General features: G+C 61.4%; 52 protein-coding genes and 1 pseudogene (1 of these 53 running past the window's edge). 31 read left to right on the forward strand and 22 right to left on the reverse strand.

Features of this window, described 5'->3' with window-relative positions; genetic code table 11:
* Positions 1–277: 277 nt before the first annotated feature.
* The 4 genes from rplU (at position 278) to GQ59_RS24240 (ending at position 2241) form a co-directional block, all read left to right on the forward strand.
* A complete protein-coding gene (rplU, locus tag GQ59_RS24225) occupies positions 278–589 on the forward strand; it encodes a 50S ribosomal protein L21 (protein ID WP_007757413.1) in 312 nt (103 codons plus the stop codon).
* Positions 590–621: 32 nt separating this feature from the next.
* The gene (rpmA, locus tag GQ59_RS24230; protein WP_037086209.1) at positions 622–891 is read left to right on the forward strand and encodes a 50S ribosomal protein L27; all 270 of its coding nucleotides are present in this window, start codon (positions 622–624) and stop codon (positions 889–891) included.
* 130 nt (positions 892–1021) lie between these two features.
* Positions 1022–1657 (forward strand): GNAT family N-acetyltransferase, encoded by a 636-nt coding sequence (locus tag GQ59_RS24235; protein WP_007757409.1) that lies wholly within the window; start codon positions 1022–1024, stop codon positions 1655–1657.
* Positions 1654–2241 (forward strand): GNAT family N-acetyltransferase, encoded by a 588-nt coding sequence (locus tag GQ59_RS24240; protein WP_037086210.1) that lies wholly within the window; start codon positions 1654–1656, stop codon positions 2239–2241. Before GQ59_RS24235 ends, GQ59_RS24240 begins: the two co-directional genes overlap by 4 nt.
* 44 nt (positions 2242–2285) lie before the next feature.
* Here the strand turns inward: GQ59_RS24240 and GQ59_RS24245 are convergent, their stop codons facing one another.
* Positions 2286–3149: an endonuclease/exonuclease/phosphatase family protein gene (locus GQ59_RS24245; RefSeq protein ID WP_037086212.1), complete on the reverse strand. Its 864-nt coding sequence runs from the start codon at positions 3147–3149 to the stop codon at positions 2286–2288.
* A 114-nt stretch (positions 3150–3263) separates the two neighbouring features.
* Here GQ59_RS24245 and obgE point away from each other — a divergent pair, with 114 nt between their 5' ends.
* From obgE to GQ59_RS24295, 10 genes are all read left to right on the forward strand, one after another.
* Positions 3264–4325: a GTPase ObgE gene (gene obgE / locus GQ59_RS24250; protein WP_037086214.1), complete on the forward strand. Its 1062-nt coding sequence runs from the start codon at positions 3264–3266 to the stop codon at positions 4323–4325.
* Positions 4322–5500 carry a glutamate 5-kinase gene (gene proB, locus GQ59_RS24255; RefSeq protein WP_037086216.1) on the forward strand — a complete coding sequence of 393 codons (1179 nt, stop codon included), beginning with the start codon at positions 4322–4324 and terminating at the stop codon, positions 5498–5500. Before obgE ends, proB begins: the two co-directional genes overlap by 4 nt.
* Entirely contained in the window at positions 5493–6776 is a 1284-nt protein-coding gene (locus tag GQ59_RS24260) for a glutamate-5-semialdehyde dehydrogenase (RefSeq protein ID WP_037086218.1), read from the forward strand. Before proB ends, GQ59_RS24260 begins: the two co-directional genes overlap by 8 nt.
* A gap of 42 nt (positions 6777–6818) precedes the next feature.
* Positions 6819–7415, forward strand: coding sequence for a nicotinate-nucleotide adenylyltransferase (locus GQ59_RS24265; protein WP_432762608.1), 597 nt, complete (start codon positions 6819–6821; stop codon positions 7413–7415).
* Positions 7416–7565: 150 nt separating this feature from the next.
* Positions 7566–7997 carry a ribosome silencing factor gene (rsfS, locus tag GQ59_RS24270; protein ID WP_037086221.1) on the forward strand — a complete coding sequence of 144 codons (432 nt, stop codon included), beginning with the start codon at positions 7566–7568 and terminating at the stop codon, positions 7995–7997.
* Positions 7998–8105: 108 nt separating this feature from the next.
* Positions 8106–8588 carry a 23S rRNA (pseudouridine(1915)-N(3))-methyltransferase RlmH gene (gene rlmH, locus GQ59_RS24275; RefSeq protein WP_037086222.1) on the forward strand — a complete coding sequence of 161 codons (483 nt, stop codon included), beginning with the start codon at positions 8106–8108 and terminating at the stop codon, positions 8586–8588.
* Positions 8589–8679: 91 nt separating this feature from the next.
* A complete protein-coding gene (locus GQ59_RS24280) occupies positions 8680–10095 on the forward strand; it encodes a murein hydrolase activator EnvC family protein (RefSeq protein WP_051904184.1) in 1416 nt (471 codons plus the stop codon).
* The gene (locus tag GQ59_RS24285) at positions 10085–11419 is read left to right on the forward strand and encodes a S41 family peptidase (RefSeq protein WP_037086224.1); all 1335 of its coding nucleotides are present in this window, start codon (positions 10085–10087) and stop codon (positions 11417–11419) included. The genes GQ59_RS24280 and GQ59_RS24285 overlap by 11 nt, the downstream gene beginning before the upstream one ends.
* 87 nt (positions 11420–11506) lie before the next feature.
* A complete protein-coding gene (locus tag GQ59_RS24290) occupies positions 11507–12706 on the forward strand; it encodes a divergent polysaccharide deacetylase family protein (RefSeq protein WP_037086226.1) in 1200 nt (399 codons plus the stop codon).
* Positions 12707–12722: 16 nt separating this feature from the next.
* Positions 12723–13268, forward strand: coding sequence for an RNA pyrophosphohydrolase (locus GQ59_RS24295; protein WP_037086227.1), 546 nt, complete (start codon positions 12723–12725; stop codon positions 13266–13268).
* A 114-nt stretch (positions 13269–13382) separates the two neighbouring features.
* On the opposite strand, the gene bfr is transcribed toward GQ59_RS24295, so the two are convergent.
* The 5 genes and pseudogenes from bfr to GQ59_RS33160 all read right to left on the reverse strand — a co-directional run bounded on the left by bfr (position 13383) and on the right by GQ59_RS33160 (position 20130).
* A complete protein-coding gene (gene bfr / locus GQ59_RS24300; protein WP_113283845.1) occupies positions 13383–13868 on the reverse strand; it encodes a bacterioferritin in 486 nt (161 codons plus the stop codon).
* Positions 13834–14237 (reverse strand): annotated as a pseudogene (locus GQ59_RS33155) ((2Fe-2S)-binding protein). Before GQ59_RS33155 ends, bfr begins: the two are co-directional and overlap by 35 nt.
* A gap of 58 nt (positions 14238–14295) precedes the next feature.
* On the reverse strand, positions 14296–17733 hold the full coding sequence (locus tag GQ59_RS24310; protein WP_037086232.1) for an error-prone DNA polymerase: 3438 nt from the start codon (positions 17731–17733) through the stop codon (positions 14296–14298).
* Positions 17730–19280: a Y-family DNA polymerase gene (locus tag GQ59_RS24315; RefSeq protein ID WP_280114063.1), complete on the reverse strand. Its 1551-nt coding sequence runs from the start codon at positions 19278–19280 to the stop codon at positions 17730–17732. Before GQ59_RS24315 ends, GQ59_RS24310 begins: the two co-directional genes overlap by 4 nt.
* Positions 19192–20130: an ImuA family protein gene (locus tag GQ59_RS33160; RefSeq protein WP_037086235.1), complete on the reverse strand. Its 939-nt coding sequence runs from the start codon at positions 20128–20130 to the stop codon at positions 19192–19194. The genes GQ59_RS24315 and GQ59_RS33160 overlap by 89 nt, the downstream gene beginning before the upstream one ends.
* 171 nt (positions 20131–20301) lie before the next feature.
* Here GQ59_RS33160 and GQ59_RS24325 point away from each other — a divergent pair, with 171 nt between their 5' ends.
* The gene (locus GQ59_RS24325) at positions 20302–20739 is read left to right on the forward strand and encodes a metallopeptidase family protein (protein ID WP_007764405.1); all 438 of its coding nucleotides are present in this window, start codon (positions 20302–20304) and stop codon (positions 20737–20739) included.
* Positions 20740–20742: 3 nt separating this feature from the next.
* Here GQ59_RS24325 and GQ59_RS24330 read toward each other — a convergent pair whose 3' ends face one another.
* The gene (locus tag GQ59_RS24330; protein WP_007764402.1) at positions 20743–20949 is read right to left on the reverse strand and encodes a DUF1737 domain-containing protein; all 207 of its coding nucleotides are present in this window, start codon (positions 20947–20949) and stop codon (positions 20743–20745) included.
* A complete protein-coding gene (locus GQ59_RS24335) occupies positions 20946–21848 on the reverse strand; it encodes an HpcH/HpaI aldolase/citrate lyase family protein (protein ID WP_037086359.1) in 903 nt (300 codons plus the stop codon). Before GQ59_RS24335 ends, GQ59_RS24330 begins: the two co-directional genes overlap by 4 nt.
* A gap of 108 nt (positions 21849–21956) precedes the next feature.
* Here GQ59_RS24335 and GQ59_RS24340 point away from each other — a divergent pair, with 108 nt between their 5' ends.
* From GQ59_RS24340 to lpxE, 5 genes are all read left to right on the forward strand, one after another.
* Entirely contained in the window at positions 21957–22184 is a 228-nt protein-coding gene (locus GQ59_RS24340) for a hypothetical protein (RefSeq protein WP_037086236.1), read from the forward strand.
* Between the two features lie 136 nt (positions 22185–22320).
* Complete coding sequence (gene leuD / locus GQ59_RS24345; protein ID WP_037086238.1) at positions 22321–22926, forward strand: 3-isopropylmalate dehydratase small subunit; 606 nt, start codon at positions 22321–22323, stop codon at positions 22924–22926.
* A gap of 16 nt (positions 22927–22942) precedes the next feature.
* Positions 22943–23332, forward strand: coding sequence for a RidA family protein (locus tag GQ59_RS24350; protein WP_037086240.1), 390 nt, complete (start codon positions 22943–22945; stop codon positions 23330–23332).
* Between the two features lie 108 nt (positions 23333–23440).
* The gene (gene leuB / locus GQ59_RS24355) at positions 23441–24550 is read left to right on the forward strand and encodes a 3-isopropylmalate dehydrogenase (protein WP_037086241.1); all 1110 of its coding nucleotides are present in this window, start codon (positions 23441–23443) and stop codon (positions 24548–24550) included.
* A gap of 132 nt (positions 24551–24682) precedes the next feature.
* Complete coding sequence (gene lpxE, locus GQ59_RS24360; protein WP_037086242.1) at positions 24683–25483, forward strand: lipid A 1-phosphatase LpxE; 801 nt, start codon at positions 24683–24685, stop codon at positions 25481–25483.
* A 164-nt stretch (positions 25484–25647) separates the two neighbouring features.
* Here lpxE and GQ59_RS24365 read toward each other — a convergent pair whose 3' ends face one another.
* Positions 25648–27345 (reverse strand): MFS transporter, encoded by a 1698-nt coding sequence (locus GQ59_RS24365; RefSeq protein WP_037086243.1) that lies wholly within the window; start codon positions 27343–27345, stop codon positions 25648–25650.
* Between the two features lie 116 nt (positions 27346–27461).
* Here GQ59_RS24365 and GQ59_RS32105 point away from each other — a divergent pair, with 116 nt between their 5' ends.
* The 3 genes from GQ59_RS32105 to GQ59_RS24375 all read left to right on the forward strand — a co-directional run bounded on the left by GQ59_RS32105 (position 27462) and on the right by GQ59_RS24375 (position 29899).
* Positions 27462–27740, forward strand: coding sequence for a hypothetical protein (locus GQ59_RS32105; RefSeq protein WP_156376363.1), 279 nt, complete (start codon positions 27462–27464; stop codon positions 27738–27740).
* Positions 27741–27848: 108 nt separating this feature from the next.
* Complete coding sequence (locus GQ59_RS24370) at positions 27849–28883, forward strand: aspartate-semialdehyde dehydrogenase (protein WP_037086245.1); 1035 nt, start codon at positions 27849–27851, stop codon at positions 28881–28883.
* Between the two features lie 203 nt (positions 28884–29086).
* Entirely contained in the window at positions 29087–29899 is an 813-nt protein-coding gene (locus tag GQ59_RS24375) for a lytic murein transglycosylase (protein WP_037086247.1), read from the forward strand.
* 36 nt (positions 29900–29935) lie between these two features.
* Here the strand turns inward: GQ59_RS24375 and GQ59_RS24380 are convergent, their stop codons facing one another.
* The gene (locus GQ59_RS24380) at positions 29936–30610 is read right to left on the reverse strand and encodes a carbonic anhydrase (protein ID WP_037086248.1); all 675 of its coding nucleotides are present in this window, start codon (positions 30608–30610) and stop codon (positions 29936–29938) included.
* A 70-nt stretch (positions 30611–30680) separates the two neighbouring features.
* Complete coding sequence (gene pdxY / locus GQ59_RS24385) at positions 30681–31553, reverse strand: pyridoxal kinase PdxY (protein ID WP_037086250.1); 873 nt, start codon at positions 31551–31553, stop codon at positions 30681–30683.
* Between the two features lie 173 nt (positions 31554–31726).
* Between pdxY and GQ59_RS24390 the strand changes: the two genes are divergently transcribed.
* Together GQ59_RS24390 and GQ59_RS24395 are read left to right on the forward strand one after the other, a co-directional pair.
* On the forward strand, positions 31727–36493 hold the full coding sequence (locus tag GQ59_RS24390; protein WP_037086252.1) for an NAD-glutamate dehydrogenase: 4767 nt from the start codon (positions 31727–31729) through the stop codon (positions 36491–36493).
* A gap of 34 nt (positions 36494–36527) precedes the next feature.
* On the forward strand, positions 36528–37910 hold the full coding sequence (locus GQ59_RS24395) for an MFS transporter (RefSeq protein WP_037086254.1): 1383 nt from the start codon (positions 36528–36530) through the stop codon (positions 37908–37910).
* 202 nt (positions 37911–38112) lie between these two features.
* Here the strand turns inward: GQ59_RS24395 and purH are convergent, their stop codons facing one another.
* The 4 genes from purH to htpX all read right to left on the reverse strand — a co-directional run bounded on the left by purH (position 38113) and on the right by htpX (position 43970).
* On the reverse strand, positions 38113–39729 hold the full coding sequence (purH, locus tag GQ59_RS24400) for a bifunctional phosphoribosylaminoimidazolecarboxamide formyltransferase/IMP cyclohydrolase (protein ID WP_037086256.1): 1617 nt from the start codon (positions 39727–39729) through the stop codon (positions 38113–38115).
* An 86-nt stretch (positions 39730–39815) separates the two neighbouring features.
* Entirely contained in the window at positions 39816–41498 is a 1683-nt protein-coding gene (locus tag GQ59_RS24405; RefSeq protein ID WP_037086361.1) for a heparinase II/III family protein, read from the reverse strand.
* Between the two features lie 100 nt (positions 41499–41598).
* Positions 41599–43017, reverse strand: coding sequence for an RsmB/NOP family class I SAM-dependent RNA methyltransferase (locus GQ59_RS24410; protein WP_152564451.1), 1419 nt, complete (start codon positions 43015–43017; stop codon positions 41599–41601).
* A complete protein-coding gene (gene htpX / locus GQ59_RS24415; RefSeq protein ID WP_037086259.1) occupies positions 43008–43970 on the reverse strand; it encodes a zinc metalloprotease HtpX in 963 nt (320 codons plus the stop codon). The genes GQ59_RS24410 and htpX overlap by 10 nt, the downstream gene beginning before the upstream one ends.
* A gap of 121 nt (positions 43971–44091) precedes the next feature.
* On the opposite strand from htpX, the gene GQ59_RS24420 reads away from it, so the two are divergent.
* Both GQ59_RS24420 and GQ59_RS24425 read left to right on the forward strand, forming a co-directional pair.
* Complete coding sequence (locus GQ59_RS24420) at positions 44092–44310, forward strand: DUF1674 domain-containing protein (protein WP_037086261.1); 219 nt, start codon at positions 44092–44094, stop codon at positions 44308–44310.
* Between the two features lie 49 nt (positions 44311–44359).
* Positions 44360–44806 (forward strand): thermonuclease family protein, encoded by a 447-nt coding sequence (locus GQ59_RS24425; RefSeq protein WP_037086263.1) that lies wholly within the window; start codon positions 44360–44362, stop codon positions 44804–44806.
* A 36-nt stretch (positions 44807–44842) separates the two neighbouring features.
* Here the strand turns inward: GQ59_RS24425 and acs are convergent, their stop codons facing one another.
* Positions 44843–46795, reverse strand: coding sequence for an acetate--CoA ligase (gene acs / locus GQ59_RS24430; protein ID WP_037086264.1), 1953 nt, complete (start codon positions 46793–46795; stop codon positions 44843–44845).
* Positions 46796–47034: 239 nt separating this feature from the next.
* Here acs and GQ59_RS24435 point away from each other — a divergent pair, with 239 nt between their 5' ends.
* Positions 47035–47751, forward strand: a complete 717-nt coding sequence (locus GQ59_RS24435; RefSeq protein WP_037086265.1) for a DUF1013 domain-containing protein — start codon at positions 47035–47037, stop codon at positions 47749–47751.
* A gap of 58 nt (positions 47752–47809) precedes the next feature.
* Here GQ59_RS24435 and GQ59_RS24440 read toward each other — a convergent pair whose 3' ends face one another.
* Together GQ59_RS24440 and GQ59_RS24445 are read right to left on the reverse strand one after the other, a co-directional pair.
* Entirely contained in the window at positions 47810–49741 is a 1932-nt protein-coding gene (locus GQ59_RS24440; protein ID WP_051904185.1) for a propionyl-CoA synthetase, read from the reverse strand.
* Between the two features lie 105 nt (positions 49742–49846).
* Entirely contained in the window at positions 49847–50506 is a 660-nt protein-coding gene (locus tag GQ59_RS24445) for a YggS family pyridoxal phosphate-dependent enzyme (protein ID WP_037086267.1), read from the reverse strand.
* Between the two features lie 177 nt (positions 50507–50683).
* Here GQ59_RS24445 and leuS point away from each other — a divergent pair, with 177 nt between their 5' ends.
* From leuS to holA, 3 genes are read left to right on the forward strand one after another with little or no spacing between them, the layout of a single operon-like run.
* The gene (gene leuS, locus GQ59_RS24450; RefSeq protein ID WP_037086268.1) at positions 50684–53314 is read left to right on the forward strand and encodes a leucine--tRNA ligase; all 2631 of its coding nucleotides are present in this window, start codon (positions 50684–50686) and stop codon (positions 53312–53314) included.
* Positions 53304–53873: a hypothetical protein gene (locus GQ59_RS24455; protein ID WP_051904186.1), complete on the forward strand. Its 570-nt coding sequence runs from the start codon at positions 53304–53306 to the stop codon at positions 53871–53873. Before leuS ends, GQ59_RS24455 begins: the two co-directional genes overlap by 11 nt.
* A complete protein-coding gene (gene holA, locus GQ59_RS24460; protein ID WP_037086270.1) occupies positions 53861–54892 on the forward strand; it encodes a DNA polymerase III subunit delta in 1032 nt (343 codons plus the stop codon). The genes GQ59_RS24455 and holA overlap by 13 nt, the downstream gene beginning before the upstream one ends.
* Positions 54893–54902: 10 nt before the next feature.
* Here the strand turns inward: holA and GQ59_RS24465 are convergent, their stop codons facing one another.
* The 4 genes in view from GQ59_RS24465 to mnmG are tightly spaced (at most 27 nt apart) and all read right to left on the reverse strand, a layout consistent with a single transcriptional unit that may run on beyond the window.
* Positions 54903–55784 (reverse strand): ParB/RepB/Spo0J family partition protein, encoded by an 882-nt coding sequence (locus GQ59_RS24465; protein ID WP_037086272.1) that lies wholly within the window; start codon positions 55782–55784, stop codon positions 54903–54905.
* A 27-nt stretch (positions 55785–55811) separates the two neighbouring features.
* Complete coding sequence (locus GQ59_RS24470) at positions 55812–56603, reverse strand: ParA family protein (protein ID WP_037086273.1); 792 nt, start codon at positions 56601–56603, stop codon at positions 55812–55814.
* Between the two features lie 15 nt (positions 56604–56618).
* Positions 56619–57236, reverse strand: a complete 618-nt coding sequence (gene rsmG, locus GQ59_RS24475) for a 16S rRNA (guanine(527)-N(7))-methyltransferase RsmG (protein ID WP_037086274.1) — start codon at positions 57234–57236, stop codon at positions 56619–56621.
* Positions 57237–57671 carry the final stretch of a tRNA uridine-5-carboxymethylaminomethyl(34) synthesis enzyme MnmG gene (mnmG, locus tag GQ59_RS24480; RefSeq protein ID WP_037086275.1) on the reverse strand. 1446 nt of this gene lie beyond the right edge of the window, so 435 of the gene's 1881 nt are visible here — the last part of the coding sequence; its start codon lies beyond the right edge, outside the window; it ends in the stop codon at positions 57237–57239.

The raw sequence follows: 57671 nt of genomic DNA on the forward strand, positions 1-57671 counted from the left end.
GCGGGCAAACATGGGGCTGGCAAGGGGCGAATATCAAGTCTTTATATCCTTTCGTCTTGACAGTTTTTTGTCGCTCGCGTATGTCCGCTCGCGATCAGGCGTGGAAAAGTATCCATGCCTCTTTGTTTGTGTGGAGGTTGTTGGAACAGCCGCACGAATTCCACCGGCAGACACGTTCTAAAGATCACCTCTTTCGAAACCCTGCTAGAGCCCGACTGATAAAAAGACGGCCGCCTTTTGCAAGGCAGAGCCGGAAACGAACATGAAAGGATAAAAAATGTTCGCAGTCATCAAGACCGGCGGTAAGCAGTACCGCGTGGCAGCCAACGACGTGCTCACCATCGAAAAGCTGGAAGCCGAAGCTGGTTCAGTTGTAGAATTCAACGAAATCCTGGTTGTCGGCGTTGGCGCCGATGCCAAGTTCGGCGCACCCTTCGTTGCGGGTGCGACGGTCAAGGCCGAAGTGGTCGAGCATAATCGCGGCAAGAAGGTTCTGTCCTTCAAGAAGCGTCGTCGTCAGAATTCCAAGCGGATTCGCGGCCATCGCCAGCATCACACGGTCGTTCGCATCACGGACATCTTGGCTTAACAACGGGTTTCGAAGGGTAAAGGAGAACTCCAATGGCACATAAAAAAGCTGGCGGTTCGTCGCGCAACGGTCGCGATTCGCAATCCAAGCGCCTTGGCGTGAAGAAGTTCGGCGGCGAAGCTGTCATTCCGGGCAACATTATCGTGCGCCAGCGCGGCACGCAGTGGCATCCGGGCCAGAACGTCGGCCTCGGTAAGGACCACACCATTTTTGCGCTGACCGCCGGCAATGTGAATTACCGAACCAAGGCCAATGGTCGCGTGTTCGTGTCCGTAATGCCGAAAGCCGAAGCAGCAGAATAAAGCCGGCAAGCGTTTTGAGCAGCCGGTGTCACATCGACCCGGCTGAACGCCCAAAGGTTCAGTCAGAAAAAAGGGAAGATGGGACACCACCATCTTCCCTTTTTCTTTACCCCCAACAGGAGGACTGAACATGCAAGGCGAATTACTGAGGGCGAGCCAATCCCGGCCGCCAGAGGAACGGTTAAGACCCGACCGGTCGAGAAGCGATTGCCCCGTCTTATTGTCGCAGAGATTAGTTCTGCGCACGCCCCACGAAGAAGACATCGACGCACTTGCCCATCTCGCCAACAATGCGAATATCGCGACCATGGTGTCGCGTATGCCGCATCCCTATACGGCTAAGGACGCAGCCGATTTCGTGCGACGCACGAAGGCCGGCGAGATTGGCAAATGCGTCTACGCCATCACGCGAGGAGACAACGGCGCCTTTCTCGGTTGCTGCGCGCTCGAACCGCAACAGGATGAGAGAACGCTCGAACTCGGCTATTGGCTGGGCGAACCCTACTGGAACAGGGGTTACGCCACGGAAGCCGCCCATGCCCTGATCGACATGGCCTTCCGCACCCGCAACAACATCGACCATATCGATGCCCGCTGCCGGGTAACCAATATCGCCTCCCGGCGGGTGATCCAGAAATGCGGCTTCCAGTTCCAGGGCACAGGCATGATCGATTGCCTGGCGCTTGGCGGCATGGTCGCGGTCGAATGGTTCCGGCTCGACCGCAAGACCTGGATGTCCTTGAGAAGCTGGGGAGAACTGCGATGAACGCCGCCGTTCTCCAGAAGACGAGCACGACCGCAACGATGCCAGGCCCCTGCCCGGTCATCACCACGGAAAGGCTGGTCCTTCGCCCGCACAGGATCACCGATGCGACGGCGATTGCCGAATCGCTCGGCGATTTCAAGGTCGCACGCATGCTGGCGCGGGTGCCGCAGCCCTATGACCGCCAGGACGCGCTGGACTGGCTCGTCCCGCATGCATCCGGCATCCTGCCGGACTGGACGCTGGCGATCACCACCGGTGACGACACCCATATCGGCGCCGTCTGCCTGGAACCGAGACGCGGTCAATGGCGTCTTGGCTACTGGCTCAACCGGCTCTACTGGGATCGGGGTTATATGACGGAAGCGGTGGCCGGGGCGTTGGAGCGCTTCTTCCGGCGGATGCCGGAGGCGCAGGTGTTTTCGGGTGCCTTTGCGGATAACCTCGCCTCGTTGAACGTGCAGAAGAAGCTCGGCTTTACCATCGTCGATGCGAACCAGCTCTTCAGCCTGTCCCGCAACCGCCTGGTGCCGCATATCGAGACCATGCTTCTGCCGGAGGATTTCCGGCGGCCGGCCCGACCATGACGCTCAGGTAACAAAGATCCGGCGGAGAAACTCCGCCGGATCACTCACTCGACCTCGACCCAGAGCGGAAAATGGTCGGAACCAGGCGCCTCATTGTCGATCCAGGCGTTTTTCAGCCGCGGCACCAGTCCGGCATTCACGAAGCAATGATCGAGATGCATCTTTATCGGCCCGTCGCCCGGCGGCTTCGCCCAGGTATAGGTCTCCGGCGTCAGCAATCCAAGGCGGTCCAGCACGTCGACGGGTTCGTTGGCGCGCAGGATGCGGCCGTAGTAACGATCTCGCTGGCCGGCCAGGGCGATATATTCCGTCGATTCCGGCTCCATGTTGAAATCGCCCATCAGCAGGAAATCCTCCGGCAGCGGCAGATCCGGGAAACCCTCTTCGGCGGCGCCGGTGAGCGAACCACCTTCGGAGGTGAAATTGATCACCCGCTCCTTGAGATAACGGATCTGGCCGAGCCGTTCATCGGGAGAAACATGATCGAGATGGACGGAATAGACACGAAGCGGCCCGCCGGGTGCAACGATGACCGCTTCCAGTGCTCCGCGCTGCAGGTTGAGCATCTCGACGGTGCGGCTGCGGGGCAGCAGAAGATGGCGGGTGGAAAGGATCGGCCAGCGCGACAGGATCATGTTGCCGAACTGAAAACGGCGCTCGATGCGGCGGCCGTTCTCGATCGAGACGTCGAGCAGCAGGTCGCAGGGCGCGCCGTAGACATGAAAATGGTCCGGAAACAGATCCGAGAAGCGGGCGACGAGATCCACATGGCCGTTCCTGGGGAAACCGCGGGTCACTTCCTGAAGCGCGATCACATCCGCTCCCCCAATACGCGCGGCGATGCGTTCGGGATCGAACACACCGTCCATGCCGATCCCATATTGAATGTTATAGCTGACGAACTTCATGATATTCTTTGACCTCCGCCCCAAGCGACGATATCGAAACCCCTATCGACATGCACTGAGCGCCCTACCTAAGGCGACAGGCATCCCGACTAACACAAGACTGACGGCAACAAGATGAAATTTCTCGACGAGGCAAAAGTCTATATCCGCTCCGGCGACGGCGGCGCGGGCGCGGTCTCGTTCCGGCGGGAAAAGTTCGTCGAGTTCGGCGGACCTGATGGCGGTGACGGCGGGCGCGGCGGCGACGTCTGGGTGGAGGCCGTCAACGGCCTCAACACCCTGATCGACTTCCGCTTCCAGCAGCATTTCAAGGGCCAGACCGGCACCCACGGCATGGGCCGCAACCGCACCGGCGCCAATGGCGGCGAAGTGACGTTGAAAGTACCCGTCGGCACCCAGATATTCGAGGAAGACAACGAGACCCTGATCATCGACCTCACCCGCGAAGGCCAGAGGTTCCGGCTCGCCAAGGGCGGAAATGGCGGCTTCGGCAACACCCATTTCAAGAGCGCGACCAACCAGGCGCCGAATTGGGCCAATCCCGGCCTTGAGGGCGAGGAAAAAACCATCTGGCTGCGGCTGAAGCTGATCGCCGATGCCGGCCTCGTCGGAATGCCGAATGCCGGCAAGTCGACATTCCTTGCCAGCGTCACCCGCGCCCGTCCGAAGATCGCCAACTATCCGTTCACGACGCTGCATCCCAATCTCGGCGTCGCCACGATCGACGGCCGCGAATTCGTGCTCGCCGATATTCCTGGCCTGATCGAAGGCGCCCATGAGGGTGTCGGCATCGGCGACCGGTTCCTCGGCCATGTCGAGCGCACCCGCGTGCTTCTGCATCTGGTTTCCTCCGTGGAGGAAAAGGTCGGCAAGGCCTACAAGACCGTCAAACACGAACTCGAGGCCTATGGCGGTGGCCTGATCGACAAGCCGGTCATCGTGGCGCTGTCGCAGATCGACGTGCTCGACGACAAGGAACTGAAGAAGAAGGCGAAGGAGCTGGAAAAGGCCTGCGGCCAGACGCCGTTCCTGATCTCCGCCGTCACCGGCAAGGGCATGACCGAAGTGCTGCGCGCGCTGCGCGACGTGATCGTCGAGGCGAGCGGCGTCAACGAAACGGCGCTGCCCGATCGCTCGACACCCATCCAGGATTTCGATGAGGACGAGGACGCATGACGGCTGTCCGTAAACCGATCGCCAGCCATCGCCGCATCGTCATCAAGATCGGCTCGGCGCTGCTCGTCGATCGCAGGACGGGCCTGAAGTCGCAATGGCTCGACGCGATCTGTGCCGATATCGCCGCGTTGAAGGCGAGGGGCATCGACGTCCTGGTCGTGTCTTCGGGCGCGATCGCCATGGGCCGCACCGTGCTCGACCTGCCCTCCGGCGCATTGAAGCTCGAGGAAAGCCAGGCGGCGGCGGCCGTCGGCCAGATCGCGCTTGCGCGCGCCTGGTCGGAAAGTCTTTCGCGCGATGGCATCGTGGCTGGCCAGATCCTGCTGACGCTGGGCGACACGGAGGAGCGCCGTCGTTACCTCAACGCCCGAGCCACCATCAACCAGCTTCTGAAGATCGGCGCCGTGCCGATCATCAACGAGAACGATACGGTCGCCACAACCGAAATCCGCTATGGCGACAACGATCGCCTCGCCGCCCGCGTCGCCACCATGACCAGCGCCGATCTCCTGGTTCTGCTGTCCGACATCGACGGCCTCTACACCGCCCCGCCGCATCTCGATCCGGGCGCGAAATTCCTGGACGTCGTCCCGGCGATCACGCCGGAGATCGAGGCCATGGCCGGCGGCGCTGCGTCCGAACTGTCGCGCGGCGGCATGCGCACCAAGATCGATGCCGGCAAGATCGCCACCGGCGCCGGCTGCGCCATGATCATCGCATCCGGCAAGACCGAGCATCCGCTGCGCGCCATCGAGCAAGGCACCCGCTCCTCCTGGTTCGCGCCCTCCGGAACCCCCGTGACTGCACGGAAAACCTGGATCGCGGGACAGCTTCAGCCGGCCGGCGAACTTTTCGTCGACGAAGGCGCCGAAACCGCGCTCGGCACCGGGAAGAGCCTTCTGCCTGCCGGCGTGCGCCGGATCGACGGCCATTTCCATCGCGGCGACACGGTCGCGATCATCGGCATCGACGGTCGCGAGATCGCCCGCGGCCTTGTGAGCTACGATGCGGAAGAGGCCCGACAGATCACCGGACGCAAGTCCGGCGAGATCGAGGCGATCCTCGGGTATGCCGGCCGCGCCGCCATGGTCCATCGCGACGACCTGGTGATGACGGGGCCTGCCAAGCGCAAAGCCAAAAAAGAAGATCGCAAGGAGGATGCCGCCCATGCTTGATATGGTAGCGAAGACGGGCGACGTCGCCGCCGTGATGGACCGGATCGGCCGCAACGCCAAGGCGGCGGCCCGCCAGCTTGCGACGGCCTCGACCGAAGCCAAGAACAAGGCTCTCCACGCCATGGCGGATGCGATCCTTGCTGCAAAGGACGGGATCCTCGCCGCCAATGCCGCCGACCTGAAAGGGGTCGAGGGCAAGGACCTTCTGCCGTCGTTCATCGACCGGCTGACGCTCACCGAAAAGTCCATCGCCGGCATGGCGCAGGCGCTGCGTGAGATCGCCGACTTCAAGGATCCGGTCGGCGAAGTCATCGCCGCCTGGGACCGCCCGAACGGGCTGAAGATCGAACGTGTCCGCACGCCGCTCGGCGTCATCGGCGTGATCTATGAAAGCCGCCCGAACGTCACCGCGGATGCCGGCGCGCTCTGCCTCAAGGCCGGCAATGCCGTGATCCTGCGCGGCGGCTCCGATTCGGCCCAGTCCTCGGCGGCGATCCACGCATGCCTCGTGGCTGGTCTGAAGGCTGCCGGACTTTCGGAACATGCGATCCAGATCGTGCCGACCACCGACCGCGCCGCCGTCGGCGCCATGCTGTCGGGCCTCGATAGCGCGATCGACGTGATCGTGCCGCGCGGCGGCAAGAGCCTGGTCGCCCGCGTCCAGAGCGAGGCGCGTGTGCCGGTCTTCGCCCATCTCGAAGGCCTTTGCCATATCTATGTGGATGCCTCCGCGGACCTGGAAATGGCCAAGAAGATCATCGTCAACGCCAAGATGCGCCGCACCGGCGTCTGCGGCGCGGCCGAGACGCTGTTGATCGACAGTGCCGGGATCGGCACGCATCTGATGCCGATCCTCGAGGCGCTGACGGAAGCCGGCTGCGAGATCCGGGGCTCTGCCACCGTTCTCAAGGTGTTCCCGGGCTTCAAGCCTGCGACGGAAGAGGACTGGCGCACCGAATATCTCGACGCAGTCATCTCGGTTGCGGTCGTCGACGGCATTTCCGGCGCCATCCGTCACATCAACACCTATTCCTCCAACCACACCGAGGCCGTGATCGCCGAGGATCCGCAGGTCGTTTCCCGTTTCTTCAACGAACTCGACTCAGCGATCCTGCTGCACAATGCCTCCACCCAGTTCGCCGATGGCGGCGAGTTCGGGATGGGCGGCGAAATCGGCATTTCGACCGGCAAGATGCATGCGCGCGGCCCCGTCGGCGTCGAGCAGCTGACCTCGTTCAAATACCGGGTGCACGGCACCGGCCAGATCCGGCCCTGATCGCGCGTGACGGAAGAGACGATCGACCGCCGATATCTGGTCATGCCGCATGCCGAACGGGGCATGGCCGTCGGCTTGTTCGGCGGTTCGTTCAATCCGCCGCATGAGGGTCACCTCCTCGTCGCGGAGATCGCGCTTCGCCGGCTCGGCCTCGACCAGCTCTGGTGGGTGGTCACTCCCGGCAATCCGCTGAAAAGCCGCTCCGAACTTGCTTCGCTCGACGACCGGCTGGCGATGAGCGAAAAGCTGATCGACGACCCGCGCATCAAGATCACAGCCTTCGAAAAGACGCTCGGCGGATCTTATACCGCCGATACGCTCTCCTTCGTGAAGGCCAGAAACCCGCTCGTGCATTTCGTCTGGGTGATGGGCGCCGACAGCCTGAAGACCTTCCACCACTGGCAGAAATGGCAGACGATCGCCTCGACTTTCCCAATCGCGGTCATCGACCGGCCAGGGGCGACCCTGTCGTTCCTGTCGTCGAAAATGGCCCGCACCTTCGATTACGCCCGTGTGGACGAGGATGATGCCGGTACGCTCTGGAAGCGGCGCGCGCCGGCCTGGACCTTCATCCACGGCCCGCGTTCGGCCCTGAGCTCCACGGCGATCCGCGCCGCAAACGACCCGCAAAAGGAATAGTACCGGCCGAGCTGCCGCGACAAAAGGGGTCTACATCCTTCTATCACCTTTTCGGACGCTCTCTTGAAAGATTAAGAATTCGATGCCACCTTAAATACAGCGGCCGAGCGTGAATCGGATTCGCTTCAAGTGCCTGTTGCTGTTACCCGGATGAAAGGACAAACCCTGACAACAGTACACGCCAAGGGCAGGACGGCCTCCGTTCTCCCGCAGAGCCTGGAACGTGGCGCCGATGCTGCCGCCCGTGCTCTCGAACTGGTCCTCGCAAGTCTCGAGGACTCCAAAGCTGAAGATATCGTCACCATCAACATTGCTGGAAAATCAGCGCTCGGGGACTACATGGTCGTTGTCTCCGGACGATCGAACCGGCATGTCATGGCCATCAGCGATCACCTGATTTCCGACCTGAAGGACGAGGGGCTTGGCAACGCCCGCGTCGAAGGGCAGGAGACGGGCGACTGGGTGCTCATTGACACCGGCGACATCATCGTCCACGTGTTCCGTCCTGAAATTCGCGCGTTCTACAACATCGAAAAGATGTGGGCGACGCCGGATATCGAGGAAGGCACGCTGCTGCACTGACGGGTTCGGGCACGTTCTGAACCGGTCGGACTGAGGTCGAAATCACGCGGCTGGGTGCCAACTCGCCGCAAGGTGGAATTTTCGGCCGCAAAATCAACGGATCAGGACATGCGAATAAGCCTTTTCGCCGTGGGACGGCTAAAGACCGGACCGGAGAAGGAACTTGCTTCCCGTTATCTCGACCGCTTCGCCAAGGCTGGCCCGGCGGTGAGCCTGGAATTGTCGAAACAGATCGAGATCCAGGAAAGCCGTGCAGCGAATGCCGATACCCGCAAGCGCGAAGAAGCCGGCGCACTTGAGAAGCTGCTTCCCAACGGCGCGGTTCTCATTCTTCTCGACGAACGCGGCAAGGCGCTCGACAGCGAGGCTTTCGCGGGCATGATCGGCCGATATCGCGACAGCGGCAAACGTGACCTGATGCTGGCGATCGGCGGCGCCGACGGGCTTGATCCGGACTTGCGCGGACGGGCCGATATGGTGCTCAACCTCGGCTCGATGACATGGCCGCATCAGCTGGTGCGCATCCTGATCGCCGAACAGCTCTACCGCGCCGTCACCATTCTTTCGGGCCATCCCTATCACAGAGCTTAAACGATCGTTTACCTTCAAACACGATGTTGTTTGTGGCCTCGCCGGGCAAATCAGCTTAGGCTTTCTCGATCCGGCGATTAGCGGAGCGGGAATGCGGACAATCAGGATCACATCGTACCGGCGCGCGCTGCTTCTGGCGGCGGGTCTCGGTTTCGTGCTGGTTCCGCCCCTCCAGATCCCCAATACCGCCCGCGCCCAGAATGCGGCCTCGCCGATGGCACCCCAGGCGGCACCGGCCACGGCAGTCGATCCCACCGCCGATCTGCAGCGCCGGCGCAACGAAACCCGCGGCGAGCTCGAAGTCCTGACCAAGACCATGAAGATCGCCGGCGACAGAGCCGCAGCGATCGAAAAGAACATCGCCGATATCAGGAAGAACACCGCCGATATCCGCCAGGCGCTGATCGATTCGGCCGGCCGTCGCAAGAGCCTGGAAACCAAGATTTTCGAGAGCGAAAAGAAGATCACCGAGCTGAAGCTCAAGGAGGACGGTATCCGCGCCTCCCTGCGTGGCCGCCGCGCCGTGCTGGCCGAAGTGCTCGCAGCCCTCCAGCGTATGGGCCGCAATCCGCCGCCTGCACTTCTGGTGACGCCCGACGATGCGCTCGCTTCGGTCCGAAGCGCGATCCTGCTCGGCGCAGTCGTCCCCGGCATGCGCCACGAGGCGGACAAGCTCGTCGCCGACCTTCAGTCGCTGGCCTCTCTTCAGGCTTCGGCGATGACCGAGAAGACCACTGTCTCCAGCACCATTGCCGCAAGCCTCGAGGAAGACCGGCGCATGGCCCTGCTGCTTGCGGAAAACGAAAAGTTGAACAAGCGCAACGCGGCCGATCTCGACGCCGAGCGCCGCCGCTCCGAGGAGCTCGCCGGTCGCGCCACCACGCTCGAGAACCTCATCCAGTCGTTCGAAGGCGAGATCGCCTCGGTGCGCGAAGCGATCGACCAGGCACGCGCCGAGGAAGAACGCCAGCGCATGATGTCGGACGCCGAGCGCGAAAGGGCAAAGCAGCTCGCCCAAAGCGGCGTGCCTGACAAAAACCGCATTGCGCCCGCATACGCGTTTTCCAGCCTCAAGCAGAAGCTGGAGCTTCCGGTCGCCGGAGATGTATTGCGGTGGTTCGGTGACGCCGACGGAACGGGGCACACGGCGAGAGGCATGACGGTTGCTTCGAACGCGGGTGCGGTGGTGACGGCGCCGGCTGATGGCCTGGTGGTTTTCGCCGGAGCCTTCCGGAGTTACGGACAGATGATCATCCTCAATGCCGGAGATGGATACCATCTGGTTCTGACCGGCATGGACGTTGTGAATGCACGGCAGGGCAAGTTCGTTTTCGCAGGCGAACCCATTGCCGTGATGGGTGAGAAAAGAGTGGCAAGCGCGACCGCATTGGCGCTGGAAACAGATCGTCCAACGCTTTACATTGAATTCCGAAAAGATGGCACACCGGTCGATTCCAAGCCGTGGTGGACCTCGAAAGAAACTGGAAGGGCACGAAATGATTCGTAGGGCTTCTCTTGTCATCGTCGGTGCACTCATGGGTGCGACCGCGATGAGCGTGATTTACTCGGCCGGTGTGCCGGCGCAGGCCGCAGGTCCTTCGACCTACCGGGAATTGTCGATCTTCGGCGACGTGTTCGAACGGGTCCGCGCCCAGTATGTGACCCCACCGGATGAGGAAAAGCTGGTCGAGAACGCCATCAACGGCATGCTGACCTCGCTCGACCCCCATTCGAGCTTCATGAATGCCAAGGATGCCGAAGACATGCGCACGCAGACGCGTGGCGAGTTCGGCGGCCTCGGCATCGAGGTGACGATGGAGAACGAACTCGTCAAGGTCATCGCGCCGATCGACGATACGCCCGCTTCCAAGGCCGGCATTCTGGCAGGCGACTTCATCTCCGAGATCGATGGCGCGCCGGTGCGCGGCCTGAAGCTCGAAGAAGCCGTCGAGAAGATGCGCGGCGGCGTCAACACCCCGATCAAGCTGACGATCATCCGTCAGGGCGCCGACAAGCCGCTCGACATCACCGTGGTACGCGACATTATCGCGGTCCGCGCCGTAAAATCCCGTGTCGAAGGCGGCGATGTCGGTTATGTCCGTGTCATCTCCTTCACCGAGAAGACCTATGACGACCTCGAAAAGGCGATCAAGAAGATCAAGGCGGATGTCCCGGCCGACAAGCTGAAGGGCTATGTGCTCGACCTGCGCCTCAACCCGGGCGGTCTGCTCGACCAGGCGATCAACGTGTCCGACGCCTTCCTGGAGCGTGGCGAAGTGGTTTCCACCCGCGGCCGAAATGCCGAAGAGACCCGCCGCTTCAACGCTGGCCCCGGTGACCTGACCGACGGCAAGCCGGTTATCGTGCTCGTCAACGGCGGCTCGGCTTCCGCTTCGGAAATCGTCGCCGGTGCGCTTCAGGATCTGCGCCGTGCCACGGTTCTCGGCACGCGGTCCTTCGGCAAGGGCTCGGTTCAGACGATCATCCCGCTCGGCGATGCCGGCGCGCTGCGTCTGACCACCGCGCTCTATTACACGCCGTCGGGCAAGTCGATCCAGGGCACCGGCATCCAGCCGGATATCAAGGTCGAACAGCCGCTGCCGCCGGAACTGCAGGGCAAGGTCAGGGCTGAAGGCGAGTCGAGCCTGCGCGGCCACATCCAGGGCGCGGCGGAAACCGACGAAGGTTCCGGTTCCGTCGCTTACGTGCCGCCGGAAGCCAAGGACGACCTCCAGCTCAACTATGCGCTCGATCTCTTCCGCGGCGTGAAGAAGGATCCGTCCTTCCCGCCGAGCCCGGATAAGGCCGCCGCCGCCACGATCAAGAAGTAAAGACATCATCGGACCGGCCAGCGTGACGCATCGAAAACGTCTCGCTGGCCGGTTCTTCGTATCTGCAGAAGAAACGCGGAACAGACCTTGGGCACCGATCTCCATGCACCGCTCGGACAGAACCGGCCGGCCGCTCGGCGACGGAACCGGAGGTTTTCTCTCGCAATCGTTTTTGCCGCTCTGGCGGTCGTCGGCATCCTGGGGCTTTCGCTCTACGCCATGCGCGGCGATGATGCCCTGAAGCAGGTGGCTTCCAGTGTTCCGACCGCTTCCAAGCCGGAACCGACCCAGCCCTCCGCCAAACCCGACCCGAACGCGTCGCCGCAGCCATCCGTCGGGATGCCTCGTTCCGATCCGAATTCCGGCGCCAATATCGAACGGACGCTGACCGATGACGGGTCGGTCGTGACCAAGTACACGCCACGCTCGCGCGACGGCAGCGGGCCGGTGATGATCGGCACCCAGCGGATCGGCCAGGACCCACGTGTGGCTGCCCAACCCAACGATGCGCTGCTGGAGGATTCGCCCCATGGCCGGCTGCCTGTTGTCGGGCCAGGCGGACAGCGGCCGATGGATCAGTATGCGCGGCCTTGGTCCGGCGCGCGCGGAACCCGCATCGCGATCGTCGTCGGCGGTCTCGGGCTCAGCCAGACGGGCACCCAGCGGGCGATCCGCGACCTGCCGCCAACAGTGACGCTCGCCTTTGCCGTCAGCGGCAACAGCCTGCAGCGCTGGATGCAGGAAGCCCGCCGCGCCGGCCACGAAATCCTGATCCAGGTGCCGTTCGAACCGTTTGATTATCCGGCGAACGATCCAGGCCCCGGCACTTTGCTGACCAAGATGTCGGCCAAGGATAACCTCGGCCGGCTTCACCGGGCCATGGGCGAGATCACCAACTATACCGGCGTCATGAACTATCTCGGCGGCCGTTATCTCTCGGATGCCGGCGCGTTGGAACCGATCCTGCGCGATATTTCCAAGCGGGGTCTGCTTTTCCTCGACGACGGGACATCCGCTCAGTCCAAGACGGCGATCGTTGCCAAGGCGATCGAGCTGCCGCATGCCTTTGGCGATCTGACGCTTGATGGGCAGTTGCAGAAGGACGCCATCCTCAAGAAGCTGGATGAACTGGAGCGTATTGCCGGCCGCAAGGGCACGGCAATCGGCATCGCCTCGGCTTTCGACGAGAGCATCGATGCGATAAGGCAATGGAGCGAGGAAGTCTCGCAGCGCGGTGTCGAGATTGTCGGCGTCTCGTCGCTTGCGGGCGAAAGCGTCGGACCGTAATCGATCGGAGTTATCCATGAGCAAGAAAGACAAACGTTCGGTCGTCGCCGAAGAGCTTCCCTATCGCCCCTGCGTCGGCATCATGGTTCTGAACCATGCAGGCCTAGTCTGGGCCGGGCGGCGCATCAGCGAAGGCAACAGTGAATTTGACGGTTCGCCGCAGCTCTGGCAGATGCCGCAGGGCGGCATCGACAAGGGCGAGGACCCGCTGCCCGCGGCTTATCGCGAACTCTACGAGGAAACCGGGATGCGCTCCGTCACCTTGCTGGCCGAGGCGCAGGATTGGATCAATTACGATCTGCCCGCACATCTGATCGGCATCGGGCTGAAAGGAAAATATCGCGGCCAAACCCAGCGCTGGTTTGCCTTCCGCTTCGATGGCGACGAAAGCGAGATTGCCATCACCCCGCCGCCCGGCGGACATGCGCCGGAATTCGATGCCTGGGAATGGAAGCCGATGGCGGACCTTCCCGGCCTGATCGTCCCTTTCAAGCGCGCTGTCTACGATCAGGTCATCGCGGAGTTCACCCATCTGGCCAAGGTGGCGACCGAGAGGCTCTGACCGCGGCAGTGGGCACCCGAATCGGCCGGCCGCCATGTGAAACGGCTTCGTGGCTGCAATGAAAAACCCGGCGGAGCCGATGCTTCGCCGGGTTTTTATGTCAGGTACAGCCGATTATTCGGCGGAGTCGGCAGACTCTGCGTTGAGGAGGCCGTAACGTTCCTCGCCGATTTTTGCCAGCAGATCGAGTTGGGTTTCGAGGAAGTCGATATGGCCTTCCTCGTCCATCAGAAGCTCCTCGAAGAGCTTCATCGAGACATAGTCGCCAGCCGCGTGACAGATGTCGCGGGAAGCCTTGTAGGCCGTGCGGGCATCATATTCGCCGGCAAGATCGGCCTCCAGGACTTCCTTGACGTTCTGGCCGATGCGCAGCGGGGCAACCGTCTGCAGGTTGGGATGGCCTTCGAGAAAGATGATGCGATCGATGAGACGATCGGCATGCTGCATTTCTTCGATCGATTCAGCACGCTCTTTTTTCGCGAGCTTCTTGAAGCCCCAATCATCCAGCAGGCGATAATGCAGCCAATACTGATTGACTGCGCCCAGCTCGAGAAAAAGTGCCTCGTTAAGCCGCTCGATGACCTTTGAGTCGCCTTTCAATGTCCGCTCTCCTGTTTTCCTCATGGAATTGTCTCAGGCGGGACATATATACGACCACCTCGTCTTCCGTCGAGTGGTGCGCGGCGTGATATTCCTCGGTCGTGCGAATGATCAGGTCGACAACGCCCGGGAAGCAGCCGCAGCAGCGACCGCGTTTCGCCATGGCATGATAGACCTTTGACGGTACGATGAGCTGCCAACAGTCTTCGTCAAGGAGTTGCGTGATGACGTCCTTGATTTCCCTGTCGGTGATGTAATTGCAACTGCAAACCAGCATTCTCGGTCGACCTGCCAAACATGACCTGTAACATCTTCTTTTTGCGAAAGCGGACAGTAGATGTCAAGAAAGAATCGACATATATGCATCATTTCTTAAGGGCGCTTGCCATACCCGTGGCCTCTTCTTTCGGCCCATTCCCACCGGCAATTAGTGGAAGTTACGGCCCTTGGGCATGACGCTTCCCGGACCAGTTGCATGGGAATGATGAAGCCCGGCCTCTTTTGGGAACTTGCTGTCTTTCTCCTCCATCCCATTGGAGCGCCTCTTCTGACGGTGGTCGCCGCTCGATTGCAACACCTCGTCCGAGCGGGCCGATACACCGAACCGCCTCGCCTCCTTCTGGAGCAAACCCAGCATCGGTGTAATGTCTTCGATATGCTCGACCACGGTATGGATGACGCCACTCTGGCTTTGCAGTCTCCCCCGGATCTTCACCAGCCGCGCGCCCATCACGACCGGCCTGTAGCGTTCGAAAATCTTCGGCCAGACGATCGCATTGGCAACGCCGGTCTCGTCTTCCAGCGTCATGAAAATCACGCCCTTGGCCGAGCCCGGCCGCTGCCGGACGAGAACCAGTCCGCCGATCGTCACCCTTCGCCCGTTCGGAACCGTCAGGAGATCGACGCTACGGGTAATCCCCATCGCCTTGAATTCCTCCCGCAGGAAAGAGACCGGATGCGCCTTCAGCGAAAGCGAGAGATAGCGGTAATCCTCGACCACCTGTTCCCCGGGCAGCATTTCCGGCAGAGCCACTCTCGCCTCGGGCCTCAGATCCATGCGATCGGCCATTTCGAACAGAGGTAGTTTCTCGGCAGCCCCCCTGGCATCGAGCCCCCTGACCGCCCAGAGCGCCTCACGGCGATTGAGCCCTACGGAGTTGAAGGCATCGGCATCGGCCAGCCGCTCGATATCCGACTTGTCGAGGCCGGACCGCTGCCAGAGATTGTGGATTGAGGTATAGCCCTCTCCTCGGTTGGCAATGAACTTCTCGACCATGTCTTTTTCGGCAAGGCCTTTGACCTGTCGAAACCCAAGCCGCACGGCCCGCTCGGTCTTGATGACGTCCCGCATGGATTCGTGGCGCTTATCGATCGCATTCCTGTCGAAGGCAGCCGCTTCCAAAGTGCAGTCCCAATCCGAACGATTGATATCGACGGGAAGAATTTTGACGCCATGTTCCCGCGCATCGCGAACGAGTTGCGCTGGCGCATAAAAGCCCATTGGCTGGGAATTCAACATCGCCGTGCAGAAGACGTCCGGGTAATAGGCCTTGATCCAGGAAGAGGCGTAGACAAGCAAAGCGAATGAAGCCGCATGGCTTTCCGGAAAGCCGTATTCGGCAAAACCTTCGATCTGGCTGAAGCAGCTTTCTGCGAATTCTCTTGGGTACTTATTCTTCTCCATGCCAGCAATGAAATCACGCCTGAATTCATCCACTCTTCCGGAACGCTTGAACGTCGCCATCGACCGACGCAATTTGTCCGCTTTCGCCGCCGAAAAGCCAGCTCCAGTGATTGCGATCTGCATTGCCTGCTCCTGGAAAAGCGGGACGCCCAGTGTCCGTTCAAGAACCTTTTCCAATTCAGGGCCAGGGTATTCGATAGGCTGATTGTTCCGTAAGGCTTCCCGCCGCTTCAGATATGGATGGACCATATTCCCCTGGATCGGTCCTGGTCGAACGATCGCCACCTCGACGACAAGATCATAAAACTCTCGAGGCCTTAGACGCGGCAGCATGCTCATCTGAGCCCGGCTTTCGATCTGGAATACGCCGATCGTGTCGGCACGGCAGATCATGTCGTAAACATCATCCTGCTTATCCTGAAGAAGACCAGCCAACGTCTCTTCTCGATCGTAATGCTGCTTCATCAGCTCGAATGCTTTCTTGAGGCAGGTCAGCATGCCGAGCGCCAGCACGTCGATCTTCAAAAGCTTCAGCGTGTCGAGGTCGTCCTTGTCCCATTCGACCATGTAGCGACCGGGCATCGCCGTCTTCATGATCGGCACGACTTCATCGAGCCGGTCGCGGGTTATCAGGAACCCACCGACATGCTGGGTGAGATGCCTCGGAAAACCCATGAGTTCCTTCGCATGGGCAATCACCTTAAGCGTCGTCTTGTCCGTCACATCGAGCCCCGCGACCCTTGCCTCGCGCTTAGAAAGCCCCTCTTCCGACCAGCCCCAAACCGTGCTCGAAAGGGCAGACTGCACGTCTTCGGAAAGGCCGAAAGCCTTGGCCACCTCGCGCCCGGCCATGCGGGTCCGGTAGCTGGTGACCGCCGCCGTCAAGCCGGCATGGCGATAGCCATAATGCTGGTAGATATACTGGATAACCTCCTCACGTCGCGCATGCTCGAAATCCACGTCGATATCCGGCGGCTCGTTCCGCTCCGTCGAAATGAACCGTTCGAAGAGAAGCGTCGTGAATGTGGGATCGACCTCGGTGATGCCGAGGCAGAAACAGACGGTGGAATTGGCTGCCGAGCCACGCCCTTGGCAGAGGATTTTCAACACATAGCGGGCATGCCAGACGATGTGGCGTACCGTCAGGAAATACGGCTCGTATCCCATCTCCTTGATCAGATCGAGTTCGTACCTGATCTGGCTGGAGACCTTTTCCTCGATACCATTGGGATATCGGCTCTTTGCGCCTTCCCAGGTCAGGCGCTCCAGGGTTTCGGACACCGTTTCGCCCGGTACGCTCTCGTCGGGATAGTTATGACCGAGTTCATCGAGCGAGAATTCCAGCTTGCCGAAGAACTTTTTCGTATTGGCGATGGCATCCGGATAGGCGCGAAAAAGCCGCGCCATTTCGGCAGCCTGTTTGATGTACCTCTCTCCATTCGGCGCAAGCCGAAACCCGGCTTCCTGGATCGTCACATGCTCACGGATCGCCGTCACCACATCTGACAGGGACCTGCGATAAGGGAGATGGAAAAGGGGCAGATTGGTCGCGATCAGGGGTACTTGATTGCGCGTGGCAATCTGGGCAAGCGAATTGAACACCAAGGCGTCGCGGCCGTCATAAGTTGGTGACAGAGCCAGATAGATGTTCTTCCCGAACCGCTCTCTGTATTTACGGAGACAGTCTCCCAAGTGCTGCTGATAGGCCATGTCTTCCACACGGGAAAACTCCGGAACGACCGCGAGCATCATCTCGTCGCACCATTCCAGAAGATCCCATTCTTCCAGAATGCAGGCCCCTTTGTCCGCCCTGAGTTTCCCCCGGCTCAGCAGGCGGCAAAGATTGGCCCAGCCTTTTCGATTTTGCGGATAGGCCAGAACATCCGGCGTGCTGTCGGAAAAGACGAGCCGGGCTCCAGGGTAAAAGGCGCAAGGCAGAACAGCCTCTTCCTCGCCTTTCTTTCTGCCCTGTTTCTGCTGAAGTTCGTATGTTTCCTTCATGTTTCTGACTTGGCTATGCGCCCTTACCACGCCGGCAACGGAATTCCTGTCGGCGATACCGAGACCGGACAGGCCGGACACGCTGGCCGCAATGATCATCTCCTCAGGCTTGGCCGCCCCTTCCAGGAAGGAAAAGTTGGTCTTGGCGCCGATCTCGAAAAAGGCGGGAGCGTTCGTCATGCGAAAATTCCGTGCACGCGCCAGGTCGGTGCCGTTTCTCCGGCAACATAATGCCCGGCGCGGAAAATCCAGAAGCGGCGGCCCGCTTCACTTTCCAACCGGAAATAATCCCGTTCCTCGGCCTCCTCCGCGTCATGCCACCATTCCGGCGAAATCCGCTCCGGCCCTTCGGCGCGGATGACTTCATGGACGATGCGGCGCCAGCGGAAACGCCGGGGAGGTCCGTCCGGCACCGTTGCCGCAAAGGTTTCCACGAGTTCCGGATGGCGGAAGAGCCGCAAGGGCCGATCGCTTTTCGGCATGAAGGCGAAAATCTCCTCGGTCTTTTCCCGGACGATCCGCGAGGCAATCGCCGGCACGAACACTTCCGCGCGCTCGGGGACGTGGCTCTGCTTCGGTTCGGCGATCTGCAGACAGTCAGCCCCGAGCCGGGCCGAGACCCGGTCGATAAAATCGGCAAGCGAGATTTCGCTGTCGCCATTGCCGGTGAAATCGCCCTGCGAGATTCTGAAAACGTCGTGCTGCAACACATTGAGACGCAAGAGTTCGAAACCGAAACCGGCATCGAGATCGTCATGCACGGCGTTCAGGCGCTCGGAAAACAGCGAGGAGATTCGTTTCGGATCCTGCAGCGGCTGGGAGGCCCCGGCCGCGATCCGAAACACCCGGCCATCGACCCGGAAAAGAACCAGTTCGAAAACCCGCCCGCCGACACCGCGCGCCTCCAGTTCCGATTTCAACGAAATGGCAATCTGGCTGGTGAGCTGCAGAATATGCTCTTCCGCCTGGATCGGTTCGGGCAGCTTCCGCTCGGCGGAAAGGGCAGCCACCGGACGGCGAGGCGAGATGGCTTCCTCATTGTGCCCGAGCGCCTGATCCAGCCGAAGCAGCAGATGCATGCCGAAACGACGAGCCAGCGGGGCACGCGGCATGGGCAGAAGGTCGCCGATCCTTTTCAGTCCGAGCTTGTACAGCGCTGCGATGGTGGCCTCATCGATACGCAGAGCGTTGACCGGCAGGGGCGCCAGCACCTCCGCCGTCACCTGATCGGCAATCACACCGCCGCGGCCGAAGCGACAAGCGGCCCAGGACAGGCCGGGTGACGAAGAGATCGCCCCTTTGACGTCGAAACCCATCTGCAGAAGCCGTCCAAGAATATCCTTCAACAAGGCGTCTTCGCCGCCGAAGAGGTGGGCGCAGCCGGTGATGTCGAGGAACAGGCCTTCTCGGCCGTCCAGCGCCACCAGCGGGGTATAACGATCGCACCAATCGGCGATCGCCTCGAGAAGGTTCTGGTCCGCGGCACCATCTTCGTCCACCACGTCGATCTTCGGAAACATGGCGCGCGCTTCAGCCAACCCCTGCCCGCGCTTTAGCCCGAGGCGTTCGGACACCTCGTCGAGCGCTGTGAGCCGCATGGCGTTTTCCCGCCGGCCGGCACAGAGGATCGGAGGATGTTCAGGACGCCCTTTCGAACGCCATGACAGCCCCCAGAGCCGGCGCGCGATCCTGTCGGTCGGCAGATGCGGGAAGACGAGCGCCAGGATGCGCTGGCGGGTTGCGGAAAGAGAAAGCCTCTCCTGCGTCTCGGCTAAGGGAAAATTGACGGTCATGGGGGTTCCACTCCAGAAGCAAGGACAGCGGAGCCGGGTTGCGGCTCTTCTCCAGGGTGAGTTTAAAAACGGGATGACCGATGCTGCCGCCAAGCATGGATCCATCCGGAAGATGCCGGTGAGCCGCCGGCGCCGGTTCGACAAGAAAGCGGAACGAGGCGCTGCTCGCCTCCTCCTCCCCCGCATGCCGCAATAGAAAGAGCGGCCGCCCTGCCGCCTTTGCCCTGAGCCCCAGCCGGCGGCTTTCGGTGAGCCCGAAATGCTTAGGATTTCCCCGGATTTCGAGAATGACGGCGACAAGAGCCTGGCTCGCCACTGCGGTCTCCGCAAGCCACAGGGCATCGTCCAGCTTGCGCGGCGAGGCGTAAAGAACATCCCGCGAGCTCAATCCGAACTGTTTGAGGCCGACCGAATAGGGAATACCGGCTTCCTGCGTGGAGACGACATCGCCGATCCAGAGAATGGGCGCCTCGTTCGGTTGTCTCGCTTTGAGGTAAGATGCCAGCGAGAGGGCAAAGCCGCTTGTAGCCCCGGCATCTCCCATCAGGAGGGAGCGGATTTCCGTGATGCCGTCGAGCGGCAGACCGCCTTCCAATGCGGTGTCCATCTGCGTTATGCCGAATGGCAGGCGGGGCTGATTGTCCTTGGCTTTCCGGCCTTCCGGATCGGCGGCCGAGTCCGCCTGTTCCGCCGCGGCAAGCGCCGGCAGAGATTTTCCTTCGAGTCTGGCGATCTGTTCGCGCAGGGCAAAAAGCGTCTCCTGCGCCGTGGCGTGCTCGGCCATGGCGTCAGCTCCATCCGTAATGTTCTCTTTATGTTCTTATGGATTCCAGAGCTGCCCGAAAGAGTCAACAGCCAAACCCTGGGAATCTTTTCCTCGGATCGTAGACCGATGATTCTTCACTCGAAAAATATCGTAGGAGGTACTATATGGGCCTGATCAGAAGGAGAGCCTATGGCCCGCATCGACCAGACCGACGATTGGCAGGATCGCCACGCACCGACGATCAGCACGTTCGAGTCGCTGGCAATCGAGGCCTACGGTCATTTGCCGGAGGAATTCCGGGCTCTTACCGTCAACCTGACGATCGAAATCGAGGATTTCCCGGACGACGACGTTTTCGAGGACATGGCGCTCGAGACGCCCTTCGACCTGCTCGGGCTTTTCGAAGGCCGCGGCATTTCCGAGCGGTTCAACATGGAAACGGGCGAGCTGCCGAACCGCATCCGGCTTTATCGCCGGCCGATCCTCGATTACTGGGCGGAAAACGAAGAAACCCTGGGCGACATCATCACCCATGTGCTGATCCACGAGATCGGCCATCATTTCGGCCTCAGCGACGACGACATGGAGCGTATCGAGGCCAGCGCCGAGGAAGCCGCCCAGCGCTGAGCCTTATTGCTCGCCGAGTTTCATCTCGGGATCGTATTCCTTGCCGTGAACGGTTTTGGTCACCGCCTGGCCGCATTGCATCTCGCCGGTCGTGGCGTTGAAGGCATAGGTCGGCGAGCCGGACAGTTCCCACCCCTTGTTCAGCGCCGCCGTCACCTTGTGGCAGAAGGAGGAATCGTCGGGGCCGCTGAGGAAGCGATACAGTTTCATGGCGTTCTCTTTTTTTCGGCGATGATCCGGGCCGTGGCGGCAAGCTTTTCGGCCTCCGCCAGGTGCAGCCTTTCGACCATCCTGCCGTTCAGGTTGATGATGTTGAGATGTTGCGCTCCCGGCTCCGCAAAGGCGGCGATGACCGCTTCCGCCTCTTCCACGGCCCGGGGATCCGGCCCGAAATGACGATTGGCGGGTTCGATCTGGGCCGGATGGATCAGCATCTTGCCGGAAAAACCCATGGCGCGGCCCTGGGCGCATTCCGCTTCGAAAGCTTCCGCATCGCTGAAGTCGTTGAAGACGCTGTCGATCACATCGATGCCCTGGGCGCGCCCGGCAAGCACGATCTGCATCAGCCAGGGCACCAGGTAGGCCCGCCCCGGCTGGGGCAGCACGCCCGTTTCCTTGCGCAGGTCGTTGAGGCCGACCACGAAACATAGGAGCCGCTCGTCGGCAACCGCAATCGCCGGCGCATTCAGGACGCCCTTCGGCGTTTCGATCATCGCCCAGATGGCAAGGTCGTCCGGAACCCCGGCCTCGGAAAGGATATCCGCAACCGCCTGGATCTGCGACATGTGCTCGACCTTGGGGATCAGCACCACGTCGGGGCAAACCTCGGTGACGAGATCCATATCCGCCTGGCCGAACTCCGTTTCGAGCGGGTTGATGCGAATGACCGTTTCCCTGCCTTGGAGCCGGTTTTCCGTAAACAGTCGGCGCAGGTTGTCGCGGGCCTCGCCCTTCTTTTCCGGCGCAACGGAATCTTCCAGGTCGAAGATCACCGCGTCGCAATCCAGCCCATGCACCTTTTCCAACGCCCTCGTATTGCCGGCCGGCACACTCAGGATCGAGCGACGAAGATGAACGGAGGAATAATTGATATCGGTCAAGGCGGTCATCGGCGCTTTGTGCCAATCTTTTTGATCTGCGGCAATACCGCGCTCTGCAAAAGCCCTTGCAAGAAAGGGCGCAAGGCCCCACATTCCTCGATGAGAAAGGTATATACCATGCAAAATATTCGCGTATTCTTCGTCATCGTTTCGGCCATTGCCGTGCTCGCCATGGCAGCGCTTCTGACGGCTTCGCTGACCGTCGCATTCGCGGGCATCCTCGCGGTTCTGTCCATCGGACGCGCGCTTTCGGCTCGGCTGAAGCCGGTTCCGGTGCGGGCCAAGACGAACAAGCGCGAAATGCGTGTCTGGAACGACGGGCGCGGTACGATCATCGACCTTTGATCGCGCCGAAGCGGTAAACAGACGAATGCGCCGGTTTCCGGCGCCTCGGCGTACCGGTTCACGCCAAACAGGCCTTCAAATCCGCGTCGATTTGCTTTATGGCAGCTTCCGCAGATAAGTCCACTGGAGGCAGATCATGGAAAAATTCACCAAGCTCACCGGCGTTGCAGCGCCGCTTCCGGTCATCAATATCGACACGGACATGATCATTCCGAAGGATTACCTCAAGACCATCAAGCGTACCGGTCTTGGCAAGGGTCTCTTCTCGGAAGCCCGCTACAAGGACGACGGTTCTGAAAATCCCGATTTCGTGCTGAACAAGCCGGCCTATCGCAACGCCAAGATCCTGGTTGCCGGCGATAATTTCGGCTGCGGTTCCTCGCGCGAACACGCTCCCTGGGCGCTTCTCGATTTCGGCATCCGCTGCGTCATCTCGACGAGCTTCGCCGACATTTTCTACAATAACTGTTTCAAGAACGGCATCCTGCCGATCGTCGTTTCCCAAGAAGACCTGGACAAGCTGATGGACGATGCCGAACGCGGCTCGAACGCCATCCTCTCGATCGACCTGGAAGCCCAGGAAATCACCGGCCCGGATGGCGGCTCGATCCATTTCGACATCGATCCCGGCCGTCGCCATATCATGCTCGAAGGCCTCGACGACATCGCCTCGACGCTGAAGAGCGATGCCGCGATCAGCACTTTCGAGAACAAGAACCGAGCCGCTCGCCCCTGGCTCTGATTTCCGGAGCATCCTGATGGTCAAGCGGATTTCCTCCGGATCGCCCTTCGAAGCGCGGATCGGCTATTCACGCGCCGTGGTGGACCGCGACATGGTCTATGTCTCCGGCACCACCGGCTACGACTATGCCCGGATGGAAATGCCCGCCGACGCGGCCGCCCAGACCCGCAATACGCTCGGCACGATCGAAAAGGCGCTGAAAGAGGCCGGCAGCGGCCTCCAGGACGTCGTCCGGGTGCGCTACTACCTCACAGACATGGCTGATTACGATGCCATCGTTCAGGTTCTCGGCGAGACCTTCTCCGAGATCCGGCCCGCGGCAACCATGGTCGTGTGCGGCCTCACCACGCCGGAAATGAAGATCGAGATCGAAGTGACGGCCCGCATCGGCGCCGACAGTCCCTAAAACCTTTCCAGCCTCGTCCTTTGGCAGGCTCGGACGAGGTTTTGCCAGGCGCGGAGATCCCGCGCGGGAGGACGCGAGCCTGTAAAACCCGCAAGGACACCAAACGATATGGCAAAGAACCTCTTCCTCCTTCCCGGCGACGGCATCGGCCCCGAGGCCATGGGCGAAGTCCGCAAGATCATCGCTCACATGAACAACGCCATGAAGGCCGATTTCGTCCTCGACGAAGGACTGGTCGGCGGCTGCGCCTACGATGCGCATGGCGCCGCCATTTCCGAAGAGGACATGGCCAAGGCAATGGCAGCGGACGCGGTACTTTTCGGTGCCGTTGGCGGCCCGAAATGGGATCACGTTCCGTACGAAGTGCGCCCGGAAGCCGGCCTGCTGCGCCTGCGCAAGGACATGGAGCTGTTCGCCAACCTGCGTCCGGCCATCTGCTATCCGGCGCTTAGCTCCGCTTCTTCTCTAAAGCCGGAACTGGTCGAAGGCCTCGACATCCTGATCGTCCGCGAATTGACCGGCGGCGTCTATTTCGGCGAGCCGAAGGAAATCGTCGACCTCGGCAACGGGCAGAAGCGCGGCATCGACACCCAGGTCTACGATACCTACGAGATCGAGCGCATCGCCGGTGTCGCCTTCGAGCTTGCCCGCACCCGCAAGAATGCCGTCTGCTCGATGGAAAAGCGCAACGTCATGAAGTCGGGCGTGCTCTGGAACCAGGTGGTCACCGAGACGCACAAGGCGAAATATTCCGACGTCAAGCTGGAGCATATGCTGGCCGATGCCGGTGGCATGCAGCTGGTCCGGGCTCCCAAACAGTTCGACGTCATCGTCACTGACAACCTGTTCGGCGACATGCTCTCCGACGTCGCAGCCATGCTGACGGGCTCGCTCGGCATGCTGCCTTCCGCATCGCTCGGCGCACCCGACGCCAAGACCGGCAAGCGCAAGGCGCTTTACGAGCCTGTGCACGGTTCGGCGCCGGATATCGCCGGCACAGGCGTTGCCAACCCGATCGCCATGATCGCCTCGTTTGCCATGTGCCTGCGTTACTCGTTCAACATGGTGACGGAAGCCGACAACCTCGAAAAGGCGATCGCCAACGTGCTCGACCAGGGCATCCGCACCGGCGACATCATGGCGGAAGGCGCCCGCAAGGTCGGCACCGCCGAGATGGGTGATGCGATCCTCAGGGAATTCGTAAGCCTCTCCGCCTGACACACCGATCGGTGCCTTTCCGTCGCCGCGGAAAGGCACCTCGACATTTGGCGTTCGGCATCCTGCTACCCATATCGCAAAATCTATGGGAAGAAGCGGCGCGGGATCGGTCCCGCGCTACGGAAGAGGCCGATGAAACGGACAATCGAAAAACTGAGACATCGGCGGTATCGCCATCCATCCGGGCCTCGGGCGCCTCGGTGGCTGTCCTACGGGCTGGTCACGATCAACCTGATCCTGATCGCCTTTTTCCTGCTCGATGCACCGGTTGGTTCCTACGCCGCCCATACGCCCAACGTGCTGCTGCCGGTCGGCAAGGCGATCACCGATTTCGGCACGTCCGGCTGGATTCTTTTTGCCGCCGCGATCCTCTTTTTCGAAGCGCTTGCCGTTATCCGGCTCGCGACCGGCCTGAAAGCCCGTTTCCAGGCAATGCTGGTCAGCCATGTTGCGGGCTACATCTTTGTGGCCGTTGCCGGCTCGGGCCTTCTCGCCAACCTGGTGAAGCGCATCATCGGCCGCGCCCGGCCGGGGCTTTACGAGCAATGGGGATTTTACGGCTTCAATCCGTTTTCCGGTTCCCGGTTCGAAAGCTTCCCTTCCGGTCACGCAACCACAGTCGGGGCGTTCCTGATGGCACTGGCGCTGCTCGCTCCGCGCTACCGCCTGTTCTTTCTGATCATGAGCCTCTGGCTCGGTTTTTCGCGCGTCATCGTCGGAGCCCATTATCCGAGCGACGTGATTGCCGGTCTCTCCTTCGGCGCCTGGTTCTCGGTGATCATGGCGATCGTCTTTTCCCGCTACGGGCTGCTCTTCCGTCAGGAGCCTGACGGTTGGCCGGTTCCGCGCCGTCCGGTTCCCCTTCTGCTACGCCCCGATCGGGCGAATGTGCCCTTTCCGCCGCGTGGCGTTCCTCCGAAGCGGAGCGACTGAATACTCAAGGCGTGCCGCGCAAAACGGCAAGGATTCCGGAGCATCATCAAGCCGAAGCATAGGTGCCGGATCAGAGATACCGGCTCGAATTCCATAAGAACCTTCAAAAGCATAAGGGCTCGGCACATTTGTACCGGGCCCCTTTTTTATCTGCTGGTCCTGCCTCAGTGAGCGAGATCGACGTCCCGTTTCTCGCGGACGAACAGCAGGCCGATGACGACCGTCAAAAGTGCGAAGATGACGGGATACCAGAGTCCTGCGAAAATATCGCCGGTGGAGGCGACGATTGCGAAGGAGGTGGCCGGCAGGAGGCCGCCGAACCAGCCGTTACCGATGTGGTAGGGCAGGGACATGGCCGTATAGCGAATGCGGGTCGGGAAGAACTCGACCAGGGCAGCGGCGATCGGGCCGTATACGATGGTGACGTAGATCACCATGATCGTCAGGATCGCGATGACCGTCAGCGACTGACCGTTAGCCAAGGCGGAGAAAAAGCCGCTGACCTTGACCTTGCCCGGGTCGTTTGCCGCCGGATAGCCAGCCGCAACCATAGCCGGGCCGAGCGCTGCATTGAAGGCTGGGGCATCGGTGAAGGATATCGGCGCTCCGCCATTGACGACGAGCTGGGCCGGAGAGCCCGCAGGCGCGTCCACCAGCGTGTAGCGGAAAGCCTGAGTTGACATGGTGCGGCGCATCACGTCGCAAGGCGTCGTGAACGTGCGGATACCGACCGGGTCGAACAGGGAACCGCAGGTGGCGGGATCGGCCCTGACTTCAGCCTTCACGGCTTCGATCGCCTTGGAATAGGTCGGGTTGGCCGCCGTTGTCAGGGCGCTGAACAGAGGGAAGTAAGTTGCTGCCGCGAGAAGGCAGCCCGCCAGGATCACCGGCTTCCTTCCGATCCGGTCGGAAAGAGAGCCAAACACCAGGAAGAAGGGCGTTGCGATGATCAACGCCCAGGCGATCAGCACGTTGGCTGTCAGAAGGTCGATCTTCAGCACAGTCTGCAGGAAGAACAGGGCGTAGAACTGTCCCGTATACCAGACGACCGCCTGGCCGACCACGAGACCGAACAACGCGATCAGCACGATCTTGCCATTCCCCCAGTTACCGAAAGCTTCCGACAGTGGCGCCTTGGACTGAGTGCCTTCCTCCTTCATTTTCTTGAAGAGCGGTGATTCATTCATCTGCAGACGAATGTAGATCGAGATGATGAGCAGGATGATCGACAGGAGGAAGGGAATACGCCATCCGCCCTTGAGACCGAAGAAGATCGTCTGCGTGGTCTGGAATGCTTCCTCACCGAGATTGATGCGCAAGGTCACGATGACGAAAAGCGACAGCAGCAGACCCATCGTGGCCGTGGTCTGAATCCAGGCCGTGTAGAAACCTCGCCTGTTGCGGGGCGAATGTTCGGCGACATAGACCACCGCGCCGCCATATTCACCGCCGAGCGCCAAACCCTGAGCCATGCGCAGTGCGACGAGAATGATGGGTGCGGCGACACCGATCTGATCGTAGCTCGGCAGAAGGCCGACCGCGAAGGTCGACAGGCCCATGATCAGGATGGTGAGAAGGAAGGTGTATTTGCGGCCGACGAGATCGCCGAGCCGACCGAAAACCAGCGCGCCGAAGGGGCGGACAAGGAAGCCGGCGGCAAAGGTCAGCAGGGCGAAGATCGCCTGCGTTGCCGGCGGGAACTGAGAGAAGAACTGCTTGCCGATGATCGCAGCCAGCGTTCCGTACAGATAGAAATCATACCATTCGAAGACGGTGCCGAGCGAGGAGGCGATAATCACCTTCCGCTCCTCGGCCGTCATCGGCTTGGTTCTGGTGTCAATCGCAGTTGCGACATTTGCCATTGTCGTCCTCCCTTAAGATGAAAACTCGCGTGCCGACTCCGAGCCCGTTCCCTCCAGGGCATGGATGTGGCGACGCATTGTCGCAGATTGACAGAATTCAAGGGCTAAGGAGAGCGATGCTTTGGGATTATGACTTTCGTCTAATATCGCGCCTGCCGTGCACGGCGGATGCTGCGGCGCGGCATAATAGCAATGCGGCGCATCACCTGCGTCAGCCGTCGCTTGACTCGTTCCAAAAATCTTTTAAACAACTTCGCGAACGGGAAGACACCCACATGCGCGCCTGCGAATTCCATATCGCTGCCTCAGCACTGCCGGCCATCCAGGCTGCGCAGCGGGCGTGTTTTGCCGCTTTCTCCAAAACCAAGGCCAAAACGACGACGAAAACCGTCTGACGTCTCTGGCCGCCGCTCTCTCCCCGGATGGCCGGGGACAAGGAATTCCGCGAATTGATCGCGGCTTCCCCCTCACCAAATCGAGGAGAGACAGAAAGAGAGCAAAAAATGGGTTTCAAGATCGCAGTCGCCGGTGCAACCGGCAATGTCGGCAGGGAAATGCTGTCGATCCTTTCCGAGCGCGGCTTCCCGGTCGACGAAGTCGTGGCGCTGGCATCCGCCCGTAGCCAGGGAACCGAAGTTTCGTTCGGCGACCGGACGCTGAAGGTTTCCAACCTGGAAAATTACGATTTTTCCGACACCGATATCTGCCTGATGTCGGCAGGAGGCGAGGTTTCCAAGAAGTGGTCGCCAAAGATCGGCGCCCAGGGCTGCGTCGTCATCGATAACTCGTCCGCCTGGCGTTACGATCAGGACGTTCCGCTGATCGTTCCGGAAGTGAACCCCGATGCGATCTCCGGCTTTACCAAGCGCAACATCATCGCCAATCCGAATTGCTCGACCGCCCAGCTCGTCGTTGCCCTGAAGCCGTTGCACGACTTCGCCAAGATCAAGCGCGTCGTCGTCTCGACCTACCAATCGGTCTCCGGCGCCGGCAAGGAAGGCATGGACGAACTCTTCACCCAGACCCGCGCCGTCTTCGTCGCTGATCCGGTCGAATCCAAGAAGTTCACCAAGCGCATCGCCTTCAACGTCATCCCGCATATCGATAGCTTCATGGAAGACGGGTATACGAAGGAAGAGTGGAAGGTTCTCGCCGAGACCAAGAAGATGCTCGACCCGAAGATCAAGGTGACCTGCACCGCCGTGCGCGTTCCGGTCTTCATCGGCCATTCGGAATCGGTCAATATCGAGTTCGAAAACGAGATCAGCGCGGACCAGGCCCGCGATATCCTGCGCGAAGCTCCGGGCTGCCTCGTCATCGACAAGCATGAAAACGGCGGCTACATCACGCCTTACGAATGCGCTGGCGAGGATGCGACCTACATTTCCCGTATCCGCGAGGATGCGACAGTGGAAAACGGCCTCAATATCTGGGTCGTTTCGGACAATCTGCGCAAGGGTGCCGCGCTCAACGCCATCCAGATCGCCGAATTGCTCGTCAATCGCGGCCTGATCAAGCCGCGCAAGGCTGCTGCCTGATAAATAATAAATTTATTAAGCATGTTCCGATAGAAACCCCGTCAGAAATGGCGGGGTTTTTCTTTCGAATCACCCATATCACGAACTATTCATGAACGGGTGAGTTGCGATTGTCTGCAGCCACCGCCATAAGGCCGAAACAATGCACATTATCCGGACGCTTCAGACTTAAGCGATCCGGCTCTCGGGACGGGTTTGACCGCATGAAGAAGATTTTGCTGGCAGGATTGATCACAACCGGTTTCATGACCGCTAGTCCGGCGTTTGCCGCGCTCCAATGCGGCAACGATTCATCCGGCTTCGCCCGCTGGGTCGAAGAGTTCAAGCGGGTTGCACCCTCGAGCGGCGTCAGCCCCTCCGTCGTCGAAAAGGCTTTTTCGGCCGTCTCCTACAACCGCGCGACCATCAGCGCCGATCGCGGCCAGAAAAGCTTCAAGCTCTCCTTCGAAGACTTCATGAAGAAACGCGGCGGGGCCGCCATCATCTCCCGCGGCAAGGGCATGAAATCCGGCAACGCTTCGCTGTTTGCGCAGATCGAGCGCCGCTACGGCGTGCCGGCCGGCCCGATCATCGCCATCTGGGGCATGGAAACCGGATTCGGCAGCTTCATGGGCGATCAGCACACGCTTTCCGCTGTCGCGACGCTCGCTTACGATTGCCGCCGCTCCGCCTATTTCACCGAGCAGCTTTATGCTGCACTTCAGCTCGTCAGCCGAGGCGATCTGAGCATCACCGCCCGTGGTGCTGCCCATGGGGAGATCGGCCAGACCCAGTTCCTGCCGCTCAACGTCGTCCGCTACGGCGCCGATGGCGACGGTGACGGCCATATCGACATGGTCCGCTCGCGCGCCGATGCGCTGGCCTCGACCGCGAATTTCCTGAAGGGACACGGCTGGAGGCCGGGCGCCGGTTATCAGCCGGGCCAGCCGAACTTCGTTGCCATCCAGGGCTGGAATGCCGCAACCGTCTATCAGCAGGCGATCGCCTATATGGGCGCGCAGATCGACGGCCAATAGGCCGGCAGCCGACAAGCCTACTTCAACTGAAGAAATTCAGGCCGACTCCTGCTCGGCCTGAGCCGGCGGTTCGGTAAGGTCCGGACGGACGAAATCGCCCTTGCTGTCCATGATCCAGAGCTCGCCGGTCGAAATGTCGAACCAGGCACCGTGAATGCCGAGTTTTCCCTCTTCGTCGAGTTTGCGAACAAAGGGAAACGTCTGCAGATTGGCGATCGAATTGCGGATCGAGACCCGCTCCAGCGCCGTCTGGCGCTCGGCCTGGGTCATGAATTCGTTGTTCTGGATCTGCTCGGCGGCGGGCTTCACAAGTCCCATCCACTTGCCGATGAAATCGCCCGGGGACAGCGGTTCCATGGACGGGTCGAGGGCGGCCTTGATGCCGCCGCAACGGCCATGGCCCATCACCACGATATTGTCGATCTCCAGCACCTGGACTGCATATTCGAGCGCTGCCGAGGTGGCGTGAAACTGGCTGTCGGGCTCGTAGGGCGGCACCATGTTGGCCACGTTGCGCACGACAAAAAGCTCGCCCGGCCCGCAATCGAAAATGGTCTCCGGCGCAGACCGGGAGTCACAACAGGCAATCAGCAGCGTATGGGGCTTCTGCCCCCTGTCCGCCAGCACCCGGTAACGCTCGCGTTCGTCACTATAGCGACCGCTCATGAAATTGCGGTAGCCCGCCAGTAGTCTGTCAGGAAAATCCGTCATGGAGCAACGATTATAGCGCCATCGAGCGAAGATCAACGGCCATTGTGCATCTGCGAACTTCCGATGCCGATTACCGCTTGATCCGCTGCAAGGGATGAACGAGCCGGCGCATCTGAACCATCGCCATCGGAGTGGAAAGGCTCGATGCGTCCGTCTCCAGCGTCAGCTCGTCGCCGCCGCGCTTGGCCGTGCGCGCAAGGACTTCGAAAACGCTTGCGGTTGCCAGCTGCAGCGCCTTTTCCTCCTCCATGCCGGCCAGGATTCGCCCGAGGAAGAGCGCTCCCAGGAGGTCGCCGAGTCCGTTCGGGGGATTGTCGATCAGCCGGTGTTCGGCAAGCAGCGCATGTTTGCCTGTCAGGTAGAGATTGCCGGTGCCGCCCGCCATCATCGGCACGGCCGATGTCACCAGGATGCGGGGAGGCCCGAGCGCGATTGCGGCATCCATGATATCGTTGTTGGTTTCCAGCGGCGCGCCGGAAAGCCAGGCGAGCTCGTAGCGGTTCGGGGTGGCGATCGTCGCAAGCGGAATGAGTTCGTCACGGATCGCTTCCGCCGTCGGCTGCGGAATATAGAGCCCGCCGAGATCGCCCATGACAGGATCGCAAACATAGAGAAGGCCCGGGTTCTTCTCCTTCAGCGCCCTTATCAGCCGCGCCACCGAACGCGGCTGGGCGGCATTGCCGAAATAACCGGTCAGCACCGCCTTCACTTCTCCCAGCCATGGCGCGCGAATAAGATCGTCTATAGCCTTGTCGAAATCTGATTCGGGAAAGGTCAGCCGTGTAGAAGGCCCATGACCGGGATGCCAGGGGAGGACAACGGTCGGCATTGCCCAGACGGGAAATCCCAGCGTCTCGAGCGCGAAGACGGCGGCACGATTGCCGACCGAGCCGCGCACGACATGGCTGGAGATGACGAGGACGGCACTGCTGGTATCCTGCATGAGACTGACTTCCGGCTACGATGGCCCTGTTGATCGTTTCTTCGTCGCCGCATGTCAACAAGGCTTCACGGAACAATGAAACGTGTGGTGCCGACGGACATGGATCAGCCACGTTGCCGCATGATGACATAAATCTGATTTATTCGGTCCGAACACGGAAAAAGGGGAGAGACATGGCCGTCAGGCAGAATCCGAAACGGGAAAAACAGATCGAAAGCGCGCGCAAGATCGTTTCTGCGAGCAAGGGGCCGCATCTCGACCCCCTCATCCTGTTCGGCCGGGCCAGCACTGACGACCTCGAAAGCTACACGCCGGACATGCTGGCGCTCTCCGCAAACCATGCTGCCGAGCGGCTGATGGCGTGGACGCGGGTTCGGGCCGACATCACCGTCAAATCGATTGCCGGCGTCGAGCCGGACGGAATTCCGGTCTCGGTGCTGACCGTCGTCGACCGCAACATGCCCTTCCTGTTCGATTCGGTCATGGGCGAGGTGACCGCGACCCACCGCGACCTCACCATGGCGGTCCATCCGATCCTGATCGTCGAGCCTGGCAAGGAACCGGTCCTGCGCTCCAACGAACAGCCCGGCAACCCCGCTCATCACGTGAGCCTCATCCAGATCCATCTGTCGCCGCTCAACGACGAACAGGCCGCCTCGCTGACCGAGCGCATCCGCTACATCCTCGACCAGGTGCATCTGTCGATCACCGACTGGGGTTCCATGCTGGAAGTCCTCGACGGCGCCGCCAAGCAGCTCAACAATTCGGCAAGCCGCCGCAAGGCCGATCGCGACGAGGCGCTCGCCTTCCTGGAATGGCTGCGCGACGACAATTTCACCTTCCTCGGCATGCGCGAATACGTCTATTCGGGCAAGGGCACGGAGGCCAAGGTCGAACGCGGCAAGGGCCGCGGTCTCGGCATTCTCTCCGATCCGGATGTGCTGGTCCTGCGCCAGGGCAAGGACGCGGTAACGACCACGCCGGAAATCCTCGAATTCCTCGACGGACCGGATTTCCTGATCGTCACCAAGGCCAATGTGAAGTCCGTCGTCCACCGCCGCGCCTATATGGACTATGTCGGCGTCAAGCGCTTCGACGAAAAGGGTGAAGTGGTCGGGGAGCTGCGCGTCGTCGGCCTTTTCACGGCAACCGCCTATACCCACTCCGTGCGCGACATCCCTCTCCTGCGCGCCAAGACCGGCCGGGTGGAGGAGCACTTCGGCTTCGACCCCGACAGCCATTCCGGCCGCATGCTGGAAAACACGCTCGAATCCTATCCGCGCGACGACCTCTTCCAGATCGATGTCGATCTGTTGGCCCGCTTCTGCGAGCAGATCATGGAACTGAACGAGCGCCCGCGCGTCCGGGTCCTGCCGCGCATCGACCACTTCGACCGTTTCGTCTCGGTGATCGTCTACGTGCCTCGCGAGGACTATAATTCCCACGTCCGCGAAAAGGTGGGCGACTATCTGACCAAGGTCTATGACGGCCACGTCTCCGCCTATTACCCGGCTTTCCCTGAGGGCGGCGTCGCCCGCGTCCACATGATTATCGGCAGGCGCGGCGGCAAGACGCCGCGGATCGCGCAAGCCAAGCTCGAGGAAGCGATCCGGCTGATCGCCACGCCCTGGGAGGAACGCTTCGCAGCGCTCGCCGAGGAGGGGCCGCGGCTCTCCGTCACCCGGGCCTTCCAGGAAGCCTTCTCGCCCGAAGAAACCTTTGCCGACCTGCCGGACATCGCCGCCTGCGCCGCCGGCGAGACGATCCGCATCGCCTTCTATCGCCGTCCCGGCGATCCCGCGAATACGGTGTCGTTGAAGATCTTCCACAAGGACCGGCATCTGTCGCTTTCCCGCCGCGTGCCGCTTCTCGAAAACCTCGGTTTCCATGCCGTCAGCGAGCAGACGTTCGAAATCCAGGTCGGACCGGAAAACGACCGCAAAATGGTCGTCCTCCACGACATGGAACTGCAGCTCGGCGACGGGCGCGAAGTCGATCTTTCCCGCGAAGGCCTGCTGCTGGAAGAAGCCTTCCTCTCCGCCTTCGAAGGCCTGATCGACAATGACGGCTTCAACCGGCTCGTTCTGCTGGCCGGCCTCTCCGCCCGCGAAGTCACGGTGCTGCGCGCCTATTCCCGTTACCTGCGCCAGACCGGCATCGTCTATTCGCAGACCTATATCGCCGATACGCTGGTGAAATATCCGGCTATCTCCGCGGCCATCTTCCGCCTCTTCCGCGACGGCTTCGATCCGAAGATTGCCGAAAAGGCCCGGGTCAAGAAACTCACCGACCACCACGCCGGGATCGAGGAAGCGCTCGGCAACGTGCCCAATCTCGACGAGGACCGCACGCTTCGCCGTTTCGTCAATGCGGTCGATGCGACGCTCCGAACCAACTACTTCCAGCGCGACGCCAATGGCGCCCCGCACCGGATGTTCGCCTTCAAGCTCGATCCGAAGCTGCTGGACGGACTGCCGGAGCCCCGCCCCTTCCGCGAGATCTTCGTCTACGGCACCGAGGTCGAGGGCGTGCACCTGCGCTTCGGCAAGGTCGCCCGCGGCGGCCTGCGCTGGTCGGATCGCGGCGAGGACTACCGCACCGAAATCCTCGGCCTCGTGAAGGCACAGCAGGTCAAGAATGCCGTCATCGTGCCGGTTGGCGCCAAGGGCGGCTTCTTCCCGAAAATGCTGCCCCCGGCAAGCTCGCGCGACGCGTTCTTCAATGCCGGCAAGGAGGCCTACAAGACCTTCATCCGCACGCTTCTGTCGATCACCGACAATATCGTCGGTGCCGACATCGTCGGGCCGCCGGACACGATCCGCATCGATGGCGACGACCCCTATTTCGTGGTTGCCGCCGACAAGGGCACCGCGACCTTCTCCGACACCGCCAACGGCCTGGCGCAGGAAGCCGGCTTCTGGCTGGACGACGCCTTCGCTTCCGGCGGTTCGGCCGGTTACGACCACAAGAAGATGGGCATCACCGCCCGCGGCGCCTGGGAGGCCGTGAAGCGGCATTTCCGCGAAAAGGATGTCGATATCCAGACGACGCCGTTCACGGTAGCCGGCGTCGGCGACATGTCCGGCGACGTTTTCGGCAACGGCATGCTGCTGTCGCGCAAGATACGGCTCATCGCCGCCTTCGACCATCGCGATATCGTCATCGATCCTGATCCGGATATCGAAAAGTCCTTCGCCGAGCGCGAACGCATGTTCGCCCTGCCCCGATCGAGCTGGCAGGATTACGACAAGTCGACCCTTTCCGAAGGCGCGATGATCATTTCGCGCTCGGAAAAGTCGGTCAAGCTCACCAAGCAGGCAGCGGCCGCGATCGGCATCGACAAGACGACCGCAACGCCCTTCGAGATCATGACCGCGATCCTGAAGAGCCCCGTCGACCTTCTCTGGTTCGGCGGCATCGGCACCTATATCAAGGCCGCCTCCGAAACCGATGCGGAAGTCGGCGACCGCGCCAATGATCCGATCCGCATCACCGCGGCGGACGTGCGCGCCAGCGTCATCGGCGAAGGCGCCAATCTTGGCATGACCCAGAAGGGCCGCATCGCCTATTCGCTGAATGGCGGACGCTGCAATTCCGACGCGATCGACAATTCGGCCGGCGTCAATTCCTCAGACGTCGAGGTCAATATCAAGATCGCCCTCAATCCCGCCATGCAGGACGGTCGCCTGACCCGCGAAAAGCGCAACCAGCTTCTCGCCTCGATGACCGAGGAAGTCGGCCATCTCGTGCTGCGCAACAACTACCTGCAGCCGTTGTCGATCTCGCTTACCGAACGCAAGGGCGCCGGCAACCGCGAGGAACTGTCGCGCCTGATGTCGGTGCTGGAATCGCAAGGGCAGCTCAACCGCAAGGTCGAAACCCTTCCCGACGATGTGGAGCTTGCGGAGCGTTATGCCTCAGGCCGGCCGCTGACCCGGCCGGAAATCGGCGTGTTGCTCTCCTATTCGAAGATCGTCCTCTTCGACGCCCTCATCGACAGCAGCCTGCCGGACGATCCGTATTTCTCGGCCGTCCTGAAAGCCTATTTCCCGGCCAAGATGCAGAAGGCTTACGCAGCAGACATCCAGTCCCACCGCCTACACCGCGAAATCGTCGCCACCGCGCTCGCCAACGAAGCGATCAACCGCGGCGGGCCGGGTTTCGTGCAGCAGATGAGCGACATGACCGGCGCCACGGCGGCGAATGTCGTGAAGGCCGCCTTCCTCGCTCGCGACGGCTTCGAACTTCCCAAGCTCTGGGCCGAGATCGACGCACTGGACGGAAAGATCCCCGGCCAGCTGCAGAACGATCTCTACGCCCGCACCACCGAGACCTTTGCGGAAGCGACCCGCCTCATCCTGCAGACGCAGGTCGGCACCGGCGACATGGACGGCGCGATGAGCCGCCTCAAGGCCGCGATCAAGGGGCTTCGTTCCTCGCTCGCGGGCCGAGATTTCGTGGAAACCGCGGCACGCGCCGTGGAACTCGAAGCGCAGGGCATACCGGCGTCGCTTGCCCGCGAGATCGTGCTGCTCTCGACGCTGGTCCTGGTGCCGGAGATCATGCTGATCGCCGACCGCACCGGCGAGACCATGGCGCGCGCCACCGAGAGCTATTTCGCCGTCACCGAGACCTTCCGGGTCAACCGCCTGATCGGCGCGGGAGATCGGATCACCACCTCGGAACATTACGAGAGCCTGGCGCTCTCCCGCAGCCTGCAGCAGCTCGCCTCGGCGCGCCGCGATATCGTCATTGCCGCGCTCACCGCCCATCCGAAGGAGAAGAAGCCCTTGGAAGCCTGGGTCGGCGGCGACCGGATGCGGGTGAATCGGATCGGCGCCGAACTGGTGACCCTGAGCGAAAGCGGCGAGCTGACGCTTCCGAAGATCACCGTGGCGGCAGGTCTCCTGAGCGATCTTGCGCATGGTCGGGCGATGTAGGAGAACGGAACGAACTGGCTGATCCGGGGGAAAAATGGCCGTTACTGATGTGGACGATGCGCCGGTGAAAACGAGCCGGCGCGGCATCTGGGGCTGGATGTTCTTCGATTGGGCAGCCCAGCCGTTCTTCACCGTCGTCACCACCTTCATCTTCGGCCCCTATTTCGTCGCCCGGCTGACCGAGGATCCTGTCTCGGCGCAGGCGGCGTGGAGCAATATGGCGACCGTCTCGTCGCTGGTCATCGCCGTCTTCTCCCCCATCCTCGGCTCGATCGCCGACCAGGCAGGCCCGCGAAAACCCTGGATTGCCTTTTTCGCGGTGATCAAGATCGCCTGCGTCTCGGCCCTCTGGTTTGCGGCACCCGGCTCACCGATCATCTGGCCGATGATCTTCATGATCTTCGCGTCGATCGCCGCGGAATTTTCGACCGTCTTCAACGATTCGATGATGCCGCGGCTGGTTTCCAAGCAGGATGTCGGCCGTATTTCCAACGTCGCCTGGGGGCTCGGTTATCTCGGCGGCATGATCGTGCTGATCGCCGTCGTGACACTGCTTGCAGCCAATCCCGAAAGCGGCAAGACCCTGATCGGCATTCCCCCGCTTTTCGGCCTCGACCCGCATCTCGGCGAGGACGCGCGCATCACCGGTCCGATCTCCGCCCTCTGGTATTTCCTGTTCATCCTGCCGATGTTCTTCTTCACGCCGGACGCCAGGAAGGGCCTGCCGCTCGCCGCGGCGGTCCGCTCCGGCATAAGGGAACTTGGCGGCACGCTGCGGGACCTGAGGCAGCGCACGGGCATCGCGAAATTCCTGGTCGCCCGCATGCTCTACCAGGACGGCGTCAACGGCCTGCTGATCCTCGGCGGCACGTTTGCGGCCGGGATGTTCGGCTGGGCGACGATCGAGATCGGCATCTACGGCATCATCCTGAACGTCGTGGCGATCTTCGGCTGCATCGTCGCCGGCTGGCTCGACCGCCTGCTTGGCTCGAAGATCGTCGTGATCATCAGCCTCATCCTGCTGCTGGTGGCGACGCTTGGCATCATCTCGACCGGCCCGGGCTTCGTCTTCTTCGGCGTTCTGCCGCTTTCGGGAGAAGACGGCGGCGGCCTGTTCGGAACCGCCGCGGAAAAAGCCTATATCCTGTTCGGACTGCTGATCGGCATTGCCTTCGGCCCGGTCCAGGCCTCCTCACGATCCTACCTTGCCCGCAGCGTCAGTCTTTCGGAGACCGGCCGATATTTCGGCATCTACGCACTGTCCGGCCGGGCGACCAGCTTCCTCGCCACGCTGTTCTTCTCACTCATGACCTATGCCAGCGGCTCCGCCCGGCTCGGCATGGCGACGCTGCTCATCTTCCTCGTGGCGGGGCTGTTGCTGCTGCTTGCGACGCCTTATCCGGCGAACAGGAAGTAGAGACGGATAGCTATTCGGGCGGGACGTGGATCCTCGGGTCGAGCCCGAGGATGACGGAGTGCGTGGGATTGCCTGGTGAAAGCAAGAAAGCTAGCGGTTCATCAAACGTCTCTTTAGGCAGCCGGGAAAAACCCTCTGCGCCGTCATCCTCGGGCTCGACCCGAGGATCCACCCCACCCTCAGAGCATGACGTCCAGCAACATCAGTGCCGGAAATGCCGCATCCCGGTGAAGACCATAGCCACACCATGCTCGTCCGCGGCCGCAATCACCTCGTCGTCGCGCATCGAGCCGCCCGGCTGGATGACCGCGGTGGCACCGGCGGCGATCGCGGAAAGCAGACCGTCAGCGAAGGGGAAGAAGGCTTCCGAGGCAACGGCGGAACCCTTGGTCATCGGCTCCGCCCAACCCATGGCCCTGGCCGCCTCTTCCGCCTTGATGCCGGCAATGCGGGCGGAATCGATACGGCTCATCTGGCCGGCGCCGATGCCGGCCGTCTGGCCGTTCTTGGCGTAGACGACCGCGTTCGACTTCACGTGCTTGGCAACCTTGAAGGCGAACTTCATGTCTTCGAGCTCGGTCGGCGTCGGCGCACGCTTGGTCACGACGCGCAGGTCGATATCCTCGACCATGCCGTTGTCGCGGGTCTGGACCAACAGGCCGCCCGAAACGGTCTTCGCCGTCAGGCCGCGCGAGCGCGGGTCCGGCAGGCCGCCGGTCACCAGCAGGCGCAGGTTCTTCTTGGCGGCGATGATCGCCTGGGCCTCGTCGGAAACCTCCGGCGCGATGATGACTTCCGTGAACAGCTTGACGATCTCCTCGGCCGTCTCGGCGTCGAGAAGCTGGTTGACCGCAATGATGCCGCCGAAGGCCGAGGTGGAATCACAGGCAAGCGCCCTGAGATAGGCTTCCTTCAGGCTCGGGCCGGTCGCCACGCCGCAAGGGTTGGCATGCTTGATGATCGCGCAGGCCGGCGCCTTTTCCGGCGAGAACTCGGCGATCAGCTCGAAAGCACCATCGGTATCGTTGATATTGTTGTAGGAAAGCTGCTTGCCCTGTAGCAGTTTTGCGGTCGCCACGCCCGGGCGGTTTTCGCCGGTCACGTAAAAGCCGGCGCTCTGGTGCGGGTTCTCGCCGTAGCGCATCTCTTCCTTCAGCACGCCACCGATCGTCCGGTAGCGCGGGATCTCGATGTCGAGCGCTTCCGCAAACCAGTTGGAGATCGCCGTGTCATAGGCCGCCGTGCGGGCATAGGCCTTGGCCGCGAGCTTCTGGCGGAAGGCATAAACCGTCTGGCCATCATTCGAACGCAGCGCCTCGATCAGCGCCGGATAATCGGAAGGGTCGGTGACGGTGGTCACATAGGCATGGTTCTTGGCCGACGCGCGGATCATCGCCGGTCCGCCGATATCGATGTTCTCGACCGTTGTCGGGTAGTCGCCGCCGGCGGCGCGCACTTCCTCGAACGGGTAGAGATTGATGACGGCGAGATCGATGCCCTCGATGCCGTGTTCCTTCATTGCCGCTGCATGTTCCGCATCGTCGCGGATCGCCAGCAGGCCGCCATGCACCGTCGGATGCAGCGTCTTCACCCGCCCGTCCATGATTTCCGGAAAACCGGTGACTTCCGATACGTCGGTGACGGCAAGACCGGCAGCAGCGATCGCCTTGTGTGTACCGCCCGTCGACAGCAGCTTCACGCCCTGCTCGGTGAGGGCCTTGGCAAGCTCGATGATGCCGGTCTTGTCGGAGACCGAGAGCAGCGCGGTGCGGATCCTGATGCGGTCGGGAGCGGGGATTTTCTTGGAAACGACGGCCATCGGTCTCTCCTGGAAAGGCGCCGCGGAACCCGGCGCAAAGGTAAGATCGCCGCCCGTTAGCACAGCTTGGCGGAAGAAGAAACGGCCTATTCGCCGCGTCTCAGCATCCAGCGTATTTCCGAAGTCTCCGGCGGAGAAAACTCGATGACCAGCTGCTGGCTCGGTCGCACGCCGGAAACGTCGGCAAAGAAGATGTCCTCGTCGATCATCACCTGCAGCCCCGGCGCCGCAAAGATCCATGTCTCGCCGTCCGGCGCGCGCATGGCCACGCTTTCCTCGTCCCGCCGCGACAGCGTGATGACCGGGTGGATGTGGAAACGCGCCACCGCCAGGAAAGGCCCGTTGTCGGGGGCCTCGCCCTCCGGCAGGTAAAGCCGGTCTCGGCCCTTGATCTTGTTGCCCTTCACATTGAGGCCGATCTCGCGCTCGTGAAAGAACCCGAACTGGTGGACGTAGCCATCGTGGCTGGCACGCAGCCAGTCATTGCCGTGCATGTCGTCCCAGCGCTCGACCTCCACGTCCGAGACGCCGCCGAGCAGCATGGAGCCTGCAAAGCGGGACCGGATGATGCGGCTGGACGAGGTCTCGTTGAGCGTCACCGTCGAATGGGCGGGCGTCGAGCGCGACATGTGCCGATAGTTGCGGCCGGCATATTTGGGCGAACCGCAATTGACGATGAACCGATGCCGGCCCGCCGACATCTCGAAGGAAAGACAGCCCGCATGCGCCCCGCGCGAAAGCCCGGGGGAGAGCGGCCTACCGGTATCGACGATCAGCGTCGTACCGTCCGCCGAGAGGCGATGATAGTTCATATGCGGCAGTGCCTTGAACGGCTTGCCGGCCGTCTCGTCATACCGCAGTACGGACATCAGTTCGCTCGCGGGCGTCGAGCTCGCACCGTTGAACAGCGCCAGATCGCCGTCCTGATGGCGAAAGAAACGCAGCGCCGGATACATGCGGTCGATCGTCGGGATGAGCTTCTGCGGCAGATCGTGGCCGAGATTGATATAGGTCTGACGCAGCGGCAGGAGATCGATCAGCAGGTCGAGCACCGCACGCGGATTGCGCGACACATGCCCGCCATCGGCAAGGATCTGGCGTTCCAGCTCCCGATCCAGCCGCCCGCCCTCGCGGCGGATGTAGGCGGCCCGCGTCGGCATCGAGATCGAGGCCATGGCGAGCGCGATCCTGAGCCTCAGCCGCGTATCTCCCTCCGGCGTGCAGCCGGCTATCTTCCTCAGATACCGGACCTGATAGGCGAGGCTCTTCATGAAGCGGCGGTAGAAGCCGGCTTCTGCGCCCTGGAGCACCACGGTGGAATGCGAGAGCCAGGCGATCACCCGTTCCGCCGCCACATGCGCTTCCCAGGCGATGCCCTTCGGGCTTCGGCCGTAAAGCGCGATCCAGTCGGCGACCACCTGACGGGCGCTGGCACAGGCCACTTCCGTCTTGTTGGTGCGGATATGGCGAAGCCAGGCGAACGAATGCAGCCGCTCCGCCGCCGCCCGCGACGGCAACTCGACGGAGAACGGCGATTGGCCATAGGTTTCCAGAATCCGCCCCGCGAGCGGGAACCGGCCTTCCAGGATCTCCTCCGCCACGAACGGATCGAGCGCCCTCAGATCAGTCGGCGCGACAATCAGCCGGTCCGGCACCTGCATGGAAAACGAGGTCACGGCCAGGCGAAATCCGGCGGACCGCCGGCAAAGGCGCCGCCAGATTTCCCGCAAGCCGAAGGACAGGAGCCTCCGGCGATCCGCGAGCCGCATCTTCAATCTGGAATACTCCGCAGGAATCAGCTTCCGCCCCGCCGGCGGGAATCAACTATTAGATTGTTCGAAAGTATCGGTCCGTATGGTGAAGAAAGCCTTACCGTACCTGGAGCACGCTCGCGAAGAAGCCATCCATGCCGCCCACAAAATTTTCGGCCGCAGGCAGCATGGCCGGCGTGGTGCGGAATTCGCCAAGCGGCGAGATCGCCTCTTCCAGCCCCGGCCAGTCCCTGGGATCGACGGCGAGGCGTTTCAATTCGGGATGGTCCTTGAGCACACGCACGACCAGTTCCTCGCCCTCTGCCGAATCAAGCGAGCAGTTGGAGAAAACGACAATGCCGCCCGGTTTCACCAGCGTGACGGCGTGGCGCAGCATCTTTTCCTGAAGAGCTGCAAGCTTCACCACATCCTCCGGACCCTTGGTCCAGAGCACGTCCGGATGCCGGCGTGTCGTGCCGGTAGAAGAGCAGGGCGCGTCGAGAAGCACGCCGTCCAGCAGTTCTGCCGGCTTGAACTCGAAGAGATCCCCGCCGACCAGCTCCGCCTCGTAACCAAGCCGCCCGAGGTTTTCCTTGAGCCGTGCCAGCCGGTTAACGGATTGTTCGACGGCGATCACCTCGGCACCGGCCGCAATCAGCTGCGCCGTCTTGCCGCCGGGGGCCGCGCAGAGATCGGCGACCTTCTTGCCATTGAGATCACCGAACAGTTTTGCCGGAATGCTGGCCGCGACATCCTGCACCCACCAGACGCCGTCCTCGAACCCTTCCAGCGCGGAAACCGCGCCATCGAAGGCCGTCAGGCGAATGCTGCCGGTCGGCAGAACCGTGCCGCCGAGCTTTTCCGCCCAGGCAGCGGGATCGGACTTGACCGTCAGGTCGATGGCCGCCGGGACTAGCTGCGCTTCGGCGATACGATCCGCCTCCGCCTCGCCGTAGAGGGCGACCAGGCGCTTGCGGAACCATGCCGGTACCGGGGAAATCGTTGCGGTCGAGGCAAGGATCTCATCCTTTTCCCGGTCCATCCGGCGCAGGACCGCATTCACCAGCTTGGCGAAACGGCGGTTGCGCGGGTCGCGATTGGCCTGCTCGACCGCAAGGTCGACGGCAGCATGCGGCGGCACGTCGAGATGCAGGATCTGCGCTGCGGCGATCACCAGCACATGGTGAAGCGCCCGCGCGCCTTCCGGCAGCGGCGTATCGATCAGCGAAGCGATCGCCGCCTCGATGCGCGGCAGATGCCGGAGTGCGGTATTGAGAATGGCGCGCGTCAGCGCCCTGTCGGCATCGCTGAGCGCCCGATAGGCCGGATTGCCGTGGACGAGGTCGAGCATGCCATCGAGCGAGATCTTGCGGTCAACGACGGCCGCCAGAAGCTTGGCGGCCGTGACACGAACTTCGAGGCCCGCCTTGAAGGGCCCGTTTTCCCGCTCCGAGTGGGCCGGTCTCCTGCGCTGTTCGGCTGGTTTGCCCGATGACTTGTATGGCTTCTTGTTCTTCTTGTCTTCGTTCAAGACCAGGGACCTTTGCGCGGTTCATCCGAGCCGCGACCCCAACCAGTATTCGGAACGGAGCGCGCGGTGCGCTGCGGTCTATCAGCCTGGAACCCGGCCGTCGAGGCACCGTTGCGGAACTCAGCCGCCATCTGCTGCAGCGCGGCGATACGGTTCCCGGTGTCCGGATGGGTCGAGAACAGGTTGTCCATGCGCTCGCCCGACAGCGGGTTGATGATGAACATATGCGCCGTTGCCGGATTACGTTCGGCCTCGTAGTTCGGGATCTGATGCGCCGCACCAGCGATCTTGCCGAGTGCCGAGGCGAGCCACAGCGGATTGCCGCAGATCTCGGCACCGCGACGGTCGGCCGAATATTCGCGCGTCCGGCTGATCGCCATCTGCACCAGCATGGCCGCGAACGGAGCGACGATCATCGCCACCAGCACGCCGACGAAACCGAGCGGGTTGTTGTTCTCGCGATTGCCGCCGAAGAAGAAGGCGAAATTGCCGAGCATCGAGATCGCGCCGGCAAGCGTCGCGGTGATCGTCATGATCAGCGTATCGCGGTTCTGGATATGCGCGAGCTCGTGCGCCATCACGCCCGCCACTTCCTCATGCGTCAACCGCTGCATCAGCCCGGTGGAGGCGGCAACGGCCGCGTTCTGCGGGTTACGGCCGGTCGCAAAGGCGTTCGGCTGCGGATTGTCGTAGACATAGACCTTCGGCATCGGCAGGCCGGCATTGGCCGAAAGGTCGCGGATCATGTTGTAGAATTCCGGCGCGCTGCGCGCATCGACCTCCTGGGCATGATAGGCCGACAGCACCATCTTGTCGGAATTCCAGTAGGAAAACAGGTTCATGCCGGCAGCGATCACCAGCGCGATCATCATGCCGCCCTTGCCGCCGATCAGAAAACCGATCCCCATGAACAGGGCCGTCATGAAGGCCAGAAGCATGGCGGTGCGCATTACATTCATCGTCATCTCTCCCGTTGCCGATCGCCTCAAGGCAGTTAAAGGGTTTTCCCCCGGGCGCGGACGCCCTATGATGTGGTCAATTCAACCAGAATTTTCAATAATCGACCCGGCAAAGCCCAAGATGCAAAACGCAGATAACGACAATTCCGAAATCCTACCGGAAGAAGGTGCTCCGAAGAAGCAGCTTTCCCCAGCTGCGGAGCGCGCGCTCAAGGAAGCCGAAGAACGCCGCCAGGCAGCAGCCAAGGCCCAAATGCCCGAGGAATTCGGCGGCCGCGGCGGCGCCGACCCCGCCCGCTTCGGCGACTGGGAGATCAACGGCCGGGCGATCGATTTCTAAGTAAATATTCCTATTGACTTGCGTCATTGATCGGAATTTATTCCTTTCCATGATCAAGTCGCTTCATATTCTCACCTGCCTCGTTGCGGTGTTCGCCACGGCAGCCGCAGCACGTGACGAGATTTCCGGGCCGGTAGCGGCGGAAATCCTGCGGGTCATCGACGGCGATACGCTGCTGGTTGAAGCGCAGCCCTGGCCGCAGCAGAAGATGGAAGTTTATGTCCGCATCCGCGGCATCGATGCGCCGGAGCTGAAATCGAAATGCGAGCGGCTTCGTGAGGCGGGCCTTGACGCCCAACGTGCACTCGAAGCGCTGACCGTCCAATCACGCAAAATTCAGCTCACCCATATTTCCGGCGACAAATATTTCGGTCGCATCGTCGCCGACGTGGTGCTCCTCGATGGCCGCGGCGCCGGGCACGACCTGCTGCTGGCAGGTCTGGTGCAGACCTATGACGGCGGGCGCAAGCCGCAACAGGTCTGCGACACGAACTGAAAAGGCCGCCCGGTTTCCCGAGCGGCCCCTTTGAAATCAACCCGCCTTGTTCTGGCGGTTGGCGATCAGGTCTTCCACCACGCCCGGATCGGCGAGCGTCGAGATATCCCCGAGCGCGCCGAAGTCGTCCTCGGCGATCTTGCGCAGGATGCGGCGCATGATCTTGCCGGAGCGGGTTTTCGGCAGGCCGGGTGCGAACTGGATCTTGCCCGGCGCCGCGATGGGGCCAATCTCCTGGCGGACGTGCTTCACCAATTCCTGACGCAGCGCGTCATTGCCCTCATGGCCGGACATCAGGGTCACGTAACAATAGATGCCCTGGCCCTTGATGTTGTGCGGATAACCGACCACCGCCGCTTCCGAGACGAGGTGGTGCGAGACGAGCGCCGATTCCACTTCCGCGGTGCCGAGCCGGTGACCGGAGACGTTGAGCACGTCATCGACGCGGCCGGTGATCCAGTAATAACCGTCATCGTCGCGCCGGCATCCGTCACCGGTGAAATATTTGCCCTTGTAGGTGGAGAAATAGGTCTGGATGAACCGCTCGTGGTCGCCATAGACCGTGCGCATCATGCCAGGCCAGGCGTCGCTGATGCAGAGATTGCCATCGGCCGCCCCTTCCAGCACCTTGCCCTCGCTGTCGACCAGTTCCGGCTTCACACCGAAGAACGGTACGGTCGCCGAACCCGGCTTCAGGTCGATGGCGCCCGGCAGCGGCGTGATCATGTGGCCGCCGGTTTCCGTCTGCCACCAGGTATCGACAATCGGGCAGCGCTTGTCGCCGACCACGTTGTAATACCATTCCCAGGCTTCGGGGTTGATCGGCTCGCCGACCGTGCCGAGCAGTCGCAGGCTTTCCCGCGAGGAGCGCTTCACGAATTCGTCGCCGGCACCCATCAGCGAACGGATCGCCGTCGGCGCGGTGTAGAAGATGTTGACCTTGTGCTTGTCGATGATTTCCCAGAAGCGGCCCTGGTCCGGGAAGTTCGGCACGCCTTCGAACATCAGCGAGGTGGCGCAGTTCGCCAGCGGCCCGTAGACGATGTAGGAATGGCCGGTCACCCAGCCCACATCCGCCGTGCACCAGTAGATGTCGCCGTCATGGTAGTCGAACGTATATTCGTGGGTCATCGCCGCGAAGACGAGGTAACCGCCGGTCGTGTGCAGCACGCCCTTCGGCTTGCCGGTGGAACCCGACGTGTAGAGGATGAACAGCGGATCCTCCGCCTTCATCTTCACCGGCTCGCAATGTCCCTTCACGGTGGCGATTTCCTGGTGGTACCAGACGTCGCGCCCCGGCGCCCAGCCGGTCTTGCCGCCGGTGCGGCGCACCACCACCACCTTGTTGACGATCACGTGCTGGCGGGCCGCGATATGGATCGCCGTATCGGTATTGTCCTTGAGCGGCACCGGCTTGCCGCCGCGCACGCCCTCGTCGCAGGTGATCACGAAGGTGGACTGGCAGTCGATGATGCGGCCGGCCAGCGCCTCCGGCGAAAACCCGCCGAACACGACCGAATGCACCGCGCCGATACGGGCGCAGGCGAGCATCGCATAGGCCGCTTCAGGGATCATCGGCATGTAGATGGTGACGCGGTCGCCCTTCTTGACGCCGTGCTTCTTCAGGACGTTCGCCAGCCGGCAGACCTGATCGTAAAGCTGGTTATAGGTGATTTTCTTGTCGATATAGGGATTGTCGCCTTCCCAGATCAGCGCCGTGCGCTCCCCATGGGTCTTGAGATGGCGATCGATGCAATTGTAGGAGACGTTGGTCAGGCCGTCTTCGAACCACTTGATCGAGACCTTGCCCTTGAAGGAGGTGTTCTTGACTTTGGTATAGGGCTTGAACCAGTCGATGCGCTTTCCGTGCTTGCCCCAGAACTTGTCCGGATCCTCGACGCTCTCCTCGTACCACTTTTCGTATTTGTCCTTGTCGATGAGCGCTTTTGCTTTGGCAGACTTGAGGACCGGGTAGACTTTTTCGGACATGAACACCTCCCTGAATTGGCACGCATGACGACGCATCGAGCCGTCAGCGATATGTGCCGCATTCATAACAGGTGAGGCAAGTGCGGCAATTAGACAAACGTTCATCCGGGCAGTGACGATCTCGCTTCAAAGATTTGCAATTCCGTCCCAATTCGATTATAGGGCGGTAAATTCCCGGAAATTGTGGTTGATACCCACGGCCCGCGACACCGGCGCGGACGGACAGAGGACCTATACCCATGGCTCAACAATTGCTCATGCCGAAGGCGACCGCTGTATGGCTGGTCGACAATACCGCGCTTTCCTTCGATCAGATCGCCAATTTCTGCAAGCTTCACCCGCTCGAGGTGAAGGCCATCGCGGACGGCGAAGCGGCGCAGGGCATCAAGGGCCTCGACCCGATCGCCACCGGTCAGCTTTCGCGCGATGAAATCGAGCGCGGCGAAAAGGACATCAACTACAAGCTGAAACTTTCCGAGCCGAAGGTTCGCGTGCCCGAATCGAAGCGCCGCGGCCCGCGCTACACGCCGGTCTCGAAGCGCCAGGATCGCCCCAACGCCATTCTCTGGCTGGTCCGCAATCATCCGGAACTGAAAGACGCCCAGATCTCCCGTCTCGTCGGCACCACCAAGTCGACGATCGAGCAGATCCGCGAGCGCACCCACTGGAACTCGACGAACCTGACACCGATGGATCCGGTCACGCTCGGCCTCTGCAGCCAGATCGACCTCGATCTCGAAGTCGAACGCGCCTCCAAGGGCCGTCCGCTTCCGACCGCCGCCGAACTCGGCGCTTCCCTGCAGCCCGCGAGCGAAACCGAGAACCTCGGCTTCAACTATCGCAACGAGCGCGAGGAAGAGAAGGAAAAGGAGATCGACGCAGACGCCGTGTTTGCCAAGCTCTCGTCGCTCAAGTCCACCCGTCGCGACGACGACGAGGAAGACGACCGCTTCTGATCGACCCATTTCGATTGCACGAAAAAAAGCCCCGGAGACGATCCGGGGCTTTTTTTGTTCAGGCGCTCTGTTTCAGGCCGCTGCCTTCGCGGGCATAGCCATTGGCCTTGAGGATCGCGGTGATCTCGTCAAGCACCGTTGCATCCTCGATTGTTGCCGGCATCTTCCACGGCATGTCGTCGGCGATCTTCTGCATCGTGCCGCGCAATATCTTGCCCGATCGGGTCTTCGGCAGCTTGTGCACCACCATGACCGTCTTGAACGCCGCGACCGGACCGATCTCGTTGCGCACCAGTTCGGCCACTTCTCTCGCGATATCGGACGTTTCCCGTGAAACATGGTTCTTCAGCACCATGAAACCGCAAGGGATCTGCCCCTTGGTCGCATCATGGACGCCGATCACCGCACATTCGGCGACATCGGGGTGTTTGGCGCAGACTTCCTCCATCGCCCCGGTGGAAAGCCGGTGGCCGGCGCAGTTGATGATGTCGTCGGTGCGCGCCATTACGAAGATATAGCCGTCCTCGTCCATCATCCCGGCATCCGCCGTCTTGTAGTAGCCCGGAAACTCGTCGAGGCAGGCCTCGCGAAACCGCTGGTCGGCATTCCAGAAACTGACGAGGCAGCCGGGCGGCAGCGGCAGCTTGATGACGATATTGCCGAGCGTGCCGCGCGGCACCGGATAGCCGGCATCGTCCAGCACGTCGAGCGCATAACCCGGCATCGGCCGCGTCGGCGAACCGTGCTTGACCGGCATCAGACCGAGCCCCACCGTATTGGCGGCTACCGGCCAGCCCGTCTCCGTCTGCCACCAGTGATCGATCACCGGGATCTTCAGCTTCTGCTCGGCCCATTTCAACGTTTCCGAATCGGCTCGCTCGCCGGCGAGGAACAACGCGCGCATTCCGAGAAGATCGTAGTTCTCGACCAGTTCGCCCTCAGGATCGTCGCGGCGGATCGCCCGAAAAGCCGTCGGCGCCGTGAACAGCACTTTCACGTCATGATCGCTGACGACGCGCCAGAACGTGCCCGCATCCGGCGTTCCGACAGGTTTGCCTTCGAAGATGACGCTGGTATTGCCGGTGAGCAGCGGCGCATAGACGATATACGAATGGCCGACGACCCAGCCGATATCGGATGCCGTCCAGAACACCTCCCCCGGCTTGACGCCGAAAATGTTTTCCATGCTCCAATGCAGCGCCACCATGTGCCCGCCATTGTCGCGAACGACTCCCTTCGGCTGGCCCGTCGTCCCGGATGTATAGAGAATGTAGAGCGGATCGGTCGCCTTGACCGGCACGCATTCGATGTCCCTGCCCCGCGCCCTGTCGACGGCCTCCGAAAAATCCAGATCGCCCCGCTCGGGGCGCAGCTCTGCTCTAAGCTGCTCGCGCTGCAGGATGAGGCAATGTTTCGGCTTCACCAGGGCGATGTCGATCGCCTGGTCGAGCAGCGGCTTGTAGGCAACGATGCGGTTGGGCTCCAGACCGCAGCTCGTGCTGATCACCAGTTTCGCTTCCGAATCGTTCAGCCGTGCCGCCAGTTCCTGCGCCGCAAATCCGCCGAACACGACCGAATGCACCGCCCCCAGCCGCGCACAGGCCAGCATCGAAAACACCGCCTCCGGCACCATCGGCATGTAGATGACCACGCGGTCGCCCTTGCCGATGCCGAGGTCGAGGAGAACCGCGGCAATCGCCTTCACCTCGTCGAGAACCTCGGCATAGGTGAAAGTCTGCTGTTTTCCCGTCATGGCGCTGTCGTGGATAAAGGCGCGCTGCCCGCCACGGCCGGCCGCCACGTGGCGGTCGAGACAGTTGTAGCAGGTATTGGTCTCGCCGCCGGTAAACCAGCGTCCATAGACGCCCTGGTCGCCGTCGAAAACCTTCTCCGGTTCCTTGAACCAGTCGATGGCGGTGGACGCGCTTTTCCAGAACCCTTCCGGATCCTGTTGCCAGCCTTCATAAACGTCGAAATAGCGGCTTTGCATCTGCACCTCCCGTCACATGAGCACAGCCCGGAAAATCCAATCTAGGGTGCTCGGGAGGTGCCGGGAAGCCCGACGAAAGCGCTAGGCGCCTGGCAAAAGCCTTTTTCAGCGCGAACCGAAGATGGCCGAGCCGACCCGGACGCTGGTCGCGCCGAATTCGACAGCCGTCTCGAAATCGCCGGACATGCCCATGGAGAGCTTTTCGACACCGCATTCCTTGGCGAGCTTGGCGAGCAGTGCAAAATGCGGCCCCGGATTTTCCTCGGCGGGCGGAATGCACATCAGCCCCTCGATCGAAAGCCCGAGTTCCTTGCGGCAGAACTCCACGAAGGCGACGGTCTCTTTCGGCTCGATCCCGGCCTTCTGCGGCTCCAGGCCGGTATTCACCTGCACATAGAGCTTTGGCGCCTTGCCTTGTCTCTTTATCTCCTCGGCAAGCGCGCGGGCGATCTTTTCCCGGTCCACCGTTTCGATGACGTCGAACAGCGCTACGGCATCCGCGGCCTTGTTCGACTGCAGCGGCCCGATCAGGTGCAGTTCGAGATCCGGCGTCTCGGCCTTGAGTGCCGGCCACTTGCCCTGGCTTTCCTGTACGCGGTTCTCGCCGAACACCCGCTGCCCGGCCGCAATCACCGGGCGGATGTCTTCCGCATCGAACGTCTTCGAAACCGCCACAAGCCTCACCGACCCCGCCGGCCGCTTCGACAGGCGCTCCGCCTTCTCGATCCGAGCTTTCACATCCCGCAGCCGTTCTTCAACGCTCATGACTCATGCCTTCCGCTTTTCTTGCAAGCTCAGCGCTTAGCCCTCATATAAGGCTCTGCCAAGGGTGTTTCGCCCTAAACTTGGCCTTTCCCGACCCTGTAAAACTTGACGCTTGCAGGGTTTCATGGTGAAGGTCTCGCCCGACTCCTGATCCTGTTTTCCCGGAATATCATTGAAATGGCGACTGAACGTTATAATCCGCGCGATGCCGAGCCCCGTTGGCAGCAAACCTGGAATGATGCCAAGGTTTTCGAGACCGACAACAGCGATCCGCGCGAAAAATACTACGTTCTGGAGATGTTTCCCTATCCGTCGGGCCGCATCCACATGGGCCATGTGCGCAACTATGCCATGGGCGACGTGGTAGCCCGCTACAAGCGCGCCCGCGGCTTCAACGTCCTGCACCCGATGGGCTGGGACGCTTTCGGCATGCCGGCTGAAAACGCCGCCCGCGACAACAAGGTGCATCCGAAAACCTGGACCTATCAGAACATCGAATCCATGAAGGCGCAGCTGAAGGCCATGGGCCTGTCGCTCGACTGGTCACGCGAATTCGCCACCTGCGACGTGGAATATTATCAGCAGCAGCAGCACCTCTTCCTCGACATGATGGAAAAGGGTCTGGTCTACCGCAAGCAGTCCAAGGTCAACTGGGACCCGGTCGACCAGACGGTTCTCGCCAACGAACAGGTCATCGACGGCCGCGGCTGGCGTTCCGGCGCGCTGGTGGAACAGCGCGACCTGGTGCAGTGGTTCTTCAAGATCACCGATTTCAGCCAGGACCTGCTGGACTCGCTCGACACCCTCGACCAGTGGCCTGAAAAAGTCCGGCTGATGCAGAAGAACTGGATCGGTCGCTCCGAAGGCCTGACGATCCGCTGGGAAATCGTCGGCTCGACGGCACCCGCCGGCGAGAGCGAAGTCGTGGTCTACACGACCCGTCCCGACACCCTGTTCGGCGCCTCCTTCCTGGCGATCGCCGCCGACCATCCGCTGGCCAAGGCCGCTGCGGCGTCGAATCCGGCTATCGAAGCTTTCGCCGAGGAATGCCGCCATCACGGAACCTCGCTCGCAGCGCTGGAAACAGCCGAAAAGAAGGGCATCGACACAGGCATCCGCGTCAGGCACCCGCTCGACCCCTCCTGGGAACTGCCCGTCTATGTCGCCAATTTCGTGCTGATGGATTACGGCACCGGCGCCATCTTCGGCTGCCCGTCCGGGGACCAGCGCGACCTGGATTTCGCCCGCAAGTACGGCCTGCCGGTCGTTCCTGTCGTCATGCCGAAGGACGGCGATGCCGCGACCTTTACCGTCGGCGACACCGCTTATGTCGATGACGGCGTGATGATCAATTCGCGCTTCCTGGACGGCAAGACAACGGACGAAGCCTTTGCGATCGTTGCAGATCGTCTGTCGGGAACGATCGTCGGCAACATGCCGCAGGGCGAGCGCAAGGTGAATTTCCGCCTGCGCGACTGGGGCATTTCCCGCCAGCGCTACTGGGGCTGCCCGATCCCGGTCATCCACTGCGACGATTGCGGCGTGGTGCCGGTGCCGAAGGCGGACCTGCCGGTCAAGCTGCCCGACGACGTCACCTTCGACCTGCCCGGCAATCCGCTCGACCGCCATCCGGCCTGGCGCCATGTCGCCTGCCCGCAATGCGGCAAGGATGCCCGCCGCGAGACGGACACGATGGACACGTTCGTCGATTCGAGCTGGTATTTCACCCGCTTCACGGCGCCCTGGGAGAAGGATCCGACGGACCCGGCCGTTGCCAATCGCTGGCTGCCGGTTGACCAGTATATCGGCGGCATCGAGCACGCGATCCTGCACCTGCTCTATTCGCGTTTCTTCACCCGCGCCATGCGCGAAACCGGCCATGTCGAGGTCAAGGAGCCCTTCAAGGGCCTCTTCACGCAGGGCATGGTCGTGCATGAAACCTATCGCCGTGGCACCGGTCCGAACGGCGAATGGGTCGCTCCGGCTGATATCAAGATCGAGGAGATCGACGGCAAACGCCGCGCCACCATGCTGAAGGGTGGCGAAGAGGTCACCATCGGCTCGATCGAGAAAATGTCAAAGTCGAAGAAGAACGTCGTCGATCCGGATGATATCATCGCCTCCTACGGTGCCGATACCGCACGCTTCTTCGTATTGTCCGACTCCCCGCCGGACCGCGATGTCATCTGGTCGGAAGCCGGTGTCGAAGGCGCCCATCGTTTCACGCAGCGCTTGTGGCGCCTGATTTCCGAAGCCTCCGAAAACCTCGTGGGTATCGATCCCGCGCCGGCTAAGAACGGTGAGGCTCTGGCGATCTCGCAGCTCGCCCACAAGACGCTGAAGGCGGTTCAGGGCGACTATGACAAGCTCTCCTTCAACAAGGCCGTGGCGCGCATCTATGAGCTGGTGAACGCACTTGCAGCGCCGCTCGGCCGGGTCGCAGCCGGGGAGGGCGATGCCGCCTATCGCGCTGCCGTCCGCAACGCCTCGGAGATCCTGATCCAGCTCGTCGCCCCGATGACGCCGCATCTGGCCGAGGAATGCTGGGCGGTTCTCGGCAACAAGGAACTCCTCTCCCTGTCTGCCTGGCCGCAATATGACGAAACTCTCGTCATCGAAAACGAGGTCACACTGCCGGTCCAAATCAACGGCAAGAAGCGCGGCGAATTGACAATCGCGCGCGACGCGGATCAAAGTGCGGTCGAAGCTGCGGTTCTGGCGCTGGATGCGGTCAAAGCGGCGCTTGAAGGCCGGGCGCCGAAGAAAGTCATCGTCGTCCCACAGAGGATCGTAAACATTGTCGTTTGACCGCTCTCTTCGTCGTTTCGGGTTCGTATCCGGCCTGATAACGCTGACACTCTTGGCCGGCTGCCAGGTCCGCCCGCTTTATTCGGAAGCTTCCGGCACCGGTGAGCGGCTGGCTTCGGTCGGCTTCGAGCAACCCCACACCCGCCTCGACCAGGTAGTCCGCAACCATCTGGTCTTCCTGACCTCCGGCGGTGCCGGCGAGGCGACCCGTCCTGCTTACGACGTGAAGCTCGTAACCAAGAGCACGGCCTCGACCATCATTGACGACGAGGACGACGAGGACGACGACAACGTGTCTCCGACCGGCGTACCGGTCCCCGGTCGCGTCCAGGTGGAAGGCACCTACACGATAAGCCGCATCAGCGACGGGCAGGTGCTGAAGTCCGGGAAACGTCAGGTCGTCGCGCTCATCGATATTTCGGGCCAGGGCTATGCTGGCCTCCGCGCCGTTCGCGACGCTGAAAACCGCGCCGCAAGAGAACTTGCCGAGTTCATCCGCGCCGAGATCGCGATTGCGCTTTCGCGCGAACCTCAGCCGCAGACGGTATGGCAGAAGTAAAGTCCCACGAATTCGATCGGTTTGCCGAGAAGAGTGCGGAACTCTACAAGATTTTCGTGATCTACGGTCCAGACCGTGGTCTCGTTTCCGAACGTGCGGCGCTCATCGCGGGCAGGACGGGCATCTCCCAAGATGATCCGTTTGCGATGCTCAAGCTCGACGTTTCGGACCTTCAGGGCGATCCCGGACGGCTTCTCGATGAAGTGAACTCAATGGGCCTTTTCGGCGGTTCGAAGCTCGTTTGGCTGCGTGGCGCTGCCAACGAAAAACCGCTCCTGGACGCGATGCAGGTTTTGGCGGACGGCCCGGCTCCAGCGAACATCCTGATCGTCGAGGCCGGCGACCTCAAGAAAGGGAGCGGGCTGCGCAAGATCGCCGAACCCTCCCGATCCATCGCCGTCATTCCCTGCTACGCGGACGACATCAAGGCTTTGAACAGCCTCATCGATTCGGAACTGGGGAGTGAAGGCCTCAGGATCAGCCCTAGCGCCCGCCAGAGGCTCCTGGAGCTGCTTGGGGGAGACCGCATAGCCTCCCGGAACGAGATCCGGAAACTCGCGCTTTACTGCCGCGGCACAGGCATAGTCGAAGAGGCACAGATCGATGAGATCATCGGCGATGCGAGCGCAGTTTCAGCTGACGAAGCCGTCGATGCAATCCTTGGCGGCGATTTGCCGGCTCTGCATCGCGCCATCCAAAAGATCGTCTCGTCGAAGACACCGGTTTTTCTCGTCCTGCAATCGTGCCTGAAGCAATTCCAGCTGCTGGATCTGATGAAGGCTGAGATGGAGGAGAAGAAGCTCCAGACCGCCCAGGTCATGATGACGCTCGGCAGGCATATTCACTTCAAGCGGAAGCCGATCATCGAAAAAGCACTGAGAACCTGGAGTTCACCGGCACTTGCCCGTGAAACGGAGAGGTTGCAGGCTGCAATTTTGATGTCGCGACAGAGGCAGAGCCTGGAACCCAATATTGCGTTCCACACGCTGATGGCTACAGCTATTCAATCAAGCCGTTGAATAGACTAGGTTATCGCCGCTCAAGAAGGCGGCATATCTCCTCGAGCTGCTCAAGCGTACGATAGCCGATCCTGATCTGCCCGCCACCGTTCTTGTGGTTGATCTTCACGTCCAGCCCTAATGAGTCAGACAGTGTGCGCTCCAACGCAAGAGTGTCGGAGTCCTTTTGTTCCGCTTTCGAAACATTTGCGGGCTCCGATTGAGCCTTGATGTCGTTTTGAGCCAGCTTCTCAGCATCGCGAACAGACATGCCCTTGGCGACAATCGTACGCGCCAGCGAAACCGGATCCGATGTCGTGATAAGTGCACGGGCGTGACCCGCGGAAAGGCTGCCTCCCGCCAGCATCTCCCGAACGGGCTCGGGTAGTTTCAGCAGACGGAGGCTATTGGCCACATGGCTGCGGCTCTTGCCGATGATTTCACCAAGATCATTCTGGGTGTAACCATGCTCGGCAATCAGCTGATCATAACCCAGCGCCTCTTCCAAAGGGTTGAGATCCGAGCGCTGTACGTTTTCGACAATGGCGATTTCGAGCGCCGTCCGATCATCCACATCGCGAACGATAACCGGAATCTCGACCAGTCCCGCCAGTTGGGCCGCACGCCAGCGGCGTTCGCCGGCTATGATTTCAAACTGATCGGCACCGCGCGGCCGAACGACGACCGGTTGAACGATGCCATGCTGACGAATGGAACTTGCGAGATCCTGCAGCTCACCTTCGTCGAAGCTCCGGCGCGGGTTTTTCGGATTGCGCGACACATGCTCGATCGGCACCATGCGATCCGGGTTGACACTGCGGGCACCATTGTTGACAGGTGCCGGCTGGTCCATCTCACCGATAAGAGCTGCAAGGCCGCGCCCGAGGCGCCGTTTCGAGAGGTCGTCGTTCATTCTCACTACTCACTTGTCTGCAGAGCGTCAGGCGGCCTTGCGCCTGCGTTCCCGCTGGATGACTTCCGAAGCCAGCTGCAAATAGGCTTGGCTGCCGGCGCACTTCAAGTCGTAAAGGATTGCCGGCTTCCCGTAGGAGGGCGCTTCCGAAACGCGAACATTGCGCGGAATCAACGTATGGTAGACTTTCTCCCCCAGATGCGTCCGAACATCGTTGACGACCTGCTGGGCGAGGTTGTTTCGCGCATCGAACATGGTCAGGACAATTCCCTGGATGTCGAGCGAGGGATTGACGCTGCGACGCACCTGATCGACGGTTTCCAGCAGCTGGCTCAAACCTTCCAGGGCGAAAAACTCGCACTGCAGAGGCACAAGAATGGAATGAGCTGCCGCCATGGCATTCATCGTGAGCAGGTTGAACGAAGGGGGGCAGTCCAGCAAAATGTAGGAATAGGCCAGGGCATCATCGCCGTTCAGCGCGCTTCGTAGTTTGAACGCCCGATCTGGAGCCTGGGAGATCTCCATCTCGAACCCGAGCAGATCCATCGTCGAAGGGACGATGTGAAGGTTCGGAACCGCCGTTGCCAGCGCAGTCTCGGCAATGGAGCTATACCCCATCAACAGGTCATAAGAGGAAATCTTGCGATCGCGGCGCTCAATACCCAGACCGGTGCTGGCATTGCCCTGCGGATCGAGGTCCACGATCAGCACACTTTCGCCGATAGCGGCGAGTGCCGTCGCCAGGTTGATGGCCGTCGTCGTCTTGCCGACACCGCCTTTTTGGTTGGCAATCGTGATAACCCGATTTCTTTCAAACATGCGGCACCTGAAAATCTAGGGTTCTTTGTGCCTCAAATTGCTTATCTCGAGGATAACTGAATCTGGTTCGACGGCACTCTGGTGTTTTATCAGATCGAATACCCAACGACCACGGGCTTTCTCGACTTCCGTCGCGTAATCCCGGCCTTTATGAAAAAAAGCTCTTGTTTCTTTGCCGATCATCCACGCCGACGTGTAGGAAAGAAGCGGATCAAGCTCCGCGAGAGCTCTGGCTGAAATTCGGTCGCAATCTGGAAGAGCCTTAGACGCCGATTCGATTCGTAATGGATGAACAGAGCCTCTGGCGCCCGTCTCGCTGAGAGCCACTCGCAGAAAGGCTGCTTTTTTTTGATTGCTCTCAACCAGATGAACCCATCCGTCTTGCGCCTCGGCCAAAAAGATCGCGGTTATAACCCCGGGGAAACCTCCCCCGGAACCGAGATCAAGCCATTTGCAAGGAGAAGGGGAGAGCTGAAAGACCTGAGCGCTGTCAGCGATATGCCGGCGCCACAGCTCATCCAGCGTTGAGGGCGCAACGAGGTTGATGGCCTTCGCCCATTTCTGAAAAAGAACTGAAAAATGCTCAAGCTTCTCTTGCGTTTCACGTGAAACACTCTTGCCGTTCAGAAGCATTTACAGGACTCGCTTGAGGCGATTCGGTGCTACTTCTTCCTTACGAAGTAGCGCCAGAATGAGAGCCAAGGCAGCCGGCGTCATCCCGTCAACCTTGCCAGCCTGTGCAAGATTTGCCGGATTTGCTGCTGTCAATTTCATTTTAAGCTCATTGGAAAGTCCAGGAAGTCCAGTGAAATCAAAGCCTTGGGGGATAATTCTGGCTTCGTCGCGATGAGTCGCGTGAATGTCGGCCGCTTGCCGGTTCATGTAAACCGCATAGGACGCTTCAATCTCCAAGGCTTCTCCAATCTTGGGCGACAACTGTGCGAATTCAGGCCAGATGGCCGTGAGGCGCGCCAGGGATTGATCGGGATAGGCCAGCAACTCATACGCAGTCCGGCGCTGCCCATCCTTGTTCAGTTTCAGTCCGTGATTATTGGCCTCATTCGGGGT

Source organism: Neorhizobium vignae (assembly GCF_000732195.1).
GTDB lineage: Bacteria > Pseudomonadota > Alphaproteobacteria > Rhizobiales > Rhizobiaceae > Neorhizobium > Neorhizobium vignae.

Bases quoted from the DNA above. Each gene is read 5' to 3' on its own strand.
- GQ59_RS24240 (WP_037086210.1), top strand. From the start codon at position 1,654: ATGAACGCCGCCGTTCTCCAGAAGACGAGCACGACCGCAACGATGCCA.
- GQ59_RS24335 (WP_037086359.1), bottom strand. From the start codon at position 21,848: ATGACCGCCTTGACCGATATCAATTATTCCTCCGTTCATCTTCGTCGC.
- GQ59_RS24235 (WP_007757409.1), top strand. From the start codon at position 1,022: ATGCAAGGCGAATTACTGAGGGCGAGCCAATCCCGGCCGCCAGAGGAA.
- GQ59_RS24445 (WP_037086267.1), bottom strand. From the start codon at position 50,506: ATGAGCGTTGAAGAACGGCTGCGGGATGTGAAAGCTCGGATCGAGAAG.
- GQ59_RS32105 (WP_156376363.1), top strand. From the start codon at position 27,462: ATGCTTTGGGATTATGACTTTCGTCTAATATCGCGCCTGCCGTGCACG.
- GQ59_RS24325 (WP_007764405.1), top strand. From the start codon at position 20,302: ATGGCCCGCATCGACCAGACCGACGATTGGCAGGATCGCCACGCACCG.
- GQ59_RS24390 (WP_037086252.1), top strand. From the start codon at position 31,727: ATGGCCGTCAGGCAGAATCCGAAACGGGAAAAACAGATCGAAAGCGCG.
- GQ59_RS33160 (WP_037086235.1), bottom strand. From the start codon at position 20,130: ATGGCCGAGCACGCCACGGCGCAGGAGACGCTTTTTGCCCTGCGCGAA.
- rlmH (WP_037086222.1), top strand. From the start codon at position 8,106: ATGCGAATAAGCCTTTTCGCCGTGGGACGGCTAAAGACCGGACCGGAG.
- GQ59_RS24375 (WP_037086247.1), top strand. From the start codon at position 29,087: ATGAAGAAGATTTTGCTGGCAGGATTGATCACAACCGGTTTCATGACC.
- GQ59_RS24340 (WP_037086236.1), top strand. From the start codon at position 21,957: ATGCAAAATATTCGCGTATTCTTCGTCATCGTTTCGGCCATTGCCGTG.
- holA (WP_037086270.1), top strand. From the start codon at position 53,861: ATGGCAGAAGTAAAGTCCCACGAATTCGATCGGTTTGCCGAGAAGAGT.
- GQ59_RS24405 (WP_037086361.1), bottom strand. From the start codon at position 41,498: ATGCGGCTCGCGGATCGCCGGAGGCTCCTGTCCTTCGGCTTGCGGGAA.
- GQ59_RS24420 (WP_037086261.1), top strand. From the start codon at position 44,092: ATGCAAAACGCAGATAACGACAATTCCGAAATCCTACCGGAAGAAGGT.
- rpmA (WP_037086209.1), top strand. From the start codon at position 622: ATGGCACATAAAAAAGCTGGCGGTTCGTCGCGCAACGGTCGCGATTCG.
- rsfS (WP_037086221.1), top strand. From the start codon at position 7,566: ATGAAAGGACAAACCCTGACAACAGTACACGCCAAGGGCAGGACGGCC.
- GQ59_RS24440 (WP_051904185.1), bottom strand. From the start codon at position 49,741: ATGCAAAGCCGCTATTTCGACGTTTATGAAGGCTGGCAACAGGATCCG.
- GQ59_RS24310 (WP_037086232.1), bottom strand. From the start codon at position 17,733: ATGACGAACGCTCCCGCCTTTTTCGAGATCGGCGCCAAGACCAACTTT.
- GQ59_RS24265 (WP_432762608.1), top strand. From the start codon at position 6,819: ATGCCGCATGCCGAACGGGGCATGGCCGTCGGCTTGTTCGGCGGTTCG.
- GQ59_RS24260 (WP_037086218.1), top strand. From the start codon at position 5,493: ATGCTTGATATGGTAGCGAAGACGGGCGACGTCGCCGCCGTGATGGAC.
- leuD (WP_037086238.1), top strand. From the start codon at position 22,321: ATGGAAAAATTCACCAAGCTCACCGGCGTTGCAGCGCCGCTTCCGGTC.
- GQ59_RS24365 (WP_037086243.1), bottom strand. From the start codon at position 27,345: ATGGCAAATGTCGCAACTGCGATTGACACCAGAACCAAGCCGATGACG.
- GQ59_RS24380 (WP_037086248.1), bottom strand. From the start codon at position 30,610: ATGACGGATTTTCCTGACAGACTACTGGCGGGCTACCGCAATTTCATG.
- proB (WP_037086216.1), top strand. From the start codon at position 4,322: ATGACGGCTGTCCGTAAACCGATCGCCAGCCATCGCCGCATCGTCATC.
- pdxY (WP_037086250.1), bottom strand. From the start codon at position 31,553: ATGCAGGATACCAGCAGTGCCGTCCTCGTCATCTCCAGCCATGTCGTG.
- GQ59_RS24280 (WP_051904184.1), top strand. From the start codon at position 8,680: ATGCGGACAATCAGGATCACATCGTACCGGCGCGCGCTGCTTCTGGCG.
- rsmG (WP_037086274.1), bottom strand. From the start codon at position 57,236: ATGCTTCTGAACGGCAAGAGTGTTTCACGTGAAACGCAAGAGAAGCTT.
- leuS (WP_037086268.1), top strand. From the start codon at position 50,684: ATGGCGACTGAACGTTATAATCCGCGCGATGCCGAGCCCCGTTGGCAG.
- obgE (WP_037086214.1), top strand. From the start codon at position 3,264: ATGAAATTTCTCGACGAGGCAAAAGTCTATATCCGCTCCGGCGACGGC.
- acs (WP_037086264.1), bottom strand. From the start codon at position 46,795: ATGTCCGAAAAAGTCTACCCGGTCCTCAAGTCTGCCAAAGCAAAAGCG.
- GQ59_RS24425 (WP_037086263.1), top strand. From the start codon at position 44,360: ATGATCAAGTCGCTTCATATTCTCACCTGCCTCGTTGCGGTGTTCGCC.
- GQ59_RS24350 (WP_037086240.1), top strand. From the start codon at position 22,943: ATGGTCAAGCGGATTTCCTCCGGATCGCCCTTCGAAGCGCGGATCGGC.
- GQ59_RS24470 (WP_037086273.1), bottom strand. From the start codon at position 56,603: ATGTTTGAAAGAAATCGGGTTATCACGATTGCCAACCAAAAAGGCGGT.
- rplU (WP_007757413.1), top strand. From the start codon at position 278: ATGTTCGCAGTCATCAAGACCGGCGGTAAGCAGTACCGCGTGGCAGCC.
- lpxE (WP_037086242.1), top strand. From the start codon at position 24,683: ATGAAACGGACAATCGAAAAACTGAGACATCGGCGGTATCGCCATCCA.
- GQ59_RS24330 (WP_007764402.1), bottom strand. From the start codon at position 20,949: ATGAAACTGTATCGCTTCCTCAGCGGCCCCGACGATTCCTCCTTCTGC.
- GQ59_RS24245 (WP_037086212.1), bottom strand. From the start codon at position 3,149: ATGAAGTTCGTCAGCTATAACATTCAATATGGGATCGGCATGGACGGT.
- GQ59_RS24285 (WP_037086224.1), top strand. From the start codon at position 10,085: ATGATTCGTAGGGCTTCTCTTGTCATCGTCGGTGCACTCATGGGTGCG.
- htpX (WP_037086259.1), bottom strand. From the start codon at position 43,970: ATGAATGTAATGCGCACCGCCATGCTTCTGGCCTTCATGACGGCCCTG.
- GQ59_RS24435 (WP_037086265.1), top strand. From the start codon at position 47,035: ATGGCTCAACAATTGCTCATGCCGAAGGCGACCGCTGTATGGCTGGTC.
- GQ59_RS24465 (WP_037086272.1), bottom strand. From the start codon at position 55,784: ATGAACGACGACCTCTCGAAACGGCGCCTCGGGCGCGGCCTTGCAGCT.
- leuB (WP_037086241.1), top strand. From the start codon at position 23,441: ATGGCAAAGAACCTCTTCCTCCTTCCCGGCGACGGCATCGGCCCCGAG.
- GQ59_RS24395 (WP_037086254.1), top strand. From the start codon at position 36,528: ATGGCCGTTACTGATGTGGACGATGCGCCGGTGAAAACGAGCCGGCGC.
- GQ59_RS24370 (WP_037086245.1), top strand. From the start codon at position 27,849: ATGGGTTTCAAGATCGCAGTCGCCGGTGCAACCGGCAATGTCGGCAGG.
- GQ59_RS24295 (WP_037086227.1), top strand. From the start codon at position 12,723: ATGAGCAAGAAAGACAAACGTTCGGTCGTCGCCGAAGAGCTTCCCTAT.
- purH (WP_037086256.1), bottom strand. From the start codon at position 39,729: ATGGCCGTCGTTTCCAAGAAAATCCCCGCTCCCGACCGCATCAGGATC.